The sequence below is a fragment of the Azospirillum sp. B4 genome, assembly GCF_000333275.1.
GTDB lineage: Bacteria > Pseudomonadota > Alphaproteobacteria > Azospirillales > Azospirillaceae > Nitrospirillum.
Genome location: NZ_BACU01000527.1, coordinates 1 through 57,671, shown reverse-complemented (window position 1 = coordinate 57,671; position 57,671 = coordinate 1). Strand labels below are relative to the sequence as shown.

46 protein-coding genes, 1 tRNA gene and 3 pseudogenes are annotated in these 57,671 nt (G+C 64.1%); 19 read left to right on the top strand and 31 right to left on the bottom strand.

The window, feature by feature from the left end:
* Positions 1 to 13: 13 nt before the first annotated feature.
* From I55_RS22985 to I55_RS22930, 12 genes are all read right to left on the bottom strand, one after another.
* Positions 14 to 517, bottom strand: coding sequence for a DUF6644 family protein (locus I55_RS22985; RefSeq protein WP_044562919.1), 504 nt, complete (start codon positions 515 to 517; stop codon positions 14 to 16).
* Between the two features lie 50 nt (positions 518 to 567).
* The gene (locus tag I55_RS22980; RefSeq protein ID WP_044562918.1) at positions 568 to 1,053 is read right to left on the bottom strand and encodes a DUF6644 family protein; all 486 of its coding nucleotides are present in this window, start codon (positions 1,051 to 1,053) and stop codon (positions 568 to 570) included.
* Between the two features lie 252 nt (positions 1,054 to 1,305).
* Positions 1,306 to 2,091: a cyclase family protein gene (locus tag I55_RS22975; RefSeq protein ID WP_083901349.1), complete on the bottom strand. Its 786-nt coding sequence runs from the start codon at positions 2,089 to 2,091 to the stop codon at positions 1,306 to 1,308.
* Complete coding sequence (locus I55_RS22970; protein WP_044562917.1) at positions 2,088 to 3,290, bottom strand: SDR family NAD(P)-dependent oxidoreductase; 1,203 nt, start codon at positions 3,288 to 3,290, stop codon at positions 2,088 to 2,090. Before I55_RS22970 ends, I55_RS22975 begins: the two co-directional genes overlap by 4 nt.
* Positions 3,287 to 4,459, bottom strand: coding sequence for a thiolase family protein (locus tag I55_RS22965; RefSeq protein ID WP_044562916.1), 1,173 nt, complete (start codon positions 4,457 to 4,459; stop codon positions 3,287 to 3,289). Before I55_RS22965 ends, I55_RS22970 begins: the two co-directional genes overlap by 4 nt.
* Positions 4,456 to 6,069, bottom strand: coding sequence for an AMP-binding protein (locus I55_RS22960; RefSeq protein WP_044562915.1), 1,614 nt, complete (start codon positions 6,067 to 6,069; stop codon positions 4,456 to 4,458). Before I55_RS22960 ends, I55_RS22965 begins: the two co-directional genes overlap by 4 nt.
* A 48-nt stretch (positions 6,070 to 6,117) precedes the next feature.
* Entirely contained in the window at positions 6,118 to 7,611 is a 1,494-nt protein-coding gene (locus tag I55_RS22955; RefSeq protein ID WP_199902693.1) for an alpha/beta hydrolase domain-containing protein, read from the bottom strand.
* Positions 7,611 to 9,179, bottom strand: a complete 1,569-nt coding sequence (locus tag I55_RS22950; protein WP_044562914.1) for an indolepyruvate oxidoreductase subunit beta family protein — start codon at positions 9,177 to 9,179, stop codon at positions 7,611 to 7,613. The genes I55_RS22955 and I55_RS22950 overlap by 1 nt, the downstream gene beginning before the upstream one ends.
* Complete coding sequence (locus I55_RS22945) at positions 9,179 to 11,344, bottom strand: indolepyruvate ferredoxin oxidoreductase subunit alpha (protein ID WP_252181277.1); 2,166 nt, start codon at positions 11,342 to 11,344, stop codon at positions 9,179 to 9,181. Before I55_RS22945 ends, I55_RS22950 begins: the two co-directional genes overlap by 1 nt.
* 76 nt (positions 11,345 to 11,420) lie before the next feature.
* Complete coding sequence (locus I55_RS22940) at positions 11,421 to 12,755, bottom strand: DUF4185 domain-containing protein (protein ID WP_252181276.1); 1,335 nt, start codon at positions 12,753 to 12,755, stop codon at positions 11,421 to 11,423.
* A gap of 128 nt (positions 12,756 to 12,883) precedes the next feature.
* Positions 12,884 to 13,645, bottom strand: a complete 762-nt coding sequence (locus I55_RS22935; protein ID WP_252181275.1) for a hypothetical protein — start codon at positions 13,643 to 13,645, stop codon at positions 12,884 to 12,886.
* Between the two features lie 139 nt (positions 13,646 to 13,784).
* Complete coding sequence (locus tag I55_RS22930) at positions 13,785 to 14,171, bottom strand: DUF6152 family protein (RefSeq protein ID WP_044562911.1); 387 nt, start codon at positions 14,169 to 14,171, stop codon at positions 13,785 to 13,787.
* A 433-nt stretch (positions 14,172 to 14,604) separates the two neighbouring features.
* Between I55_RS22930 and I55_RS22925 the strand changes: the two genes are divergently transcribed.
* Both I55_RS22925 and I55_RS22920 read left to right on the top strand, forming a co-directional pair.
* Positions 14,605 to 16,002: a hypothetical protein gene (locus I55_RS22925; RefSeq protein ID WP_148293919.1), complete on the top strand. Its 1,398-nt coding sequence runs from the start codon at positions 14,605 to 14,607 to the stop codon at positions 16,000 to 16,002.
* Positions 16,003 to 16,116: 114 nt separating this feature from the next.
* On the top strand, positions 16,117 to 17,514 hold the full coding sequence (locus I55_RS22920; protein ID WP_044562909.1) for a serine hydrolase: 1,398 nt from the start codon (positions 16,117 to 16,119) through the stop codon (positions 17,512 to 17,514).
* Here I55_RS22920 and I55_RS22915 read toward each other — a convergent pair whose 3' ends face one another.
* Positions 17,515 to 18,144 (bottom strand): flavin reductase family protein, encoded by a 630-nt coding sequence (locus I55_RS22915; protein WP_044562908.1) that lies wholly within the window; start codon positions 18,142 to 18,144, stop codon positions 17,515 to 17,517. It abuts the gene before it with no gap.
* Between the two features lie 129 nt (positions 18,145 to 18,273).
* Here I55_RS22915 and I55_RS22910 point away from each other — a divergent pair, with 129 nt between their 5' ends.
* Genes I55_RS22910 through I55_RS22900 form a run of 3 tightly spaced genes read left to right on the top strand, consistent with a single transcriptional unit; the run spans position 18,274 to position 20,874 of the window.
* The gene (locus I55_RS22910) at positions 18,274 to 19,401 is read left to right on the top strand and encodes a cupin domain-containing protein (RefSeq protein ID WP_044562907.1); all 1,128 of its coding nucleotides are present in this window, start codon (positions 18,274 to 18,276) and stop codon (positions 19,399 to 19,401) included.
* A gap of 20 nt (positions 19,402 to 19,421) precedes the next feature.
* Positions 19,422 to 20,333, top strand: a complete 912-nt coding sequence (locus tag I55_RS22905) for a fumarylacetoacetate hydrolase family protein (protein WP_044562906.1) — start codon at positions 19,422 to 19,424, stop codon at positions 20,331 to 20,333.
* A 52-nt stretch (positions 20,334 to 20,385) separates the two neighbouring features.
* Positions 20,386 to 20,874: a nuclear transport factor 2 family protein gene (locus I55_RS22900; protein ID WP_159107258.1), complete on the top strand. Its 489-nt coding sequence runs from the start codon at positions 20,386 to 20,388 to the stop codon at positions 20,872 to 20,874.
* Between the two features lie 92 nt (positions 20,875 to 20,966).
* Here I55_RS22900 and I55_RS22895 read toward each other — a convergent pair whose 3' ends face one another.
* Positions 20,967 to 23,021: a TonB-dependent receptor gene (locus I55_RS22895; RefSeq protein ID WP_064742528.1), complete on the bottom strand. Its 2,055-nt coding sequence runs from the start codon at positions 23,019 to 23,021 to the stop codon at positions 20,967 to 20,969.
* Between the two features lie 829 nt (positions 23,022 to 23,850).
* On the opposite strand from I55_RS22895, the gene I55_RS22890 reads away from it, so the two are divergent.
* The 3 genes from I55_RS22890 to I55_RS22880 all read left to right on the top strand — a co-directional run bounded on the left by I55_RS22890 (position 23,851) and on the right by I55_RS22880 (position 29,152).
* Positions 23,851 to 26,217 carry a TonB-dependent receptor gene (locus I55_RS22890; protein ID WP_044562905.1) on the top strand — a complete coding sequence of 789 codons (2,367 nt, stop codon included), beginning with the start codon at positions 23,851 to 23,853 and terminating at the stop codon, positions 26,215 to 26,217.
* Between the two features lie 335 nt (positions 26,218 to 26,552).
* Entirely contained in the window at positions 26,553 to 27,695 is a 1,143-nt protein-coding gene (locus I55_RS22885; protein WP_044563004.1) for a DUF4185 domain-containing protein, read from the top strand.
* Positions 27,696 to 27,844: 149 nt separating this feature from the next.
* Positions 27,845 to 29,152 (top strand): hypothetical protein, encoded by a 1,308-nt coding sequence (locus I55_RS22880; RefSeq protein ID WP_044562904.1) that lies wholly within the window; start codon positions 27,845 to 27,847, stop codon positions 29,150 to 29,152.
* Here I55_RS22880 and I55_RS22875 read toward each other — a convergent pair.
* The 3 genes from I55_RS22875 to I55_RS36255 all read right to left on the bottom strand — a co-directional run bounded on the left by I55_RS22875 (position 29,149) and on the right by I55_RS36255 (position 31,768).
* Entirely contained in the window at positions 29,149 to 30,426 is a 1,278-nt protein-coding gene (locus I55_RS22875; protein WP_148293918.1) for a hypothetical protein, read from the bottom strand. The two genes, I55_RS22880 and I55_RS22875, sit on opposite strands and share 4 nt — an antisense overlap.
* Before the next feature lie 109 nt (positions 30,427 to 30,535).
* Positions 30,536 to 31,306 carry a hypothetical protein gene (locus I55_RS36260; RefSeq protein WP_044562902.1) on the bottom strand — a complete coding sequence of 257 codons (771 nt, stop codon included), beginning with the start codon at positions 31,304 to 31,306 and terminating at the stop codon, positions 30,536 to 30,538.
* 54 nt (positions 31,307 to 31,360) lie between these two features.
* On the bottom strand, positions 31,361 to 31,768 hold the full coding sequence (locus I55_RS36255; protein WP_148293917.1) for a DUF6152 family protein: 408 nt from the start codon (positions 31,766 to 31,768) through the stop codon (positions 31,361 to 31,363).
* A gap of 392 nt (positions 31,769 to 32,160) precedes the next feature.
* On the opposite strand from I55_RS36255, the pseudogene I55_RS22865 reads away from it, so the two are divergent.
* Positions 32,161 to 33,417 (top strand): annotated as a pseudogene (locus tag I55_RS22865) (IS256 family transposase).
* A 119-nt stretch (positions 33,418 to 33,536) separates the two neighbouring features.
* Here I55_RS22865 and I55_RS22860 read toward each other — a convergent pair.
* The 3 genes and pseudogenes from I55_RS22860 to I55_RS36250 form a co-directional block, all read right to left on the bottom strand.
* Positions 33,537 to 35,012: a hypothetical protein gene (locus I55_RS22860; protein ID WP_148293916.1), complete on the bottom strand. Its 1,476-nt coding sequence runs from the start codon at positions 35,010 to 35,012 to the stop codon at positions 33,537 to 33,539.
* A 12-nt stretch (positions 35,013 to 35,024) separates the two neighbouring features.
* Positions 35,025 to 35,207 (bottom strand): annotated as a pseudogene (locus I55_RS39575) (DUF6538 domain-containing protein); the annotation flags it as partial.
* 93 nt (positions 35,208 to 35,300) lie between these two features.
* A tRNA-Glu gene (locus I55_RS36250) sits at positions 35,301 to 35,377 on the bottom strand.
* 719 nt (positions 35,378 to 36,096) lie between these two features.
* Here I55_RS36250 and I55_RS22855 point away from each other — a divergent pair.
* The 3 genes and pseudogenes from I55_RS22855 to I55_RS39570 all read left to right on the top strand — a co-directional run bounded on the left by I55_RS22855 (position 36,097) and on the right by I55_RS39570 (position 38,393).
* Positions 36,097 to 37,420 (top strand): annotated as a pseudogene (locus I55_RS22855) (IS1380 family transposase).
* Between the two features lie 341 nt (positions 37,421 to 37,761).
* A complete protein-coding gene (locus I55_RS36245) occupies positions 37,762 to 38,115 on the top strand; it encodes a tannase/feruloyl esterase family alpha/beta hydrolase (protein ID WP_159107257.1) in 354 nt (117 codons plus the stop codon).
* Positions 38,058 to 38,393, top strand: coding sequence for a tannase/feruloyl esterase family alpha/beta hydrolase (locus tag I55_RS39570; protein WP_159107256.1), 336 nt, complete (start codon positions 38,058 to 38,060; stop codon positions 38,391 to 38,393). Before I55_RS36245 ends, I55_RS39570 begins: the two co-directional genes overlap by 58 nt.
* Here I55_RS39570 and catA read toward each other — a convergent pair.
* From catA to I55_RS22800, 10 genes are all read right to left on the bottom strand, one after another.
* Positions 38,382 to 39,299, bottom strand: a complete 918-nt coding sequence (gene catA, locus I55_RS22845) for a catechol 1,2-dioxygenase (RefSeq protein ID WP_044562899.1) — start codon at positions 39,297 to 39,299, stop codon at positions 38,382 to 38,384. The genes I55_RS39570 and catA overlap by 12 nt on opposite strands.
* 67 nt (positions 39,300 to 39,366) lie before the next feature.
* Complete coding sequence (catC, locus tag I55_RS22840) at positions 39,367 to 39,657, bottom strand: muconolactone Delta-isomerase (protein WP_044562898.1); 291 nt, start codon at positions 39,655 to 39,657, stop codon at positions 39,367 to 39,369.
* 4 nt (positions 39,658 to 39,661) lie between these two features.
* On the bottom strand, positions 39,662 to 40,831 hold the full coding sequence (locus I55_RS22835; protein ID WP_044562897.1) for a muconate/chloromuconate family cycloisomerase: 1,170 nt from the start codon (positions 40,829 to 40,831) through the stop codon (positions 39,662 to 39,664).
* Positions 40,828 to 41,328, bottom strand: a complete 501-nt coding sequence (locus tag I55_RS22830) for a flavin reductase (protein WP_044562896.1) — start codon at positions 41,326 to 41,328, stop codon at positions 40,828 to 40,830. The genes I55_RS22835 and I55_RS22830 overlap by 4 nt, the downstream gene beginning before the upstream one ends.
* A gap of 13 nt (positions 41,329 to 41,341) precedes the next feature.
* Positions 41,342 to 42,085 carry an SDR family NAD(P)-dependent oxidoreductase gene (locus tag I55_RS22825; RefSeq protein WP_044562895.1) on the bottom strand — a complete coding sequence of 248 codons (744 nt, stop codon included), beginning with the start codon at positions 42,083 to 42,085 and terminating at the stop codon, positions 41,342 to 41,344.
* A 7-nt stretch (positions 42,086 to 42,092) separates the two neighbouring features.
* Entirely contained in the window at positions 42,093 to 42,596 is a 504-nt protein-coding gene (locus I55_RS22820; RefSeq protein ID WP_044562894.1) for an aromatic-ring-hydroxylating dioxygenase subunit beta, read from the bottom strand.
* Positions 42,593 to 43,876 carry an aromatic ring-hydroxylating dioxygenase subunit alpha gene (locus tag I55_RS22815; RefSeq protein ID WP_044562893.1) on the bottom strand — a complete coding sequence of 428 codons (1,284 nt, stop codon included), beginning with the start codon at positions 43,874 to 43,876 and terminating at the stop codon, positions 42,593 to 42,595. The genes I55_RS22820 and I55_RS22815 overlap by 4 nt, the downstream gene beginning before the upstream one ends.
* 14 nt (positions 43,877 to 43,890) lie before the next feature.
* On the bottom strand, positions 43,891 to 44,409 hold the full coding sequence (locus tag I55_RS22810; RefSeq protein WP_044563002.1) for a nuclear transport factor 2 family protein: 519 nt from the start codon (positions 44,407 to 44,409) through the stop codon (positions 43,891 to 43,893).
* A gap of 5 nt (positions 44,410 to 44,414) precedes the next feature.
* Entirely contained in the window at positions 44,415 to 44,777 is a 363-nt protein-coding gene (locus I55_RS22805; RefSeq protein ID WP_044562892.1) for a hypothetical protein, read from the bottom strand.
* A 22-nt stretch (positions 44,778 to 44,799) separates the two neighbouring features.
* Positions 44,800 to 45,969, bottom strand: a complete 1,170-nt coding sequence (locus tag I55_RS22800) for an acyl-CoA dehydrogenase family protein (RefSeq protein ID WP_085940090.1) — start codon at positions 45,967 to 45,969, stop codon at positions 44,800 to 44,802.
* Positions 45,970 to 46,303: 334 nt separating this feature from the next.
* Between I55_RS22800 and I55_RS22795 the strand changes: the two genes are divergently transcribed.
* The 3 genes from I55_RS22795 (at position 46,304) to I55_RS22785 (ending at position 48,521) form a co-directional block, all read left to right on the top strand.
* On the top strand, positions 46,304 to 46,750 hold the full coding sequence (locus I55_RS22795) for a MarR family winged helix-turn-helix transcriptional regulator (protein ID WP_044562890.1): 447 nt from the start codon (positions 46,304 to 46,306) through the stop codon (positions 46,748 to 46,750).
* Positions 46,751 to 46,982: 232 nt separating this feature from the next.
* Entirely contained in the window at positions 46,983 to 47,300 is a 318-nt protein-coding gene (locus I55_RS22790; RefSeq protein ID WP_044562889.1) for a 2Fe-2S iron-sulfur cluster-binding protein, read from the top strand.
* Between the two features lie 6 nt (positions 47,301 to 47,306).
* Positions 47,307 to 48,521 (top strand): NAD(P)/FAD-dependent oxidoreductase, encoded by a 1,215-nt coding sequence (locus I55_RS22785; RefSeq protein WP_044562888.1) that lies wholly within the window; start codon positions 47,307 to 47,309, stop codon positions 48,519 to 48,521.
* 155 nt (positions 48,522 to 48,676) lie between these two features.
* Here I55_RS22785 and I55_RS22780 read toward each other — a convergent pair whose 3' ends face one another.
* Positions 48,677 to 50,911 carry a TonB-dependent receptor gene (locus I55_RS22780; protein ID WP_199902690.1) on the bottom strand — a complete coding sequence of 745 codons (2,235 nt, stop codon included), beginning with the start codon at positions 50,909 to 50,911 and terminating at the stop codon, positions 48,677 to 48,679.
* Positions 50,912 to 51,291: 380 nt separating this feature from the next.
* Here I55_RS22780 and I55_RS22775 point away from each other — a divergent pair, with 380 nt between their 5' ends.
* The 4 genes from I55_RS22775 (at position 51,292) to I55_RS22760 (ending at position 57,456) form a co-directional block, all read left to right on the top strand.
* Positions 51,292 to 52,206: a sugar phosphate isomerase/epimerase gene (locus I55_RS22775; protein WP_049974407.1), complete on the top strand. Its 915-nt coding sequence runs from the start codon at positions 51,292 to 51,294 to the stop codon at positions 52,204 to 52,206.
* Positions 52,207 to 52,277: 71 nt separating this feature from the next.
* Positions 52,278 to 53,618: an MFS transporter gene (locus tag I55_RS22770; RefSeq protein WP_044562886.1), complete on the top strand. Its 1,341-nt coding sequence runs from the start codon at positions 52,278 to 52,280 to the stop codon at positions 53,616 to 53,618.
* Positions 53,619 to 53,644: 26 nt separating this feature from the next.
* Complete coding sequence (locus I55_RS22765) at positions 53,645 to 56,128, top strand: penicillin acylase family protein (RefSeq protein WP_044562885.1); 2,484 nt, start codon at positions 53,645 to 53,647, stop codon at positions 56,126 to 56,128.
* A gap of 47 nt (positions 56,129 to 56,175) precedes the next feature.
* The gene (locus I55_RS22760; RefSeq protein ID WP_252181274.1) at positions 56,176 to 57,456 is read left to right on the top strand and encodes an amidase; all 1,281 of its coding nucleotides are present in this window, start codon (positions 56,176 to 56,178) and stop codon (positions 57,454 to 57,456) included.
* Positions 57,457 to 57,671 lie beyond the last annotated feature (215 nt).

Below are 57,671 nucleotides of genomic sequence, written 5' to 3'. Positions count from 1 at the left end.
AACGAAGGTGCGGTCAGAACAGGATGTCCAGCGTGAACCCGATCCAACGCCCGATGTAAATCACTGCGACCCATAACAGGAGTGACGTCACACCGGCCACGCGTGCGGCGGTCGGCGGCGGCATCACGGTGTCCCAGGCGGCGATGCGGCGATGGGTGGTCACATGGAAAACCGCCATGTTGATGCCTGCCGCCAGAATCACCAACAGCTTGAGACGGAACTGGGTGTTATTCGCATACGCCGGGGCGTTGGCGGTGAACAGCAGGCATCCTGTCGCCACGGCCAGGATGAAGGCCCCCCAGGTAAAGGGCAGCAGTTCAGCGATAAGCTTGTTGGCGCCACGCCGATGCGACGCGAAGCCGAGCAAGCGCAGATCCACGATCATGATTGTGCCGAAAACCAAGGTGATCGCCACGACATGCAGCGATTCAATGATGGGGAAAATCGCGGGGTTCTGGCGAATCCATAGGGAAAGTCCGGAATTCTGGATACTCTGAAGGACGGTCTGCAAGGACATGATGGGCCCCCTGGCTTACTTCGATTATGGTCGCGCGCGACGGAATGGCATCAGGTGTAGGCGATGAAGCGGCCGCAAAAGATCACGACCGTCCACAACACCAGCGACAGCCAGGCGACCGGCTTGGTCATGGCCGACTTGTCGGAACCATTGCCCGCCGGTGGGGACTGAAGCAGCGGCTTTTGGAAGACCAGCGTCAGCACAAAGGCGATCAGGACCAGCGCCATCTTGGTCCAGAAGACCGCGTTGTTAAGGGTACGGCCCGGTTCGGCCACGATCAGCACAAGGCCCGTCAGCAGCAAAATGCCCAAAGCGGACCACATCCGGGGCAGATACCGGCGGATGATCGCCGGGGATGCTTCATCTGCGGCGAACACCCCCGCCAGCCGCAGATTGGAAACCAGCGCCGAGCCGACCAGAACCGCGATGGAAAGGATATGGACCGCCTGCACCGTAGGAATGATCCAAACGGTCTCGCGGATGGTGGCGGCAACGGGCGTGGTATAAAGCCACTGGCCGAATGTTTGTATGGACATCCCTCAAACTCCCCCTGATGGGTGATGGGCAGCGCGGCGGCCGATGGGCCGGGCCCCGCCCAATGTTTCTCTGTTGACGGCGGTCGTTCGGTGCCCGACGCGTAACGACCATCCCGCCACCAGGAATACCGGCATCGCCCCCCATCCCCGCACGGTGAAACGGTTTGATACGGGAACAACGCGCCGTGAAACGGTGGCGATGTCGGTGCCGTCGCCCAACCATGCGCGAGTGGATGGAGGCCGACCGCAGCCTCAAACGGTCAAGGCGATTACGCGCAGTGGGCTGCCCGAACCACCCTTGATCTTGAGCGGCATCGCCATCACCAGCGCACCGAAGGCGGGCAACTGGTCAAGGTTGGTGAGGCATTGCAGGCCAAAGCGCCCGTTGCCATGCAGGATGGAATGCGCCGGCAGGGGCTCATCGAAATGCGCGGCCTGCCCGGCGTCTGTGCCGACGGTTTCAACACCCAGGCCGACACAGTCGCGGTCGTGCACCAGGAAGCGCATGGCGGTCGCGTCCGGTCCGGGTGAATGGGCGCCATCCTCCCTGAGGTTGAGGTAGGACACGGTGCCTACCCGCTTAGACCAATCACTGCGCAGCAGAATCCAGTGCCGGGGCGGGATCGGGCCATTGCGCGCCTCCCAATCGTCAAGAAAGGCGCGGGTCAGGATGAAATCCTCGTCGGCGGCGGCCTCCCGGCTGATATCAATGACCACGGCGGGATGGATGAAGTCTTCGGGCCGCACCTCGTCCACCGTCCCGTTCGGCACATCGCGGCCCGTGATCCAATGCGCCGGCGCGTCGAAATGCGTGCCGGTGTGCTCATTCATCGAAATATTGTTCCAGTACCAGGCGGGGCCGTTCCCGTCATAACGCGACACCGTTTCCATCCGGAATGGCTCGCACTGGCCGAACTCCGATGGCAGGACGATGACCGGAAAGTCCGGCGAAAGCGTGTTGGTCAGATCGACGGCACGGAGCCGCTGCGACGCGATGCCGGCGACCAGACCGGCAAGTATGGGGTCCATCGCGGTCATAGGTTCCTCTCCCTGATGTAAAGCGCGGGATCAGCCAGCCAGCGGTCCATGGCATCGACGGCGACGTCACCGACGCATGAGACCTCCCGCCCCGTTTCAAGCGCCGTGATGATTTCCCGGGCAAGCCGGGCCGGGGCGACCTTGGGGGGCGGGACGGACTGGTGATCCTCGTCATCGCTGGGTCCGGTGAAGACCGACAGCACCCGAACCCCGGTAGCGCGCATTTCGTGACGGAAGCTCTGCAAGAGCGCATGGCGGGCCGCCTCACCGGCGGCATAGCCGGCGAAGGCGGCATCACCGGCCAGCGCCTGCGCCGAGAGGATATCGACGAAGGCAGCGGACGGCCGCCCCTGCAACAGGGGCGCGCTGGCCTGCACCAGGCGCATCAACCCCAGAACGGCGACGTCCAGCATCCGCCTCTGCTCCACAAGGTTGCCGTCCGCACTGACGCCGCCGCCCCGCACCAGACGTGCGGTGTTGATGACGATGTCCAAGGGACCGGGGATCTTGCTGATGCACTCCGCAACCATGACCGGGTCGGTGAGGTCGAGGGGGATAGGCTGAACCCGCTCCATCCCCAATAGGCTATCCGACAGGTCCGCGATCCGTGCGGGCGGGGCCAGTCCGGCGACGATGTGGCCAGCGCCGGCCGCGTGAAGCGCCTGAACAAGGGCGCGGCCGATCGCCCCGCGGGCGTCGCTGACCAGGATCGTGCAGTCCTTCACCGGAACGACGAATTCGCGCCATTGCCGATCGCTCATGTCAGGTTCCTTTCCGGCGGGCAAGGCGAAGAGCGCCGCGTTACCGCCCCTGTCCAGCATCAGCCGCATTTCCGCCTGGTCGCCCGCCGTCAACCCCGCATGCAGGTGGGCGAGCGCGACGGGGCCGGCATCCAGCGCCACCGTGCCCATGCGCCAGGGCAATTGACCGCGGAAGTAAAGGTCCGTTGAAACGCGGATGGTGGTGACCGACAGGACACGGGCACCGCGCCCATGGTCGGCCCAGCGCAATTCACCCCAGCAACGCGGGCAGACGTCACGAGGCGGATAGGTGACCGCGCCGCAATCCACGCAGCCCTGCAACACGAAGCGCCCCATGGCCGCCCTGGCGGCCATGGCATGCATCGCGCGGCTGCGCGCGCCGGGCTGGACATGCCGTTCCTTGCGCCGGGCAAGCGGGTCACGCTTCTCACGGCTCATCGGCAGGCCTCAATGATGGCGGCGGCGGTACACACGCCGCGGTCGTAGTTCACCAGGCCAAATCCCGATATCGCCGCGATATCGGCATCCGGCACCTGGGCCCCCAACGGCTGTCGCAGCACTTGGCGCAACCCTTCGGTCACGTTCTGAAAACCGCCCGCCGCCCCCGCCTGGCCCAGCGACAACTGGCCCCCGTTGGTGTTCAGCGGCAGGTCACCGTCTATCTCGAAGCGGGTCGCGCGGATGAATTCCGCAGCCCGGCCCTTGGCACAAAAGCCCAGATCCTCAAGCTGCATCGCCACGATCACCGGATAGTCGTCATAGGCCTGAAGCGTATCGACATCGGCCGGGGCAACGCCGGCCATCGCCCAAAGGGACTCCGCGTCCATCGCCCACCCCCCCCGCAGTTGAACGGCATCATCCAGATAGGCGTTGTGCCGCTCGATCGTCGCCAGGACGCGGGCCGCCCCCAGGCCGTACCGCGCGGCGATTTCCGGTGTCGTCACGATGAATGCCTCCGCCCCGGCGCAGGGCATCACGCAGTCGAAGAGATGGACCGGATCGGAAATGGGCCGGGCGCGCAGATAGTCGTCCAGGGTCAGTTCCCCCCGCTGCAGGGCGAGCGGATTGGAACGCGCGTTGCGGCGCTGGGCGACACACAGTTTGCCGAAGTCGTCACGGGTGACACCGTAGGCGCGCATGTAGACGTCGGTGATGAGAGCGAAGGTCGCGTTCGGACCGCCGAAGCCATAGGGATAAACGGCATCCTGGGAAAAGCGGGAGAACGCCGCCAGGGTATGGCGGAAACTATCGAGGTGATTGGTGTCCGCGGCCACGCAGGCGATAATGTCGGCATCGCCGCATTGCACCGCGCGGGCGGCACGGCGAAGCGCCATGATCCCGCTCGCACCGCCGGTCGGAATATGGTCCAGCCAGCGTGGGGAAAGGCCCAGATGTTGGACCAGGCCAACCGCCGTGTCCGGCATCGCCGAAAAGCTGGCGAAGCAGAAGCCGTCGATATCGGCAGGGCCTAGGCCGGTGCTTTCGGCCAAACAGCGCATGGCCCGCCCGGCCCACCAGTGGGCGGTCTGATCGGAATACCGCTGGTAGGGCACCGTCACCGGCGCGCAAAGCACGACACCATCGTAGGGAGTCCGGGCGCGCGTCATGTCTGCCGCCGCTTCAGCGCGCGCGTGTCGATGAACGTACCCTGGCTCATTTTCTCGGCGACCAGCGCCTTGAGCGCCGCCCGCAGGATTTTCTCCGTCGGCGTCCGTGGCAGTTCCGTCACGAAGGCGACCCAGCCCGGCACCTTGTAATAGGCCAATTGCCCCAGGGTCCACCGCACGATTTCCTCCGCCACCTCTTGGCCGGCATTGGCGGCGGGCGTCACGATCAGCGCCGCGACCTCATCGCCGCGCACAGCGTCGGGTGTGGCGGCGACGGCGGCCTGCTTCACCAGCGGATGCTTCATCAGGACGGCCTCGACCTCGACCGCGGCGATGTTTTCGCCAGAGCGGCGGATGACGTTCTTCTTGCGATCCACAAAGTGAAGGTCGCCGTCCTCGTCACGCGCGACGATATCGCCGGTATGGAACCAGCCGCCCTGCCAGGCTTCCCCCGTCGCCCCGGGGTTCTTGAGGTACTCCTTGAAAAAGCCGTAACGGGGATCATCACCGACGCGCCGCACGAGCAACTCGCCGGGCGCGTTGGTAGCGACCTCGCACCCCGCATCATCGACAATGCGGATCTCGACATCCCCGGTCGGCCGGCCGAAGCAGTTGGTGCCGGTCTTGCGCGGCTCACGGCTGGCGCAAATGACACCGCCGCTGCCCGTCTCGGTCATCGCCCAGGCCTCGATCAAGGGAAAGCCGAAGCGTTCCTCAAAGGGGGCGTGAAGCTCGCGGGGCGTGCCGGCCCCAAAGCCGAAGCGCACCGCGTGGTTCCGGTCTTGGCTGCTCGCCGGCGCCGTCATCAGCATGGACGGCATGACCCCAAGGTAGTGCAGGCAGGTGGCACCACTTCGCCGCACGGAATCCCACCAGGTGGTGGGATGGAAGCGGTCCAGGACGGTCAGGCACCCACCAACGGTGACCATGGCCATCACCGATACCGCCATCGCGTTCATATGGAACAGCGGCAGGGGGGTGAGCATGCGCTCCTCCCCAAATCTCAATGAAATCAGTCCCCCGACATCACGATACCAGTCGCCGGAATGGAGGAAATATTCATTGGTCAGCACGCAACCCTTGGGATCCCCCGTGGTGCCGGAGGTGTAAAGCAGGGCCGCCTCCGTGGTCTGGTCCGGTGCCTCCGGATCAGGTGTCGGCCCCGGGATTGGCGGAAGCGGTTCCCCCGGCGGCAACGTGACCATGGCGCTGCCGATGGCCTGGGCCGCCGCGGCGACCTCCGCCCGCCGGTCATCCAGAACAATGGCCACGTCCATTTCCGAGTGGCCGATCAGATATTCGAGTTCACTGCGCCGCAGATCAGGATTGATCGGCACCACCGAGACGCCAAGCCCGTTCGCCGCGAACCAGAACTCGATGAAGTCCGGCCTGTTTCGCAGCAGCAGACCGATCCTGGCGCCCTTACCGAGCCCCGCAGCGCGCAGCGCCTCCTGCCGCGCCAGCACCCGCGCCAGCATGGTGGCATAGGTGATCTCGCCCGCGTCGATGCCGTATATGCCGGCCGTTTCGGGCAGCACGTTCAGGAACGGATTGCCGGAATATTTCACGGCAGCCACCGCGAACCTTGAAAAGACAGTTTCGCTGCTCACAACATCCTCACTCAAACAGGCGCGTCGCCTGATGGTCGATACGTACCGTCAAAAGTCGTCCGGCTTGGCGATCGGCACCAACCGAGCGGCATCCGCAGGCAGCAGATAGCCCTCGCTCACGGACCGTGATTTCGCCGCCTCGAACTTGCGGGCGTACGTGGCGAAATCGCCGTAGAGCGATCTCAACCTGTCCCGCGCGTAGGGCACCTTGGTGTCGTAGACCATGCCGCAACCGGTTTCCTGGTCGGTGAGGTAGGCCGCCGCCGGCACCTCGATCCACGCTGGGCGCACGCCCCCGATCATGTTCCCGGCTTCCGGATCCCGCGCGATGCCGCGACCCTCCCGCTTGAAACGGGGCGCTTTGGGCATCGGCTTGCCATCCCGGACCCAACGGTCCATCGCGTCGAGAAGGGCGGATACGACCATCTGCGCGGGCTCGTCATAAAGATGGCGGCAGCGCGGGTCCGTTTCCTTGCCTACATCCGCCGGCAAATCCTCAACTTCCTCGGTTCCGAGGTCGGCAAGACGCAGGTGGGAAACACCGGCCACCTCGTAATAGCGCAGGCGCGGGCGATCGCTGTCCGCCGGGACGGCGATCTGTTCGATCGCGTCGTGCATGGCCTCTGACTCGCTGTAGACGACCACGAACGGCGCATCGTCCGGCATATGACGGGGCACGCGGATGACGTCACCGCCCACCTCTCCGAAAGACATCTTGCCCGTCATGTAGGCGTCGATAAGGGGCCGTCCGTCCGGCATGCGCCATTGCTGATGGCGCCCTTGATCCAGGTAGTCCATCCAGACCTGCGCCGTCACCGCCCAGCTGTCGACATAGACGCGGCTGACCTCCAGCCCGCGCATCGGCCCATCCGGCAGGTTGGACTTGAGCGCCAAAGCGAGTTGCGCGCCGATGCCTTGGGACTGCGGAACGAAGGGGTCGGCATGGCCGCCCCGTTGGAACCGCACGGGATCGTAATACGTCCCCAGCGGAGCATAGCGCGCGTAGTCGAACCGGCGCATGAAGTCGAGGTTGAGATCCTGCGGTTCCGGATCGGGCCGCCAATCGGGATCGGTCGTGGTCTTGGGATCCTGCGCGGGCTTGTTGATGTTGAGGCTGTATCCCACCCATGCGTAGCCCTGCCGGATCAGATAGTCCTTGGTCAGAATCCAGCCGGCCCCGCGTTCACCGATCCAGGTGAAGGGTTCCATCACCACGGTGCCGTTGAACTTGCGCGGGTCCTTGGGCCTCCGCACCAGAATGCGGGTGATGTAAGGAAGCTGGAAAAGTATCGCCCCCTGCGCCGTGATCGCGGGCGCGACGCCCGACATGTAGTACTCGTCCTCGACATAGCCGCTCCCGCCGAGATCGGCATATTCGGTCCCGGGGTGGGTGGCCCGCAGCGCCGAGGACAGGGGCGGCTGGCCACTCGGCGGCACGGGAAGGATCACCGGCATGGCGGGCACCTCCCCCCATGCGACGCCCACCCAGCCGCCAAACAGGAGGAAGGCCAGGAAGGCCGCCGGAAAGCCCCGGCCGGTCATCAGCAGAAGGAGCGGATCGTGCGGATCAAGCCGTCCAGATCGCCCCCCTCCCCGTCCTTGATCGCTGTTTCGCGCAGGCGCCGGGCCCAGTCCGCCGCATCGTCGCGGTGGGCGAGACGGCGGATTTCCGCGACCACCGTGTCGAATTTCGACAGTCCCCGCGCGTGTGTGTCCGAATAGCCCTTGACCAGGCGGCGGCATTTCAGCACCTCCACGCCCAGGGCGTAGTCTTCGCGGACAAGATCGCCGGCGCAGCCGAGCCAGGCGTCGCGGTGGGCCACCTCCTCGGCATGCCGCAGCGAACGCCGCCGCAGCCAGCGCATCCCGCCCAGCGTATGGAGCACCAGGAACCAGACGGGCGAATAGGTCCGCACCCGGCGTCCCTTGTTCACCCGGCGGTCCAGCCAGGCATAGAGGGCATTCCGCCGCTTCAGCCAGCGCCCGAGCCCCGCTGGCAACAGACCGGCCATCTCCTCCATGCGGGGGTGCATGAATTCGGTGGTGGTCAGCACCTGGTGCGACCCCACCCCGACTTCCCGCACGATGCGGCTGCGCCGGCCGGGGCGGGTCTTGAGGTCGGCGACACGGATGACATCGTCATAGGCCATCGCGTTCGCAACATGCTTGGCCGCCGTCACGGTGAAGTCATGGCCCCGGGAGCCCCCGCCCACCTGCCGGTCGATGTCATACAGGCGGGTGAGAATTTCGAGATACTCGCGCCCGTAACGCTCATCCTGATAATCGACGACCTTGCGCAGGCCCGCCCACGCCATCGCCCAGGCGTCCTGAGGCAGCGACGTCCGCAGCAGATCGAGCAAGCCGGCCACGCGCGGATCGGCGGCAGACGACGGGACGACACCCAGCCCCGGTGCCGACGGAACGGGGACCGGATCAGCGGAGGGAGCCGGCTGTGCCGCCCGCTCAAAGGCCGCGTCGAAGGCCTTCAGGCTGGCGGCCACGCCCTTGCCGTCCTGCTTGATGACGGCATGATAGGCGTCGCGGTCGAAAGGAAGGGCCCTGGATCCGGCCAGCGCGCCGAACATGGCCGAAGAGATGACGCTGCCGTTGCGCGTCGCTAGTTCGTCCATGTTAAAGACGATCTGCTGGCGCGCCGTGACCCCGATGGCGTCAACCACGGCGCCACTGTCGGCGATGCCCTTGCCCGGCGCGCTTTTTTCCGAAATCGCGAAGGAGCGGTGGCTGGAGGCAATCAGGGTGGTCCGCTCGGGGGTGACGATGCCCCTGAGGATCGACCGCCCGGCCTCCATGAATTCCGACGCCAGCACGACGTCGACATCGCCCGGCGTCGGCATCTGCGCCAGAATGGGTGGGCGGCCCCCGGCGGGCGGCATCATTTCAATGTAATAAATGGTGGCGCCCGTGCGCTGCGCCACGCCGGGCACCGAGGTCGACTGCGCCACCCAGCCGGCATTTTCCGCCAACTGGACAATCCAGCCGGACAAGACGCCACCGCCCTGTCCCCCCATGGCGACGATGGCGATGGAAATGGGCCGCTCGGTCATGGCTCCGGCGGTGGCCAGCGGCAATTTGAGGATATTGTCCCCCATCACGCCACCTCGAACGCGATGCGATGGCGGGCACGCCGCTGCTGCAGAAAGCCGATCAAGGCCATCGCAAGGCGGGCTTTAGCCCTGTCCCACCAGGTTGGATTGTGGATCACCTCGGCCCGATAGAAGGAGGGGCAGAGGGCGGCCGCCTCTGAGACCTCGCCACAATTGCCGCAGCCGACACAGGAATTGTCGATCGCGGCCACGGGATCATCCCGCAAGGGGTCGTCAAGGTGTTTGACCGAGAGCGACGGGCAGCCGGACAACCGGATGCAGGCATGGTCGCCGGTGCATATATCCTCATCGACGCCGAAGCGCTCCTTGACCACGCGCTTGCCGGCCTTGATCGACTTCGCCGTGAGGGGCTTCTCCCGCCGCTGCCGGTTGAGCATGCATTCGGAAGAGGCGATGATGATCTTCGGCCCTTCCTCCTTCGTCGTCAGCGCCTCTTTCAGCACCGATCGCATCCTGCCCACATCGTAGGTGCGGTCGATCTCGCGCACCCAGGTGGCGCCCACGCCCCTGACCGCGTTCGATATCGGGTTGTTCGTCTGGCGATTTTTATTCCACGCGCGGGAGGAAAGGATGTCCTGGCCACCGGTCGCCGACGAATAGAAGTTGTCGACAATGACAAAGACGCCGTCGTGCTTGTTGAAAACGGCGTTCCCGATCCCGCTGGTCAGGCCGTTGTGCCAGAAGCCGCCATCGCCCATGACCGCGATCGAACGCTTGCCGCTGCCCTTGCTGAAGGCGGCGGCCGAGGCGGCCCCCAAGCCGAAGCCCATGGTCGTCGTGCCAATATTGAAGGGCGGCAGGATGGAGAACAGGTGGCAACCGATGTCCGCGGACACATGGTGCTCGCCCAGCTCCTGCTGCACCAGCTTCATGGCGGCGAAGATCGGCCGTTCGGGGCAGCCGGTGCACAGACCCGGCGGACGGGGCGGCACGACCGACCTCAACCGTTCGACCCTGGGATCCGCCAACACCGGGGCCGCATCGGGGACCGGTGGGCGATTACCCAGCAGGGCCGGAGAATGATCGTCAAGGAACGCCTGGATGCCCCGCGCCAGCGCCTGTATCGTGTAATCGCCGGCCATCGGCAGGACGTCCTTGCCGCGCACGCGCGTGGAGATGTCGCGGCGGCGCAGCACGGTGTTGAGGGCCTGCTCCAGATATTCCGGCTGCCCTTCCTCCACCATGAGGATGGCGTCCTTGCCCACCGAAAAATCGGCGATCTCGCTGTCGATCACCGGATAGGTGACGTTCATGACATACAGCGGCACCTGGGTATCGCCATAGGCGTCGGACAGGCCGAGATACTGCAAGGCGCGGATCACGTTGTTGTACATGCCGCCCTGCAAGGCGATACCGACCTTGCCCGCGGCCGGGCCGAACAGCTCGTTCAGCCGGTGCGTACGGATGAAATCGACCGCCGCCGGCAGGCGCCGCGCGATTTTTTCCCGCTCATGCTCATACGCCGCCGGGGGCAGCACGATGCGGCTGAGATCCCGCTTCGGCGCGTTCAGCGCGTCATCGATGGTGAAGGGCGGGCGGACATTGTCCTTGCACACGAAACTGCCATGCATGTGGCAGGTGCGGACCCGCACTTCCAGCATGACCGGCGTGTTCGAGGCTTCCGACAATTCGAAGCCGCGGGCGATCAAATTCACGATGCACGCATGGTCCGGTCGGGGGTCCAGCAGCCACATCTGCGACTTCATCGCAAATGCGTGCGTGCGCTCCTGCATGATGGAGGAGCCCTCGCCATAATCCTCGCCAATGATGACCAGGGCGCCGCCGGTGACCCCGCCGGATGCGAGATTGGCCAGCGCGTCGGAGGCCACGTTGGTCCCGACCGTGGACTTCCAGGCCACGGCGCCGCGCAGCGGATACATGACGGAGGCCGAAAGCATGGCCGCCGCCGTGGCCTCGTTCGCGGAACTTTGAAAATTCACGCCCAGTTCGTCGAGGATGTCCTTCGCATCGGCCAGGACATCCATGAGGTGGGAAATGGGGGAACCCTGGTATCCGCCCACATAAGAGACACCGGCCTGCAGCAGACCCTTGGTGATCGCCAGGATCGCCTCGCCCCGGAAAACGTCGCCGTCCCCCAGTCGCAGGTGCTCAACCTCCTTGGCGAAAGAACGCTCAGCCATGTCCGTCATCCATGAATATGCAGCCGCATATGTTTAAGTTTAAAGTATTCCGGTGGCCGTCACCCTACCGGCAGGGCCCTGGCCCTCAGGTGAGGATCAGGTCGACGCGTTGCGCGTTGAAGGAAAAGCCCGGCATGTACCGGTGCAGGAAATTCGCCTCGATCCCGGCCCGCGCCCGGGGGCCATCCGCCTTTTCCAGGGCGGCGGCCAGGCGATCTTCGTCCTTGGCGAACTCCCGGATGCCGTTGAGATCGGCCCAGACCAGCCAGAACGACATGCCGTCGGGCGCGACCCACTTGGGCGCGATCTGCGGACCATAAGCGCGCGCCGCAGCATCGCCGCCGGGCATCCAGGCCGTTTCCTCATAGACCTGCCGCCAGGGGCCCCACGGGGCCGAGGACACCCATAAGCCCAGGTAGCTGGGCTTGCCGAACTCGGTCCCGTCAGGCGCACAGCCAATGCCGGCGCTGGCCATCATGTACAGATCCAGCGCCGCGTTGTAGACGACACTGGGCAGCCAGGATTCCAGGACAAGGTCCCCCGGGAACAGGTTGGTGTGGTTGACCCATCCCTCCGGAAAGACATGCACCGGCACCCGATCCGCAATGTCCTTGACCCAGCGCGCGCCACCACCGGCCAGATGGCCGCCAAAGAACTCATAGGCGCGCCGATCCAGGATGTGCTCCACGCGCACCCGGGCCATGACGAGCTGGTTCATCAGGCCGTCACGGTTTCCATTCGGACTGTAGACATAGACATGGCCATCGCGGTTGGCGCTGTAATCCTGTCCCATCTGCAAGACCGACAGGAGGGAAAAGCAGCCATCCGGCTCACCAAAGAAGACGAACCGGTCACGGTTCTGTTCCCCCCAATCCTCCCACACCACCGGCAGGGAACCATCCTGGTTACGCCAGGTCCGCCCACCATCTTCCGAATGGATGAGCTTCGCCCCGGTCCAATGCCGCGGCCTGTCCTTGGCATCGTCAAGCGTGCTCAAAAACTGGTACAGACGGCCGCGCACCGATAATAGGCCAAAGCCATAGTAGGATGGCGCGCCCTCCGACCGCGCGGCGCGGTCGAGTTCCGGATAGCCCCGCATGTCGCCGAACGACGTGCCTGGGGCGGGCCCCTCCACGGTCCACAGCCGCGTATTATAAAAGGCCGCGGGGGGATCGGCCCAGCCGGTGCCGTCATTGACGGCCACGGCTTGGCGGTCGGCGGCGGTCCAGGTCATATGATAGCCATCACCCAGGCTGTCCGACAGCCGAATCGTGTCGTCGCGCCGGATGGCCGAACCAATGCCATGGGCGCGGCCGGCCGAGGCCCGTTCGCCGGCAAGGGTCGCGGGCGCGTACAGGGTGTGCGCCGCGCCGACCCCGGCCGCCAGGGCCTGCTTAAGAAAATTCCGTCTATGCGACATGCTGTCGTGCTCCCGGGAAAGGCGATTGGCTTGCCTCGGGGAAACGTACGCCTGCCGCGAAGGCGGCGGACGGCGCGGAAATGGCCGAAGGTCGGGCCCCGCCGAACGGCGGGCACGCCCCTGGCCCGTTACTTGATTTCGTTGGTCGATTTCATTTCAACGGTGCCATCCGACTTCACGTTGAACAGCGGATCTTCGCGGTCGCAGTAGTATTCCATGATCTGGTACTTGTCGTTCCGCTTGTAGCCGTAGGTAAAGCGGTAGGGCTCGACCAGCATCTTGGGGTCGTCGATGGTGATCTGATCTTCCATCTTGTCCGGAGCCGTCAGGCGGATACGCTCGGTGATCGCCATATCGCCGCTGTGAGGGATTTCGAAAAAGCGAACATCCTCCTTCACGCCGCGCGTCGTGACGACCAGGGTATCGCCCTCCCAATGGCCGACTGACATTCCATAGTAGGACGGCACCAGCTTGTTGAGGGGCGGCATCGGCCGGTCGAGATAAATCCGCCGCGTCTGGCTGAGGAACTCGGCCAGCACGGTCAGCCGCCCCTTGGTCTGGAGGAATTCCAACGGGAATATGGCCCCCATGATCGTCGGCATGCCTTCGGGCAAACACAGCGTGCTGGGATCGACCAGCGGCGTGCCCGCCTTGAGCTTGGCGTCGCGTTCCGCCCGGAGCTTTTTCCACTGGGTCGCGTACGGCTCCTTCAGGTTCGGTCCGTCGCCGGGCACCGGAAGTTCCTTGAAGGTGTTTTCATCACCAGCGAAGGGGTCGGGATATATTTCCCATACACCAGTCATATAGGGCTCCGCCGCATGGCGCGCGGGCGCCGCAGCGACATGCGCCACCGGCCCGGCGCAGAGCGCCGCCACGGCCACGGCGAGCATCAGGGGCTTCCCAAGCCTCATCACAAACCTCCCAGTCCCTTCAAATCATTATCTATTAGTCGCCGCCCATCAGTCGGCGGCGCAGTACCGGCCAGGAGTTAACCGCCAGGCGGCGTCACTCCCCCACAGCCCCCCGGCATCACCAGCCGCTCAAGGTCCTGCCGTCGGGAACCGTGATGGTCTTCAACATCCCGCCGGGGCGTCCGTCGCGCAGCGGATAGAAGGCGATATTGACGGTATCGCCCGCCTTGATCGTCGTCGGATCCCATCCCGCAGCACTCATCATGTTCACGCTGCTGCACTCCAAGGCGTAATTGGTCTTTCCATTCGCCCCATCAACACTGACAACGACGAACGAATGCGGGTTGGCGAAACGAAATTCGGTAACGGTGGCCTTGGTCAGCTGCTCGATCTTCGTCTGATCGAACATCGCAAAGGAATGGTGAGCCAAGGCCGGCGTGGCGATCACGGCCGCGACGAGGCCAGCGATCCTTGCCGCCGATACCGCTTTCTTGCCCAGTTTCATCAATCAACTCCTGTTCATAAGACCGATTGTCGCGCGTCGCGCGGCCACGCCGCCGCCTTTGTCCGGACGATGCGTGAAGCCACGGCGGGAATCATGAAGCGGATGCCTGAAGCAATCCCTAGCACGCAGCCCCATCCTCCCATTATCCGGCCCATTATCCGGCCGCCGCCGACCTTGCCGCGCCAATGCGGGGACGGTCCGGAAAGTCTTATCACTTGCCCCCCGCTCACGGCGGCGATTACAGTTGTGAAACCGTTACAGGGCGGGAACGCATAGACGTTTCAATAGGGTTTCCAGGGCTGGATCCTGAAAAGGTTATGGCGTGGCGGCGCTTCATGCCTGTTGTGAGCCAGCCACCATCAAGGGTGGCCCAAGCGTTACATGAATTGGCTGGCCCTTAATCAGGCACGCATCGCTGAAGGTTTGACACGGCATGAAGCTCTGGTCGCATCGGCCCCCTTCACCACATCAGCGTAGCGACGAAGGGACGGGCCCCACCGAAAGCCGCACGCCGCCATCCCGGCAAGACCAACTGCGTGACGCGGCGCAGGTGCTGCGTGACGAACTCGGTTCCAAGCGGTCGGATAAGCTTCTCCGTCTGTTCGACTTCCTGTTGGAACGAACCATCGAGATGCGGCCGCCGACCGAATTGGAGATCACCAACGAGATATTCTCCGCCGGTCGCACAGTCGACTCACCCCAGGACGCGACCGTCCGGGTCTACATCCATCGCCTGCGCAAACTGATGGAGGATGTTTATAAGGAGCGGCCTGGCCCCGGCCTGTCGATCCCCCTCGGGGAATACAGCGTCCAACTGACCGGCGTTGCTGAAATGGCTGTCGAGGACAAGGCTCCCGTCCCCCCTTCCCCTGCCGGCAAGGCACCGCCCCTGGCGCGCAAGTGGCTAGCCTTGGGCGCCGCCGGCCTCATGGCGCTTCTCGCCCTTCTTTTCTTTTTTCCGGCGGCGCCGAAGCCGCCGATATGGCCCGCCATCTGGCGCCCCCTCGCCAGCAGTGACCGGCCGATAACGATCGTTATGGGCGACTATTTCCTGTTCGGCCAGACGCCGGATCAGGGGAACGTATCCGCAGCGGCCCCCCGTCTTGTCTGGGACCATTCCATTCCCGCCCGCGAGGATCTGGACATCTACCTGATGCGCCACCCGGCGGAGGGTGAGCGCATCACAGCGTCCAGGGAGCAATATGTCTCGTCCAGCACCATCATGGCGCTGGAGAAAATCCACGCCCTCCTGCGCACCATCACGCGCGGGCAAACGCGGCCCATCAAGCTGATTTCCGCCTCGCAGCTGGTTCCAGACACGTTCAAATCATCCGACGTCATTTATGTCGGCCTGCTGGGTGGTCTGAGCGTCCTGCTGCGCGACCCCCTGTTCCAGGCTTCGGGCTTCAAGCTTGGCGACACGGCCAATGAGTTGACCGACACCGCGACTGGCATGACATACCAGTCCGATGGCGTCGTCCTTACCGAAGAACGCATTCCCCGCATGGACTACGGCTATATGGCCAGCCTGCCCGGTCCCGCTGGAAACACCGTCATGATCATCGCGGGAATCCGCGACCCTGGACTACTGGAAATGGCAGAGTTGGCGGGCGATCCCGCGCGGATCGCCGCGACCGGTTTCAACGGCAACGTATCCTTTCGCGGCTTCGAAATGCTGTACCGGGTTCGCACGATGGCGAGCCTCAATATTGGCGCGACGCTGGTCCTGCATAGGGAACTGCGCTCTCAGGGGATCTGGGACAAGTCCACAGCGGCGGCCGATTCACCGTCGCCTTCGGATACGCCGGTGGCGCCCCTGGCGCCACGCTGAACGGCCAGCCCCCCGGCGGGGCGGAGGTCGTTTTCGCCAAGGGGCCATTTTCGCCAAGGGATTGGCCGCTTCGGCAATTGTTCCCCCAAGCCTCGGCTGCCAGAAGTATTCGCCATGAACAGGATCGACTATCTTCTGGCCGCCGCCATTCTGCTGGGACTGTCGGCGACCGCAGCCGCCGAACCGGTCGATGATTACATCACCGCCGAAATGGCCCGCGATGGCATTCCCGGGCTCGCGGTCGCGGTTGTGCGCGATGGGCGGCTTCTGCGCGCCCAAGGGTACGGCTTCGCCAATCTGGAACATCAGGTGCCGGTCCATCCGGACACACTATTCAAGACCGGGGCGACCGGCATGCAACTGACCGCCGCGGGGGTGATGTTGTTGGTGCAGGATGGCAAAATCCGGCTGGATGAGTCCATCCGGGCATATCTTCCAGAAGTCCCGTCCAGTTGGCGGCCCATCACGATCCGGCACCTGCTCAATCACACGTCGGGCCTGCCGGCGACCCCGAATGGGGATTTCCGCGCCGACTACACCGACGCCCAATTGCTGGGAATCATCACGGGCGAGGCGCTGAATTTTCCCGCCGGCGCGCGCTGGCGCTTCAGTTATTCCGATTACATTGTCCTGGGCTTTCTGGTGAAGCGGGTCAGCGGACAATATTACGCCGATTTCCTGCAGCAGCGGTTATTCACGCCGCTGGGAATGCGCACGGCGCGGGCCATTGATGAGACGGCAGTGATTCCCAACCGGGCGGCTGGTTATGAGATGCGGGACGGCAAGCCACGCAACGCCGAATGGATTTCGCCAACCGCGAACTCGACAGCCGATGGGTCGCTGTATCTGTCCATTCTCGATTATGCGGCCTGGGCCGCCGGCATGGCGGACCATCGGATCCTGACAGATGAGTCCTGGGCCGAGATTGCCAAGCCGGCCCGCCTGAACAATGGATGCGGCTACCCCTATGGATTCGGCTGGTTCCAGCACGCCGCGGCTCAAAGCGGCGTCTGGTGGCACGCCGGCAGTTGGCAGGGCTTCCAGACCTATGCCGTCCGCTATCTGGAAGGGGACCTCGCGGTCACTGTCTTTGCCAACAGCGACAATGCCCACGTCGGAACCATCGCCCGCCACGTCGCGGAAATCGTGGAGCCCAACCTGGCCCGGCCGCCGGCCGCGCCAATAGAGGACAGGGAACCGGCCATGACCGTGCGCGTGAGGCGCCTGCTGGGTGACATGGCGGCAGGCCGCGTCGCGTATGGTGACTTCACGGATTTCGCCCAGTTGGACTTCACGGAATTGATGGCCGACGACACCAAGGTCCTATCCGCGCTGGGCCCACTGCAGGAGCTGGCACCGTTCGACCGCCGGGACATGTGCGGCGACACGCTATATCGGTATCGCGCCCGCTTTGAGCATGGGGTCATCGAGGTCAGCGTCACCGTCGCAGCCAACGGCAAAATCGGCAACCTGGTCATCTCCCCCCTTCCCGCCTGGGATGCGCCCCTGTAATCAGCCCGCCGCCCCCGGCCACTCCGCATAGGATGGCCGTGAAAGCTGGAACAGGTCGGTTGAGCGAGTATACCACCCCGCACCGTGCATCCGCGCGACCAGCGCCATGGCAAGGGTGTCCACATGCAGGCGCCGCGCATCGACCAGGTCGTCGCGGATGTGAAAATGCAATACCTCGCCCAAGACGACCGTCGACTGTCCGGCATCGACGTGGTGGAAAAGCCGGCATTCCATCGAAACCGGAGCAGAGGCGATCCGCGGAGGAGCGACCGTGACCGAGGGGGCGACGGCGACCCCCGCATGCTCCAGCTCATCAAAGTCCGGGGGCGCGTCTATGCAGGTGAAATTCATCGCCGGCGCGTCGGCTTCACTCACCAGGTTCACCACGAAGTCGCCGGTTTCCAGGATATTCCTGGCGCTGTCCTTCAAGGTGCCGTCGGGCCGGCGCATAAGCCCAATAGCCACCAGCGGAGGTTCCGCCCCCATCATGTTGAAGAAGCTGTAGGGCGCGGCGTTCCGCGCGCCCTCCACGGACCGGGTGGTCAGCCAGGCGATGGGCCGGGGGGTGATCACGGCACTCATCAGCTTGTAGCGGTCGGCAGCAGCCAGCTGCCTGAAGTCGAAGTCCATCTGAACGGGCACCCTTCGCGTGTCTATCCATGGGGGCGCCTTGGCGGCGCTGACATGCCAGCCAAGATACTTGCATCCGCCAACCAGGCAAGATATTTTAAGCCTATAATAAATTCCTCGGAGGGCGCGATGCCCCAAATCACCTACGACGCGTATCGGGAGGATGTCGTTGGCCGCGCCAATGTGTCCGATACACCTGAATTAATTGACTATTATCGGCGGCTCAGCACCTTGGGCACGGGTGCGCTGTGGACTGTCGCCAACAAGATCGAGCCATGGCAGCCCAGCTCATCGTCGGTTCCCATGATCTGGCGGTTCCAGGATCTGCGCGGGGATGTGCTAAGGGCGCTTGACCTCGTCACACCGGAGCAGGCCGGGCGCCGCGTGGTTTATCTGGAGAACAAGGGGCGTTCGGATGTCGTCGCCGCCGTGGGGTGGCTTTATTCCGGGCTTCAGGTGATGAAGCCGGGCGAGTGCGCCTCCAGCCACCGCCACAGCGCGTCGGCGCTTCGCTTCATCATGGAGGGCGCCGGCGCCTTCACCAATGTCGATGGTCACAAGATGACCTTGGGCGCCAACGACTTCGTGCTGACCCCCAACGGCACCTGGCACGAACACGGCGTGGCGGAGGATGGCACGATCTGCATTTGGCAGGATGGCCTCGACATTCCCTTGATGAACGCGCTCGACGCCAACTTCTATGAGGTTCATCCGGACCTTCGCCAGGCGATCTCCCACCCCGTCAATGACAGCCTTGCCCTGTGGGCCGGGTCAGGCCTGCGGCCGGCCGGCCAGGCCTGGGCCAAACGCTATTCGCCGCTGCTGAAGTACGAGTGGGCACCGACCTATGAGGCGCTATCGCGTTACGCGGGGGTCTCGGACGGCTCGCCCTTCGACGGCATCATCATGGATTACGTGAACCCGGCCACGGGGGGGCCGGTGATGCCGACCATCGGCGCGACGATGCAGATGTTGCGGCCGGGGGAACGAACCAAGGCCCACCGCCAGACCGGTAGCTTCGTCTATCAGTGCGCCAAAGGCCGGGGCTGGTCGGTGATCAACGGCCAGCGTTTCGATTGGCAGGAGCGGGACATCTTCGTTGTCCCATCCTGGATGTATCACGAACACGCCAATGCCTCCGTCACCGAGGACGCCTGCCTGTTCAGCTTCCACGACCTGCCCGTCATGCACGCGCTCGGCCTCTACCGGGAAGAAGCCCTGGGCGAGAACGGCGGACATCAGCCGGTTCTTTCCTGACCAACCCTGAAGGAATTTCCATGCGTCTCGTCACTTACCGCGTCGATGTGGAGTCGGCCGCGCGTCTCGGCGCCATCGCCGGCGATCTCGTGATCGACCTGGCCCGCTTCGGCGGCGCGAAACACGCGCCTTTCCCCTCCTCGATGCTGGAATTCATCGACCTGGGTCCGCAGGCGGTGGCGATCGCCACCCGGCTGATCGCGGAGTGCGAGGGGGTGTTCCCGCTCGGCACCACCGCGCCGCTGGCGAACGTGACGCTGCTGGCCCCTATACCCCGTCCCCGCAAGAACATCTTCGGCATCGGCCTCAATTACACCCAGCATGTCGCCGAAAGCGCCAAGTCGCTGGACACCTCACCGGATCTGCCGCGCCAGCCCGTGATCTTCTCCAAGCCGCCGACCAGCGTCATCGGGCCAGGCGAACCGATCCTGCATGATGGCACGATCACCCAGCAGCTGGATTGGGAGGTGGAACTGGCGGTCATTGTCGGCACGAAAGCCCGGAGCGTGCCCCGTGCCGACGCGCTGCGCCATGTCTTCGGCTACACCGTCTGCATCGACATGAGCGCCCGCGATTGCCGCCGCGCCGGCCAGTGGATTTATTCCAAGGGACAGGACAGCTATTGCCCCATGGGGCCTGTCGTCGTCACCGCCGACGAAATCCCCGATCCGCAGTCGCTCGACCTGTGGCTGACCGTCAACGGCGTGGAAAAGCAGCGCAGCAATACTGCCTATATGCTGTTCAAGGTTGATGAGTTGATCGCCGACATCAGCCGGGGCATCACGTTGGAACCGGGCGACATCATCGCAACCGGCACGCCCGCCGGTGTTGGCGCCGGCCGTAACCCGCAAGAATGGCTGTGGCCGGGCGACGTGATTGTGGCAACGGTCGATGGCATCGGCACGCTGCGGCATCCGGTGGTCGCGCGCTAGCCACGATGCGCCTCAGGGGACACACCTGCCATTTCACCACCAGGAAGAAGCCATGAGACAGATGCTTCGGCGCGCCGGGCGCGCCCTCACAATCGCAGTCACCGGTATGGTTCTATTGAATCAGCATGCCGTTGCCGCCGAGCGCGACGATGTGATGAAAACCGTCAACCAGTGGGTGGACAGCTTGAACCAGGGCGATGTTGCGACCGCCATCGCCGCCTGTGCCGAGGAAACGTCGATCGTCGACGAATTCGCGCCCTTTCAATGGCACGGCAAGGGCACATGCGCCCAATGGGCAGCCGCATTGGCGGCTTTCAACCAGTCGATCGGCCTGACCGACGGGGTCAACAAGCTGCGCAAGCCGTGGCGGGTGGACATTGAAGCGGACAGGGCTTACGTCGTCGTTCCGGCCGACTTCCACTACAAACTCAACGGAAAGCCGGGCGCGGAAATCGGGGCGATCTTCACCGTGGCCCTGCGCCGAGAGGCCGCCGGCTGGCGGATCAGCGGCTGGGCCTGGTCACGGCCGAAGGGAGCGTGATCCCCAGCCGCGCGGAGCATGCCCGCTTCACCGGATATCCGGGGCGGATCGCCGGTGGCGGTACGCCACCACGCGATCCGCCCCCAAGGCCGTCAGAATTGCCGCGCGATGGTGAACCGGACGGACCGGGGTTCCAGCGGATGGATGTGCATGTCGGAAACGCCCGCCGCCGGGTCGCCTTGCAGGCGGTCGGTATAGTAATAGTCGGCGGCATCGTCCTTGCTATTGAACATGTTGTAGACGCCGATACCCAGGCGCAAGCCGCTGTCCAACTTATAGTCCAGGCTCAGATTCCATTCGCTATACCCGTTGGACTGGATGCTGTTGTCCTCGATCAAGGGATGGGCGCCGAGATAACGGAATTCCAGCCCGCCCGACAGACGCCCTTCCGCCCAGGTGCCGGCGGCCCACGGCCCCGCCCCGCCCCATGATCCCAGGTCCTTCAGGTACAGGGCCAGGGAAGCGATGTATTTGGGGGCGTCAGGGATGAAATCGCCCGCAGGATCGCGGTCGGTATAGCGGGCGTGGCTGAAGGCGACGCTGCCATAGAGTTCCAGCCAGGACCAGGGCGCGTAGGTGGTGTTCAGTTCCAGCCCCCGGCGCCGGCTGGGACGTCCCGCCTTCGTCTGGCCCGCGTCGGCGTCGTATGTCAGTTCCGACACGAAATCCATCTGGAAGGCCGTCAGCGTGGCCGTGAGGTTGGGCAGGAGGGTGCTTCGCAAACCCACTTCCGTCCCATCCACCTTGGGCAGCAGCGGCGCCCTGCCCTGGGTTGCGCCGCGTACATCATTGCTATGGAAGCCGCGGCCCGCGCTGACATAAATCTCCGTGCTGTCCCAGGGGGTGAAAATAACACTGCCCTTGGGCTGGGCCAGACGGGCGGCCACCACGCCGGCGTTGGTGCCATGGTCGGTACCGGTCAGGTAATCCTCGCGCGCGCCGGCAACGGTGCGCAGCCAGGGTGTCCAATGGCTGATCGCCTGAAGGTAGGCGCCGCTGCCGGCCTCCCGGACGTTGTCGTCGCCCAGTGCCTCATAAGGCACGCGCTGGTGGGTGGCCAGCAGATCAACGTTCACGTCGTCGAAACGAACATCCAGGCCGGTCAGCAGTTCATGATCGACACCGAACAAGGACAATGTCTTGGCGTAGCTGACCGCCCCGCCCGCCACCATGCGGTTCTCGTTTTGCTCATGCTGGTCTCCCAGCATCGGATTATCCAGGAAATGGGTGAAGTTGTTCCACAGCGTCAGCTGGTTGTTGACGACATAGGCATTGGCCTTCACGGCGCCGCCGGCCAGCCAGCCCTTGTCCACCGACACGGCGAGGGTGCCGGACAGGCTCATGCGCTGAGCCTTGCCGCCATCTGACGGGTCCAAGGTACCGTAGCGGCCGATCAAGCCGTCATCAATTGCGCGCGCCGGCTGATCGGTCGTGGCGTTCCATAAGGCATGGTAATACATCGCGGTGACGGTGAAGCCATCGTAACGGTCGCCTTGGCCGTAACGCAGCACAGCGTTCCCCTTGCGCAGGTTGTCCGGATGGTCCCAGGGGCCATCGTAATGCACCAGTTCCCCGCCCGCGGTGAGGTGACCAGGCCCTAGATCGGTCGTGCCGGCGGCAAAGGCACGCTGATAGCCCAGCGTGCCGGCCGTCAACGCCATCTGGCTCGCAATCTGGTTGCCGTAGCCCATCTGGACCGATCCAACCGCCGAGAAGTCGCCCTGGGCCGCGAAATAGGGGCCCTTGGTATAACCCAAGCCGTCGGCCAGTTCCGGGATGACGAAGTTCAGGTCGGTATAGCCCTGGCCATGGGCATGGGTGCGCATGTTGACAGGCATGCCGTCGATACTGACGGCCAAGTCGGTGCCGTGGTCCAGATTGAACCCCCGCAGCAGGTATTGGTTGGCCTTGCCCTCACCGCTATGACTGGTCACCACCAGACCGGGCACCGTTTCCAGCATTTGGCCCACGCGATAGGCCGGCAGCAGATCCAACTCATCCTTGACCACCACTCCCTGACTGGAGGTCAGTGCGCTGCCGATCAAATCACGGCGCTCGGCGGTCACGATCACGTCTTCGGCGATATTGTTGTCGGTCTCCGCCAACGCGATGTGGCTGACAGCTGAAATCAGACAACCTGTCAGCATGGTCACCTTGAGGGTGCGTGTTCCTTTCCGACAGCTTCCAGCCTCACACACGCGGCGTCCGTCCTTCTGGACCGCCCTTAAATCCTGCACGGTTCACCTCCCTGTTGTGCTTTCCGCCTATATCCGGCAGGGGAAGGCTCAGCGCGCAAGTTACGTACGGTTACGATGCCAATGAAGCGGTGCGACGACAGGCGCACTCTTCTAGTCACGGTGCCAAGGACCGGTAGCTGATGGAGATGGAGATCCAGTAATTGACTGGTACCGGCCTGTCAATCTACACCAAACATTGACCCGGTACTGGACTTCCCCCTTGGGGTGAACAGTTCCAAGCCGCAGAATTGACCGGTGGCCAGGAAGCCGTTGGTATTCGTGATGACTGGGTGCGGCCAACCACCTGCAGCAGCATGTCCATGCTCACGCATCATCAACCGTAGCGCCAGGGCCGATGCCGGTCGCGCCTTGCCGTCCCAGTCACGCCTTCGGGGTCACGCCTTCGGGGTCACGCCTTCGGGCCCCCTGGTCGCCTTGACATGCTGTCCCTCCAGCCACGACCGGGGAACGTACACACGTACGGGCGCTCTCGGACGACGTTACGGCACACTCCGAAACGTTTCCGGACGGTTTCAAGCGGCCTTGCTGCGTTTATCTCAGGAAGCGTTTACATTAAGCAACAAATATACGTATTCAGCTTCATTGTTGCGATTCAAAAACAGCCGCCAAGGCTGGCCAAATGACGGTGTCGAGGCTTGAACCGCGACAAGCGCTGACTGGGAGCGAAGCGCAAGCTGGCCAACAAGCATATTTTCAAAATCGGGGAGAGCAAACCGTCATGAGGGATTTGAAGAATCGGCTGATCTTGGAATGCGGCGCCGCAATTCCAAATGAACGAAAAACATTCATATCTTTACGCGTACTACTGCTCGCCTGTTCCGTCCTGTCCACTCCAACAAGCGTGGTCTATGCACAGGAGCAAGCCTCGAAGCAGAATGACGGCAGCGATGGACTCAATATTGCCGAGATCGTCGTCTCGGCCAGGCGGAAGGATGAGAAGGCGTTGGATGTTCCAGCCTCCATCACCGCCTATTCGTCCGATTATCTGAAGACGCAGAACATTCAGAATTTTACCGATTATGCGACCCGCATTCCCAACCTGACCTTCCAATATGGTCAAGGAGCGGATCTGTTGTGGAGCGGTAGCCGCCAGACCACCATCCGCGGCGTGGCGGGCAGTGGGACGACATCCTACTATATCAATGACACGCCGGTGCCCTCATCGGTCAGTCCGTTGACACTGGACCTCGATCGCATCGAAGTGCTCAAGGGCCCCCAGGGAACCCTTTTCGGTGCCAGTTCCATGGGTGGCAACGTGCGCTTCATCACCCGCAAGCCCTCATTGACTGAGAATTCGAGCGAGGTGCAAGTGCAGGGCGGCGGTACCGAAGGCGGGGGGCTCGATTATGATGGCAACGTCATCGCAAATGTCGTGCTTGCTCCCGGTCGGCTCGGCCTCGATGTCGCCATTGCCGATACCCGGGATTCCGGATTCATCACGCGCCGGTTTCCCGACGCTTCCGGCAATCTCGTCTCCAGGGATGGACAGGGTCGCAACGACACCTACGCGGCGTCGGTCACGCTACGGGCCAAACTGACGGACGAGGTGGAGGCGACCATCAGCGCCATGGGCCAGTCAAGCGACCTGCACGGCTTTCCGGCCGCCTACGTACCCTATCCCGATTATAAACCCTTATCCTACACGGTGGATCGTGCCCAAGACGTGCAGGAATATTCCCGGGATCGCTGGGGTATTGGGTCGTTCGTCCTGAACTATACCGGAGACGATATCTCCGTGGCTTCTTCCACCAGCTATTTCGCGCGCCGGATCAACGAGCGGGAAGACGACACCGAGGGGAGCAACCTGTACCTTACCCAGGCTACAGGGATCGACTTCGGCAATACACCCATTTACCAGGATACCCACCATACCGAAACGCGGCTCACACACGAAAGTCGCGTTTCCTTCGACGATGGCACGCTATTGCCGCACCTCTCCGGCATTGCCGGGGTATTCTACCAGCATCAGAACCGCCGTGACACCGTGCCGGTCACTCCGATCCCGGCGCTGGCCGACGCGGGCTTCAATCCGTCCTATCTCGCCGCCAATGGCACGTTCATTCACAGCAACGATGCGGCGCTTTTCAGCGAACTATATTATGAGATCATCCCGAAGCTGACCGTCACGGCAGGCCTGCGGCAATATTGGACAAATCAGAAGACCGACGCAAACGAGGACCAGGGATTCGTCTTCCTACCCGCGGGGTCATCCTATGTGCCAGCTATCGGGAACAGCGAGTCGGGGCTCATTCCCAAAGCCGTGGTCTCCTATAAGCTGGACGAGCAGGGCAATATCTATGCCTCTGTGTCCAAGGGCTTCAGGGCCGGGGGCGCGCAGCAATCCCTTCCGGCGGATCTTTGTTCGGCCGACCTCGCGCATTTGGGCCTGAATGGCGATGCGTTGCGGCAGTATCGATCCGACACGCTGTGGAGCTATGAGGCCGGAATTAAGAGCCGCCTGGCAGAGGGCCGGCTCAGTGCGTCCGCGGCGGTCTTTCAAATTGACTGGTCCGACATCCAGCAGTCGGTTTATTTGCCCACCTGCACCCTGTCCGTCACGACGAATGCGGGTAAGGCGCGTATCCGGGGCGGTGAAATGGAGGTTTCCGGCCGTCCCTTCGCCGGGGTGCCTTTCACGATCGAGTTGGGGCTCGGCTATACCGATGGCGTCCTTCTGGATCCCGGCGTGCTGCCGCAACCCGCGAACAGTCCCCTTTCTCAGGTTCCGCAATGGAGTGGGACCATATCTGGATTCTACCAGGTGGACCTCAGTCAAGACTATCAGCTCTTTATTGCTGCCGACTACAGCTATACCGGCTCCGTCGATGTCCCGACCGGGCGCGGAGGCTTTGTGGTGCGCCAGGCGTTCAACATGGTCAACGGCAATATCGGCGTGAGTTTCGGGCAATCCCAGGTCTTATTTTACGTCAAGAATCTGCTGGATGAACGCCTGAACTTTGGTGATCAGCCTGCCGCGGGCTTCGAACGTCAGACGCTTCTTGCTGACGGAACCTATGAACGCTACCCCCGTGGCGTGGTCAGCCGCCCACGCCAATTCGGCGTGCAGTTCCAGCAGAGTTTCTGAGGATGGGGCTTCGCGGCGACTTGAATTCGAAGGTCGCCTGCTTGACCGGCCAGTAGCAGGCCGCCCGTCGAGGTGGTCTGCCCCTGGCCGGAAAAAATTCCAGTTCCTGCAGGGCGACCAACGCCCTGATCATGGAGTGATTTCGCATGCCCCAAAGACGCGATTTCCTGATACGGGCCCTGGCGATGGGCCTGGCCGCCCAGGCGCTGCCCACCGCCAGCACCAGGGCGCTGGCGGCACTCCGCCCTTCAGGGGGCGGCGCTGCTTCCGTCCGGTCCCTATGGCGGCGAGACGAAACGATATTGAGGCTGCCCAGCTTGGGGGACGGCTATAAGATGACTTGGGGCGCGGATGACCGTCAATTGGTTGTCGTCAATGACGGGCCCGGTTGGCTTGATCCCCCCACGAAATTCTTCAAGAGGTCCTTGTGGAGCATTGGCGGCGGCCCGACCGACGCCATCGTCACCCAACGAGATGGTTATCCGCATGTGGATGAAGCCGGCGAACCGGAAGACGCCCCTCATTATCACGGACATGGCCTGCTGGCTGTGGGTGGCCGGATATATCAATTCCTGAGCGCGCTGGACCAAGCGGCCGAGCGGCCCCGCCGCTGGACAGCCGCCAAGCTCATTCAATCCGATGACGGCGGGCGGTCATGGCGCAATCAGGATGGCACCTCTCCAGTCAGATGGGAGGGCTGGAAAGAGCAGTCGCGCGAGCGGCTCGCCTTCTTCAACGAACCGAATGGCTGCTTCTCACTGCTTTCCATTCTCCAGATGGGCCAGGATTACCGCGCGAATCGTGATGGCTATATTTATGTATATGGCCCGAATGGCAATATCGATGGCCTGATGAACGAGCTGATGATGTTCCGGGTGCCCATCGACAGGATACCCAACCGCGACGCCTATGAGTTCTTCGGAGGATGGGCAGGCCATGGCGTGGCACGATGGGTGGCCAACATCGCCGGACGAAAGCCGGTTCATGTATTTCCGCGTGGCTGGGTCAACCGCTCCAACCTTTTCCCCGGCGACATCGTCGTCGAAACATGGTTGCCGAGCGTGGTCTATAATGAACCCCTGGATTTGTACATGATGGTCAGCGCCGGGACGGGCTGCGCCCCTGACGGCACCGAATTCGCCAAGCCCGGCTATTTGGGCTTCTGGGTCTCTGCGACACCTTGGGGGCCCTGGCGTCAGGTACATGAGGAGGCCGCCTGGACGCCCGGTGGCGACCCCGCCGCGCGGGCGTATTCACCCCAGATCGCACCTAAATGGATCGCACCCGATGGCAAGTCCTTCTGGCTTGTCTGGGCCGATCTCAAAGGAATCCGCGAGTTCAGCGGAAATACAGACCGTACCGGCAACGCAGGCCCGGTAACCCCGGAGGAAACGGCCATTGCCGAATCCGACCTGATGCGGAGAGCTATGCCCGGCTACTCCTTCAACGCCCAGCGCGTCGATCTGGATATAGGTTGACACGACGATCCAGGCCGTAACCGGCCGTGCTTGACGATAGGCCCCGGTTTCGCCAGCCTCGTCGCTGCAATGCCGAACTGTTTGAACAAAGGGGGGCACATTGACACTCCGGATGGGGCAGGACGAGATACCTCCTGCTGGTAACCACTATGCGGTCGAACCTCACCTTGCCAACTGATCAGCCCGGCGATGAGAAAGAAGCGCTGATCGCCGCTGAGGCCTCGCAGTTCCGTGCGGTGCTGCTGGGTGAAAACCGCTCGGTGATCCTGACGCAGCTATTCGATTATCTTTTGGAGCGTTCGGCGGATCGCCGGGCTCCCAAGGAAATCGAAATAGCCATGGCCGTATTCGGAAAGAGTGCTGCGTTCGACACCTCGCAGGATTCGATGGTTCGAGGGCATATGTCCCGGCTCCGCCAGCGGCTGGATCATTTCAATACGGGAAAAAGCGGACCTCGCTTGCAGATCCCCAAAGGGGAATATCGCCTGATCTTGGCCCCCGGGCCTGAGGATACGGAGGAGGAAGAAGCCGTACCTCCTCCTGAACCGCCGCCCGCCCGAAGTGCGGCTTGGCGCCGGCTCGCGGTCATGGTCGCCGCGAGCGCGCTCGGATGGGCTGCCCTCTTCCTTTTCGAGCAGCTGAACGGCGGCCCGTCGCCCCTCCGGCAGACGGCTTTTTGGGGGCCGGTCGCGGTGCATAAACGGTTGCCTGTGGTCGCCGTTGGCGACTTCTATGTGGTTGTGGAAAGCGGCCCCGATGGCAAGCCCCGGCGCCTCGTCATGAATCCCCTAATCCAGTCGGGACGGGACCTCGATAATTATCTGACTCTGCACCCCGACGACTTCAGCAAGCTGCACGATCGCGACATTCACCGGGTGCCGGCGCGGGTGGCCACCGGAGCGGCGGCGATCTTGCCGTTGGTATCGGCCATGCGCGCCGACCACGGCATTCCGGACATGACCCCCGTGTCGCAACTGTCCCAGGACGCGATTGACTCGGGGAACGTCATATTTATCGACTATTTTGCGCAGCTGGGGACGCCGCGTTCCCCCATCCTTCAAATGTCCGGTTTCGTCCCCGGCGAAAATTTCGATGAGTTGAGGGATATACCCTCAGGCACGGTATTCACGGCGCGGCCCGCATCCGCGCAGAATTCGGACGTTACGCATCCAGCCGTGCCGGCCTACGGTTATGACTATGGCTATGTCGCCAGCTATCCCGGGCCATCGGGAAACCAGATCCTTGTCATCTCCGGCATCGAGGATGCCGGGCTTTCCCGGATGATCAAGCTTGTGTCTGACAAGCGTGACCTTGACCTCCTGGCCCGTCAGACGCATGGCGCTGCGGCGTTTGAAGCGCTCTATCAGGTCCGCACCGTTGGGGGACTGATATTCGACACCAGCCTTCTGATCGCGCGACCACTAAAAATGGCAGGACCAGGGACCGCCGGTCGTTAAGGCACGGGACCATTATTCACTGATGTTTCCCAAATCCGATCGGAATTGATTGGCCGGGCAATCAAAAGCAAATTTCCATAGCTCTCATTGAACATCGTGCGCACCTGGTACAGGGCCTCAAATGATCTGAGTTTCCCTCCGACCCGCTGGCGAAGCTCTTCCAGCTTGTTCGCGTCGGTGACGATGCCGGCCATCTGCGCAACTCCGGCGTCTCCCGTGCCGGAAACGATCAGGACCTGATTACCCGAAGGTCCAGGAAAGCCCGCTATATAGCCATAGTCGCGCCGAGGAATGATCCCGTCATCCAACAGGTAGGGGCTGTCGGAAAGGAACCGCCGGCCGGACGGCCTATCGACCAACTCGTAGCACGTGGTCGCGCAGTTGAATTGCGAAGCGCGGAAAAGCGGGTTCTTCAGCAATGGGTTAAGAGCGTCGAGCGCGCCGACATAGACGATATTCGACGTTTTCATGATATTGGGATCAAGCGCTGACGATGCCACGGCGGTGAGCCGGTAATCCTTAAGGTAGGACCACAGCCTGCTGATCGGACCCACAATATCCGAGCTCACCGCATAGAGATCCTCGTTTCTGAGGCTGCCCCTTTCGCTTGTCGTCTTGGTGACATATTCATAGAATGCATCGGCAGAGTCGATGGACGGGTCCTGGATGATTTCCTCAACCCCTTTTCCACTCGGCTTGCTGATGAACATGAAATAGTCGCCGATAGCGAAGACGGTGATTTTTTCCCCGAACGACCGCCAGAACGCCGGTTGGTCAACAGGGCCGCCGATGCCGATGGTGCCTCTGAAAAACAACCAGACCAGGGCGACATTCGCTAATAGCAGGATGGAGGCAGCCACTCGAACGGAGTGGCCATGGCGCGGTCGCACGCGTCCGTCTTCGGTTGGCGCTTTTTCATTGTGGTTGGAGGCATCCGGCGATTTGAGGATGAACCCGTACTCACCCTGCGGAATGATGAGGCGCTTCCCGGGCTTGTCCGCATAATAGAGATCAAGTTTTTTGCGGAGGCGATAAATGCCGACGCGTACCTGTGAGCCCTGGACGCCCGAAGCGGCGGGGCCCCCTGGAAACACCTCCACGGCGATCTCCGTCTCCTTGGGCCGCCGCCCCTCGATCGACTGTCGAAGAAGGAAATCGAAAAGACGTAGGAGGGTCTCGGATCGGTTGGAGGCGATGAAGCCCCGCACTTCGCGCGCTTCTTCGGCAAGGGCGCGTGCAGTTGCATCGGGCGCCGAGTTGCTGATGGTCTTCATTTGCCCTCTGGGGCTGGCGCCGGCAGCGTGCCAGCGGTCAATGGCGCGACGCTCCAGCGCAAAGGCAGGAGCGTCGCGAAACTATAAAACGCCCTGAGGTCGTTGCGGTTCATTTCACCCCGAGAGACACGGTCCCGTCCGAGTTGATCACGTCAAGGCGGTGATCGCAAACATATTCGGATATCCGGTATTTATCATTCCGCCTGTATTCATAAGTAAAGCTGTATGGCGTATTGAGATATTCTGGATCCTCGATGGAGATATCCACACGCAGCCTGTTGGGCTTGATCAGTCGGTAATGTTCCGCGATGGTCATAGCGTTGCCATGGGGAATTTCGAAGAACTGGACGTCCTTCCGAATCCCGCGTGTTTCTACAACAAGCGTAGTTCCATGCCAATGCGCAGACGAAAAGCCATAGTATGATGGCGCAAGGTCATCAGGCGCCGGAAACGGCTGATCGAGGTAGACGCGGCGGGTCTGCATGAAAAGCTCCGCCAGAACCGTGATCTGCCCTGGGGTCTGGAGGATCTGGATGGGGTAGATGGCTTGCATGATCGTTGGCATGCCTTCGGGCAGACAACGGGTACTCGCGTCAACAAGTGGTGTGCCGGCATCCAGCGCCGCTTTGCGTTTGGCCTCTTGCGCCCTCCACTGACTGGCATAGGGCTCCTTCAGGTCGGGCCCATTGCCGGGTGGTGGAATGTCGTCGAAGGCGGTGACCCCTTCCGGGAAGGGGCTAGGATAACGTTCCCAGACGCCGGTGATGTTCGGTTGCCCTTTGGTGCGGGCCGTGGCCGAATCCGCCAACGCTGTGTCGGCGATCCACATCAGACAAATAGCCAGCGCAAGAGCTGGTCTCGTTATATTCTTGAAGTCCATTTTAGGACCTCCCCTGCTCTTTTTATTCTGATTCCGGGTTGCGGGCGCTGACCATTACGCTTCCAACTTCTTGCCGTTGGACAGCGTCGCAGCTTTGAGTGCTCCGCCCGGCTTGCCATTGTGTAGCGGGTAAAACACGACGTCGATTTTGTCACCACCCTTTATGGTATTGAATTTCCACCCCATCTCACTCATGTTCGCAATACTTCCACATTCTAACGTATAGGCCGTATCTTCGCTCTTAATTATAATATATACATGTGGATTTCCCCATGTATACTGAACTACCGTCACGTTTTTGAGTTCGGATAGTTTGTTCTGGTCGAACATGGCGAAGGAATGATGCGCTATCGCGGGCTCCGCGATCACAGCGGTGCAGATGCCCAAAGCCAGGGTATACTTCCCTATTCTGTACATTCGAAAAATCTCTCCTCTCTTGCGGCGCAGGACGCAGTGCCTCACGGCACGGCGTCCTAACCGAGGCCTTGCGGCAGCGTCGGCCGAGCCGGCCATCCACCCCGGTACCGTTTTAGAATAGCGGTGACGATGGACTGGAGAATCGAGAAGCGGTCTTGAAACGGTTGTGCGCATGTTGCGTAACATCGCGCACGCCCCATTTTTCCTATACATCCGCCCCGAAAAAGGGGGTCGTCGCGGAACCCCGGGGAATGCGGCTCTGATTTTGAAGAAGAAGTAGGCGGATCGTCTCCCACCGCGTGGTGTAGGAGCGCTTCCGCCGTGTCATGCCTGGAGGCCGGCTATGCCGGCTGGAAGACATGACACGGCGGGCGGTCATCGCGGTTCTTCGGTAAAGTTTGGTCACCACAACAAAACCCCAACCGAGGGTGACCACGATGACCGACCCGATGATGGCGCTGCGCGTGATGCTTGAAAAGGCCGCAGACGCCGATGTCCTACGCGAGATGATCAGCTTTGCCGCCGAGCGGCTGATGGAACTGGAAGTCCAGGAATTGACCGGCGCCGGCCACGGCGAGCGGTCGACCGACCGGCTGGTCCAGCGCAACGGCTACCGTGAACGCGACTGGCATACCCGCGCCGGCACGGTGGAGCTGCGCATCCCCAAGTTGCGCAAGGGCAGCTACTTCCCAGGATTCCTGGAGCCCCGCCGCATGGCGGAGAAGGCGCTGACCGCCGTGATCCAGGAGGCCTATATCCAGGGCGTCTCCACCCGCGCGGTGGACGACCTGGTCCAAGCCATGGGCATGATCGGCATCTTACTGCTCCGCGCTGCCCTTCGGGTCCAAGAGCCAGGTCAGCCGGCTGTGCGAGGAGATCGACGGTCGGGTGAAGACCTTCCTGGAACGGCCGCTGGAAGGCGACTGGCCCTACCTGTGGATCGACGCCACCTACGTGAAGGTCCGTCAGAATGGCCGCATCGTCTCGGTGGCCGTCACCATCGCCGTGGCGGTCAACTCCAACGGCCGCCGAGAGATCCTGGGCATGGACATCGGGGTCTCCGAGGCCGAGACCTTCTGGGTAGAGTTCCTGCGCAAGCTCAAGCGCCGCGGCCTGGGTGGCGTCAAGCTGGTCATCTCCGACGCCCATGAAGGCATCAAGGCCGCCGTCGCCCGCGTGTTCCGTGCCACCTGGCAGCGCTGCCGCGTCCAATATGCTCCGCTTCGCTTCGCTGCACCTTCGGTGTCATGCGCAACGCCCTGGCCCATGCCGGCAAGCAGGGTCGGCGTGTCGTGGCCGCCTTTATCGGCACCGCCTTCGCCCAGGATGACGCCACCGCCGCCCGTGCCCAGTGGCGCCAGGTCGCCGATCAACTCCGTCCCAAGGTCGGCAAGCTAGCCGCCCTGATGGACGAGGCCGAGGACGACGTGCTGGCCTTCATGTCCTTCCCCGCCGCACACAGGGCAAAGCTCCACAGCACTAATCCCATCGAACGCCTCAACGGTGAGATCAAGCGCCGGACCGAGGTCGTCGGCATCTTCCCGAACGAGGACGCCATCACCCGCCTGATCGGCGCCATCCTCATGGAGACCAACGATGAATGGGCGGTCCAGCGTGGCCGCTACATGACCCTGGAAACCATCGCCGCCGTCAGCGATGATCCAACCATCATGCTGCAGACTGCCGCCGCATGACCGTCCGGCCAAACAAGCCGGAGACCAAAATGACCGGGCGCCTCTTACACCACGACCAGGGACACGATCCCTGCCGCCATCGACCTGCCCACGGACTTTCCGTATATTTTTTCTACTGTTCAGTAATCGCTCCTTGGAATGAATAAGTGATCCAAGGGCACCGGGAACTTCACGCGTTCCACAACCAGCTTGGCTTCCGCCGGCGCAAGGTCCCGCCCGTAGCCCGCGCCCACAGACTTGCCCTCGTGGCCGAAGACCTTGTCGGCCAGCTCTTCATGAAGACCTGCAGCGCGCAGCGCCTGGCGGAAACTATGGCGGAGCGAGTAGGTCACCAGCCCCGGCGCCTTCAAACCGATGTTGACCAGATAGCGGTTTGACCATTTGCTCCAATCATCAGAGGCTTCCGGCCCCTGGACCATGCCCCGCCCGCGACGTTGCTGGTCGGCCGCCCATTGCCGCAGTCCCATTCGCCAGAGGTCTGGCAGCACGGGAATGAGCCGCGGCCCGGCGGCGGTCTTTGATGCGTGCCGCAGGTCGAAGCACTCCACGTCCCCCAACTTCACGAATTGGGCGGGTAGTTCGGCAATCTCCTCCGTCCTGGCACCGGTCAACGCGGCGAGGGCGAAGAACCAGAAGGGCTCGTCGCGATAATGGAGGGTGCCGGGTTGAGCCCGCTTGCTGGTGGAAAGGAAGCCGGTGAACAGCGGACTGTCGAAAAGCTTTGTCAGTTCCGTGGCTGAGAAAGCCCGCCGCTTGTCGCGGTCCATACGTTCCTGCCGGTTCTCCGCTCGGGGTTGAACGCCATCCGCGGGGTTCCCTGTCGGCAGATGGCCCGCCGATACGGTCCACGCCAGGTAACCGCGCAGGTGGCCCAGCAGCTTGACGATGCTGTCCCGCGCCATCGTTTCCCGTCCCGCCCGTTTGATGGGCCGGTCGCGCAGGTGATCGCAGAACTGCTTGATGTCAGCCTTGGTGATCTCGCTCAGCAGCTTGTCCGGGAACAATCCTCCAAAGGCACGGAACGCCTGCCCGTAGCTGGCCCGCGTCGCGTCCCCCAAGTCCGGCTTATCCCGATAAAAAGCCTCGAGATAGGCATTCCAGGGGACATTGGCGGCAGCGGAAGCGACGCCCGGCTCGGGCTGAAGCACCGCTTGCTGCGCGGCGGACGTGCTGATGGATATCGCCGCCTTCAGCTCGCGCATCTCGGCCATCCCCACCCGGAACATGGCCATGAATTCAGCGCGCGTAGTGGCCTCCGCGTCAGCAACCGAGGCGGCATGGCTTCGGTCGGTGGCGACGTCCTGCATCTGACTCAGCATGGTGTGCTGCCGCCGTGCGAGTTGGGTAGCCCTCCGAACGGTCTCCAAGCCGCACATGGCATTGGCGAGCCGTTGGGTTTGCGCAGCCTGCTCTTGTGCCTCCACCTCCAGACGGCGGGCCTCCAGGACGGTCCGTTGGCCGGCGAGATCCAAAGCGTCGAGGAATCGGGCTTGGTCCTGCGTCGGCAGGCCCTGAATTTGCTCAGGCGTGACCTGGAAGATCTCTTCGTCGGTCAGTTCGCTGATCGGTTTGCCCAGCACCGTCGCCGCGATCATTCGTCGTGCCTCGCCCCATTGACGATGTACGACCGCCAGAAGCTGGGCCGCCTCCGCCCTGGCCTTCCGGGGGGCCGCCGTCCGCAACGTCCGCGTGATGTGCGTCCGGCCGCTCAAGGCAGCGATATCGGCAGGCGCGCGGACCCGCAAGTAGAGTCTGCGGCGACGTTGGACGATGTATGGGATGAGGGTCACAGCCCGCGCCTCCGCGTGTATCACATACGTGTGTCACACGGCTTTTTGGCGAAAGGCGAAATCTAGAGCCAAATCAAGCCTTTAGGCTAAATTTGGCGTCCCCTACGGGATTCGAACCCGTGTCGCCGCCGTGAAAGGGCGAAATCGGATCTAGGCGCCACACGGAATCTCGGCATATTTCTTGGGCTTTTTGTGCTGTGGGGTGCTGTGAGCCGCTGGATTTTGCGGTGCCGTTTGTCCCGCATCTGTCCCGCACAAAGGACACCGCCGTCACAGCTGACAGCCCGTTTTCCACCGCACGGCACTGTCCCGGATTTGTCCCCAACCCGAATGGCCGACAAATGCCGCGAATCGGATGCTTGTGGTGCTCCGGCGCGCCTATCGGCTTCAAGGACACCTTATCGATGGCCCGATGGCGCCTCGCAACAGTACCTACCACCCAGTGCAACTTCTCGACCCATGGCTTTGCCAGGAACAGATGATGGATTGGCAGGCTAGTTGACCATCCTGTCTGAGCGCGCGAAAGCCGGTCAGCGACTTCAAAGGTGGCCATGCATGCCGCCACTTTGCTCAGGATTGGAATTATTGAGGAGCTTTAAAGTCTGAAAAAGTCTGAATTAATCCGAACTTTTCTGAATTTTTCCGAAAAAGTCCGAACTTTTCCGACAATGTCAGAGAAAATCCGAAAAAGTCCGAAAAATTCAGACTTATACCTGCGGGAAAATAAGGAAACCCGTCCTTCGGCCGACGCCATGAAACGTCAAGAGCTAACCCGGATTATGCATCGGGGCCGTAATTTTGGTTGGCGGGTGTAGCACAAGTCATTGATTGGGTTTAGGATTCAGTCGCCAAACACAAATCCGCCCGAACCAAGGACGCTGCACCCGCCATGCGAGAGAATACGCCGCTGCTGCCCGGCCTGTCACCCGTTTCGGGCAAGTGCGTGGAGGCCTGTTTTGACGGGGGCAGCCTGTCGTCGGATGCCGGAGTGCTGGCGCTGCGGGAGATTGATATCCGGCTGAATATGGCGGCGCGGCTGGCGGCCTGCATCGCCGATACCCGTCAGCCCGAGCCACAGTCTGGCCGACATCATCCGTTTCCGCCTGCTGATGATCGCCTGCGACTATGAGGATGGCATCGACGCCGACAGTCTGCGCGGCGATCCAGCTTTCAAGATGGCGCTCGGCCGCTTGCCCTCGGCGGCGGATCTCTGTTTGCAATCCACCATCTCGCGTCTGGAGAACCGACCGGACGCCCGCGCCCTGCTGCGCATGGGCCGGGCCATGGTCGAGCTTTACTGCACCAGTTTCCGCCAGGTGCCGCAGCGCATCGTGCTGGATATCGACGATACGTTCGACGCCACCCATGGCCACCAGCAGTTGCGGCTGTTCAACGCCCATTACGACGAATATGGCTTCCAGCCCATCATCGTGTTCGATGGCGAGGGCCGGTTCGTCGCAGCCCTGCTGCGTCCCGCCCGCCGCCCCAGCGGTCGGGAGATAGCTTCCCACCTGTGCCGCCTGATCCGGACAATCCGTGCCCACTGGCCCCGGGTGGAGATCCTGGTTCGGGCCGACAGCCACTATGCAGCGCCGGAGGTGTTCAACCTGTGCCGGGCCTCGGGCGTGGATTTCATCCTCGGGCTGGCCACCAACGCCGCCCTGCGTGCCCACGTCATCCCGCTGGAAGCCAGCACCAGGGCACGGGCGACGGGACCGGACAAGGTCCGCCGCTTCAGCGAATTCCATGATGCCGCCCGCAGCTGGTGCCGGGTGGAGCGCATCATCGCCCGCGTCGAGGCGGGGCCCCAGGGCGTGGATACCCGCTTCATTGTCACCAGCCTGACCGGTGGGCGGGGTAAGTGGCTCTATGAACAGGTCTATTGCCGTCGGGGCATGGCCGAGAACCATATCAAAAGCTGGAAAACCCATCTGGCCGCCGACCGCACCAGTTGTACCCGCGCCACCGCCAACCAGATGCGCCTGATGCTGCATGCCAGCACCTATTGGCTGATATGGTGGATGTGATCCCTTATGCTGCGGCGATCCCCCTGGCGAACCGCCCAGTTCGACACGCTGCGCCTGCGTCTGCTGAAAATCGCCGCCCGCGTCGTGGAGATGAAGACCAAGCTGCGCGTCCATCTGCCAACGGCATGCACCGTCCAGCCCGTGCTCGCCATGATTCTGATAAGGACAACACGCCTCGTCACCTGAAACACAGGGCAGCCTGCCCACCCCAAACCCGTCCCGCCAACCCCAAAAACATCACCCGGAAACCCACCAAACGGCGGGACTGGGAGGACTGCGTCCATACAACCCTTCGCAGAACAATCGCTATGCTGTCGTTGCACCATTACCACCGCAGTGCATAGTCCGGGCTAAATCGGCGGTCTGCCCGCGACCGGCGCCGATCTCATCGGAACCATCCGTTTCGACGGAACCAACCTGCTGGCCCTGTCGGAGGCCGGCATACGCCTGTGGGAGGCGCCCATTGCGATAGTGTTCCAGGAACCGATGACCGCCTTCGATCCCCTGATGTCCATCGGGGGCACAGATTGTCGAGGCCATATGGCTGCACCAGCCGCTGGGGCGGCTGGCGGCTTATCGATCTGGCCCAGTTGCTGTGGGAGACCTACCTCATCCCGCTGTTCCAGAACATTGTCTACGATGACCTGTCCTGGCGCTGGCAGGATTTCGACTTCGATCGCGACGTCGCACTGACCGACGGCAAGGTCGGCGGCCTCATCACCTCGGTCACGCCCGACCTATCGGCCTTCAAGACACGGGCCGGCAAGCTGATCATGAGCCAGGGCTGGGCCGATCAGCTGAACGCCCAAACCTATCCCATTCAGTGCTACCATGCCGTGGCGCAAACGTCCGATCCGGCGAAAGCACAGAAACGGCTGTAGGGTTATTTCCGCCTGTTCATGGCGCCGGGCATGGGCCATTCCATTGCCTCGGCGGCCCCGGCCCCAACCGTTTCGATGCCGTCGCGGCGCTGCGCGCCTGGGTCGAGCATGGCAAGGCGCCCGACCGGCTGGTGGCCGCGAAGCCTGCCGACGACCGCCACCCAAAATCCGCCGTCCTGCGGACCCGGCCTCTATGCCCCTACCCCGCCGTCGCCCGGTGGACAGGCAAGGGCTCCAGCGACCAAGCCGCAAACTTCACCTGCGCTTCAGTCAACTAAGGCTCGAGGCCGTGATGAGCGGCCTTCATCACCCTCATTCATCGCGACCGGCAATATAAAATCAAAGGCGATTTCCGCGAAGGGCGCATTGAGGTCAGCGGCGTGAATGAGGCCGATATCTTCGACACGGCTGACCGGCGGAATCAGGTCGTCGCGCGTCGCGTAGGCGAAGTCGTCATGCAGATAGGCGTCACCTTCGATGTTGATCTGCGTCGTCAGGTGGCGATGGCCGGCGGCGGAGACGAAGAAGTGGATGTGCGCCGGCCGGTTGCCGTGACGGCCAATCGCCGACAGCGCCCGCTCGATACCACTTCCCGGCGGCACGGCATAGCCTGACGGCAGGATGGAGCGGAACCAATACCGGCCTTCCGCGTCGGTCTGGATGCGCCGGCGGTAATTGTAGGCGCTCTGGCTGGTGTCGAAGTGGGAGTAGTTGCCCAGCGTGTTGGCATGCCAGACGTCCACGATGGCGTCAGGGATGGGCTGGCCATCGGTCGACAGCACGCGGCCATGCATCACCAGCACCTCCCCAGCATCGCTGCCGTCGTCCAGGCGCGCTCTGCCCCGCTCCAGCGGAGCGCCGGCCACGTAGAGGGGACCTTCGATGGTGCGCGGCGTGCCACCCGCCGTACCGGCCTCCGCGTCGGCCCGGTCCGCCCGGACATCCAGGAAATGCTCGACCCCGAAGCCGGCGGCCCACAGGCCGAACTCCGGCGCCGACTGGCCAACGAAGTTCAGCGCCTGCCAGAACTCGTCATCCGTAACGTCGAAAGCTTCGATCGTGGCGAACAGGTCCCCGACTATGCGACGCACAATCTTCTTCAGGCGAGTGGGCTCTCCGTTCGCGATGCCGGCGACCTGGTCCAGGAAGGCCTGGATTTCCAGCGTTTTATCCAACGCGGTCATGGTTGTTTCCTCTGTCTTGTTGTTTTGGGTTTTGGAAAGGTCTGCGGACGGGACGGCACAAAACCCGTCAGCGGTCATCCTCGTGGATCGAAGATGGATGCCGGCACAGGGCGGTGACCTGGATTTCCATGAAGGGGAACAACGGCAGGGACATCAGGATGTCGTGCAGTTCCGCAGCACTCCCGACATCAAAGATGCTTGTGTTGCGATACTGGCCGACGACGCGCCAGAGGTGGCGCCACACCCCCGTCCTTTGCAGGTCCTGCGCCCGCACCCGTTCCCGGACCTTCAGATCATCCAGGACGGCGGCATCCATGCCGTGCGGGATTTTCACGTCCATTTCCACCTGGAACAGCATGCGTTCAATTCCCCTCGATGGCGGACACCAGGACGCCGGTACGACCGGCACCGTCGCGTCGGAAGTGGGCAAGCTTGTCGTCATCCAGGACAACCCCCAGGCCAGGACCCGTGGGCACCGCCAGGGTGAAGTCACCGTAAGACAGCGGTTCGGCAAGGATCTCTTCGGTCATCAGCAGGGGCCCGAACAGTTCTGTCCCGAAGGCAATGCCAGGAAAGGTCGCGAAGACATGGGCGGAGGCGGCCGTGCCAATGCCGGCCTCCAGCATGGTGCCACCGTAAAGGGCGATGCCGGCGGCATCCGCGATGGCCTGCACCTGCTTGGCGGCGAACAGGCCGCCGGACTGCTCGATCTTCACCGCGAACACGTCGGCCGCCGCCCGGCTGGCGTAGTCGTAAGCATCGCCAGGGCCGCGCAGCGCCTCATCCGCCATGATGGGAATGGCCGACCGGGCGGCCAGGCGGGCCATTCCATCCCGGTTGGCCCGGGGGATGGGTTGCTCGACCAGGTCCGCACCCGCCTCGGCCAGCAGGGCGACGCCCCGGCGGGCGCCCGTTTCGTCCCAGGCCTGGTTCACGTCCACACGGATGCTGGCCCGGTCGCCCAGCGCCCGCTTGATGGCCGCCACGTGGGCAACATCTTCCGCAATGGTCCGTTTGCCGATCTTCAGCTTAAAGGCGTTATGCCGCCGGCAGGACAGCATTTCTTCCGCCTCGGCGATGTCGCGGGCGGTATCGCCGCTGGCCAAGGTCCAGAGCACCGGCAGCCTGTCCCGCACCCGACCGCCCAGCAGTTCACTGACCGGCAGGCCGACACGCCACCCCTGGGCGTCCAGCAGGGCAGTCTCCACCGCACACTTGGCAAAGTGATTGCCCACCACATGGCGGCCGAGAAGGGCCATGGCCTGCGCCGGCCGGCCAGCGTCCTGCCCCAGCAGGAGGGGTGTGAAGTAGGTGTCGATGGCGAGCTTGATGCCCTCAGGGCTTTCGTCGCCATAGCTCAGGCCGCCGATGGTCGTGCCCTCGCCCACCCCGACAACGCCGTCCGAACAATAAATCCGGACGATGGCCAGGGTCTGGCGGTGCATGGTCGCCATGGACAGGACGTGCGGGCGGATGGTCGGCAGGTCGACCAGGATGGTCTCCACCCTTTCAACACGCGGGAACGCGGTCATCGGGCGGCCTCCATCGCCGCCCCCAGGTGGTGGTAGGCGCGATCGAAATAGATCAGGCCCTCGGCCGCATCGGCCAGGACCACGCGCCGGACGGCGCAAAAGAACACACCGTGGGTGCCGATCTCGCTGATGGAACTCACGGTACAGTCCAGGGCCACGGCGGCGTCCGCCAGGACGGGCGCGCCCGTGTCCAGGCGGGTCCACTCGCCCGCCGCGAAGCGGTCCCCCATGGCCGTTCCCCGCGTAGCGAACCGCCCGGACAGGGCCTCATGCCGGCCAGCCAGCACATTGACGCACAGCACGCCGTTGACCTTCAGCATCCCGAACGCGGTGGAGCCGCGATTGACGCAGGCCAGCACCGTGGGCGGCGTGTCGGTGACGCTGCACACCGCTGACGCCGTCAGGCCGTGGCGCCCGGCCGGGCCGTCGGTGGTGATGATGTTGACGGCGGCGCCCAGGCGGGCCATCGCCGCGCGAAACAAGGTCTGGTCAACCATGTCGCACCCTTTCTCAACGCATGTAGAGGCCGCCATTGACGTCCCAGGTGGCGCCGGTGGTGAAGCCGGCCTCGGGTGCCGCCAGACGCACCACCATGTCGGCAACGAAGGCAGGGTCGCCTAGCGTGCCCACCGGGATGGTCTTGACCATCTGTTCCAGCTTGTCGGCCGGGACGGTACGGCGTACGGATGGCAGGTCCAGCGGGCCCGGCGCCACGGCGTTGACGGTGATGCCGTAGGGGGCCAGGTCGCGGGCGAAGACCTTGGTCAGGGTCAGGATCCCGCCCTTGGACGCCGCGTAGTGCGCCCCGGTCGCCGTGCCGCCGTTCTGGCCGGCCAACGAGGCGATGTTGATGATGCGGCCGTAGTTCCGCGCCTTGAAATAGCGGCCCAGGACCTGGCTGCCGATGAAGGTGCCACTCAGGTTGACGGCGACGACGGCGTCGAATTCCTCGGGCGTGATGTCAAGCACCGGCCGGGCAACGGTCATCGCGGCGTTGTTGACCAGCACCCCGATACCGCCCCAGCGATTGACCATGGCGTCCCGCACGCGTTCGAAGTCCGCCTGCAGGCGCACGTCCAGGCCGAAGCCGGCGGCCGTATCGCCGGCGGGCGACAGCTCCGCCGCCAGAGCCTGGGCCGCCGCCTGATCGATGTCGGCAACCGCCACGCGGTAACCTGCGGCATGCAGGCCACGGGCGATGGCCGCCCCCAGCCCGGCGGCGGCGCCAGTCACCAATGCCACATGAGTCACCATGTCCGCCTCACAGCAGATAGCCGATGCCATGCTGCGCATCGTCGGAGTTGATGAGTTGGACAACCTTCTGGTCCAGCTTCAGCCCATCGCCCTGCCGCACCAGGCGATAGGTGACGTCGGCGGCCATGACACGGGTGCGCCCGTATTTGTATTCGGTCAGGTTTTGGGCGGCGCGCACCGTAACCGTATCCGTCCCGCTGTCGGTCACGACGAAGCGGGACACCGTGCGGATCGTGCGCGCGGCCGGCGCGGACGACATGGAAAAGCCGCTGATCAGCCGCTTGACCCGCGCAGCCCGCATGCCGGCGTCGTCATAAACCACGTTCAGCACGGCGGCATAGTCGGCCGCGTCGCGCTCGATGGGGATGACGTAGCGCCCGCCTTCCGTCCACAGCGCCAGCCAGGGGTAATAGTCGTGGCGGTCCAAAAGGTCGGCTTCCCGCCAGATGAATTCCGCCGCGTCCTGCAGGGTGATGCAGGGTGGCGCGGCCAGCGCGATCCCGTCGCTCATACCGCCATCATCCTTTTCCACATTTGATAGGCCGCGCGCATGCCGGCCTCGGCACTAACGTCGGTGACGTGATTGCCCGCCTGGTGTCCCACCAGGGTCTCGGTGCCACGGTTCAGCAGGATCCACAAATCCTTGCCGGCGGCGGAGCCGCGCTGCACCCGTTCCCAGCCCTCGGCGTCGTCGGGCGAGCCGAAGCCCATGGGGCCCTGGAAATGCTCATGCAGGCGCAGGCGCGCACGGTTGCCGGCCTCCGGCCCGCCATCCATGCCGATGGCGATGTGGGTGATCTCCGTCTCATCCACTGCGACCGGGCGCAGCACCCGGAAAAAGGCCATGGAGCAGGCGAGATTGGGGAAGAGGTTCAGGTTGAAGCCGCTGCCGCCCACGGCACGAACGATGCGCCGCACCTCCGCGTCGTCATGGTCCTGGGCCAACTCACTGGCCAGGGCCTGGAAGCGTTCCGGGATGGGGGCGTCCAGATTCTCCTCCAGATCCACCAGGTCGGGGATCATGACCATGACGCTATGACCGTTGCCCAGTTCCTCGACCCAACCGCCCTGCCCCAGCACGTCGAACAGCTCTTCCGTCTCTTCATCCAGCGAGGTCAGGAAAGTCTTGTGCACGATGGGGAAGTGATAGGCGTCGGTGGTGTTCTCCAGCTGGATCTTCCAGTTGCCGGGGAAGCGGAACTGGTGCTGCCCCATGGTCTTCACACCATAGCCGGCCCCCTGTTTCATGAACAGGTCGATCCACTTCTTGGCCGGCCCCAGGAAGTCCACCAGCGGCTCGATGTCGTCGCGGAAGGTGGCGAAGATCAGGCCCTGGTATTCCTCGACCCGCAGGGATTGCAGGCCGTAGTCCTTCCTGTCGAAGTCGGCGGAATAGCCTTCGGACCGGGGCACGGCGCGCAATTTGCCGTCAACGTTGTAGCTCCACCCGTGGTAGGGGCAGACAAAGACGGGGGCCTTGCCCTTCTTGTTCTCGCACACCGTCGCCGCACGGTGGCGGCAGCGGTTCAGCAGGACATGGACCTTGCCCTCCTTGTCCCGGGTCACCAGCACCGGCTGCCGGCCGACATGGGCCGACTTATAGGTGTTTGGCCCCGGCAACTCACTGGCGTGAGCGACCCACACCCAGGTGTTGTTGAAGATGCGGTCCATCTCCGCCTCGAAGATGGCGGCGTCGCGGTACAGCGAGGTGTGGACGCGATCCTCCCGGACCAGATGGTCATAAGAGTCGGCGGATGGAGGAGGAGCGTCGTCACCAGGGCACTGGCTCATCGTGTTCTCCAGAATCAGGAGGGAACGGGAACCGGGGCGGGATCGTCCCAGCGATCCACGGGCCGGCTGAACAGATTCTCGGTTTCAAAGCGGCTGATGCGCCACCGGCCGTCGCTGCGGGCGAAGGTTACGGTCAGGCGGGCGGCGCGCAAATCGGACGGCCCTGCGGCATAGGTCGACGTCTGCAGCATCACCCAGCCGCCCACCGCCGTGTCGCCGTCGACCGCGATGGTCTCCGACGTCAGGAAATGGGCGTTCAGGGTGAAATGCGGCAGGGGTACGCGATAACGGTCCAGCATGGCCAGGATGGTGTCCCGCCCCCGGTGCTGGCCGAAGGTGGCAGCGTAGCGCCCGCCCCGGCCACCCCACACCGCGTCCGGGGCGAACAGGTCGCCCAGCTGGTCCATGGGGGTATCGGCGTCCAGCCGGTCGCACAGCCGCATATAGTCCGCCATGACCGTGCGGATGGCGCTTTCAGCCTCCAGCCGGTCCAGGCGGCGCATGATCTCATCCAGGGTGGCGGCCGTGCCCATGGCGGTCACACCGGGATGACCAGTTCGCGGCCAATGCGGGCCTCGACCCGCATGTACTTCCACAACCTATGCTCACCCACCGCGATGGTGCGGAACAGGTTGCAGGCGGCCACCGCCGTGGCACGGTCGGGCACGTCGGCCAGGATGTAGAAGGTCCAGGGCCAGCCGTTGGGCGAGGTGCCCACCATGGTCTCGTCATCGTCCAGCGTGCCCAGGACCTGGACGCCGGGCAGGTCGCGGATGCCCTTCAGCATCTCACCCGTCGCCTGCCAGACCTTGCCGATCTCCGTCGCCGGCAGATCGAAGAAATTCTGCAGCACGGCGCCGCAGAACAGAACACGCAGCTTCTTCGGGGGTTCAGTCGTCATCGTCAAACCTTGGCGCAGGAGATCAGGGAAAGCCGGGGACGGCGTCGAGGCCCAGCAGGATGCGGCCGGCGCTTTGCCACGTGCCTTCCGACAGGAAGGCATGCTGGACGACCACGGACGCGTCCTGGAGGTAGCGGGCCATCGGGTGGCCGGTGTAGATGCCGGTGGTGCCCGACAGCGTGTAGGCGGTACGGGCCGCATCTGCGCCTGCACGGGCGATATGGCTGGATGCCAGGCGCAGCAGGTTGGCGTCCGCCATGGGCAAGGGGTCACCCGCCCGGATGGTGGCGTAGGCCGCCTCCGTCACCTCGTAAAAGAAGGCGCGGGCGGAGCGGAGCGCCGCCTCGGCCTTGGCCAGCTCGATCTGCACATAGGCGCGATCAGCCAAGGTGGGCGCCCCGGTGATGGAGGCCTGGCCACCAGCCATGGCCGTGATCTCATCCAACGCGGCACGGCCCACGCCCAGGCCGACCACCGCCAGCACCTGGGCCGCCAGGGCCATGGACGGATAGCGATAGAGCGGCTCGTCAATGCTGGGCGCCCCGCCCCGGATGAAGGTCCAGTCCTGTGGCACCACTACCCGATCCACCACCAAATCATGGCTGCCGGTGCCCAGCAGGCCGATCACGTCCCAGTTGCGCTGGATATCGACCTTGGCCGCCGGCATCACCGCCATGCGCGGCAGGCCGCCGTTGGCCTCGGCCGTCTTGATGCCAACGCCGATCAGGTCGGCGCCGGTGGAGCCGCTGCCGAACTTCCAGCGGCCGGACACCTCGTATCCACCATCGGCCGGTCGGGCCGGCTGCGGCGGGAACAGGCCACCGGCGAAAACAACGTCCGGGCCATCGGCATAAATCGCCTTCAGCGTCGCCACCGGCAGGGCCGCGAGATAGAGGGCGGAGACGCCGAAACTGGCGACCCAGCCCGCCGACCCGTCGGCGACGGCGATCCGTTCGATCAGGCGCAGGAAATCCGCCGGCGACCGCTCATCGCCCCCAAAGCGCCTAGCCACCAGCGCCCGATAGATACCCGCCGTCTTCAGTCGGGCGACGATGTCCGGACTCAGCTGTTGCTGACGGGTGAATTCGTCGCGTCGCGCCCGGATTTCAAGCAGCAGGGCGGCCAGGGCGTCCCCTTCGGGGGGACGGGGCCGCGGTGCGCGCGACAGGGCTTCAGCTTGGGTGACCGACATGGAAGGCATCCCGCTAACGATCATTGGCGTTGAATGGGGCGATGGATAAGCCCCAGTGGCCGTCCCCTGTGGACGTGGCCCCGTTGGAGCCTCTTTTTATGTGAAAGTTCACGTAATTCTTCTCGCCTGATTTACGTGAAAAATCAACTAATATTTTAACGGTGGTCGGCGAAAATCGTTTTGGCGGCGGCGGGAAGCGCACCGGCGGCCCGCGCCGCCACCAAATTGGCCCGCACCGTGACCTCGGCCGTTTTCAGGAATCGACAGACGGGTGGGCTGCTGATACCGCTTGAGGACAAGACCGCCGTCGGAACTGCCAAGACACCAGAACAAAATGAAGAACAACACGTTCACGTTCCGCACCTGGCCCTTCTACTGGTTGGCCAGAGCCGCGGGCCGTTATCTGCAGAACATGGAATTCGCGTTGAAGCCCGCCGGGCTGGACATTCCCCAGTGGCGGGTGCTGATGACCCTGCACGAGGAAGGCTGCCAGAGCGTCAGTGAGATCGCGGACCACGCCATCGCCAAGCTGTCGACCATGACCAAGATCGTGCAGCGCATGCAGGCCGATGGCCTGGTGGTATGCCGTCCGCGCGACACCGACGCGCGCGTGACCGAGGTGCTGCTGACCCCCGCCGGGCAGGAGGCGGGCGCCCGCGCCTGGGAAACCGCGTCCAAGGTGTACCAGCGTGCCTTCCACAACATGTCCGACCGCGAAATCGAAACGCTGAACCGCCTGCTGATCAAGGTGGCGGAAAATTTGAGCACGACGGAAGCCTGAGGCCGGCCAAGGGTCGTTGACTCACGCCCATTTACGTGAATAATCACGTAAATGAATGGTGGGCCTGGGACATCTTTGCCCCGCCCCGGCCCATTCCCGTCTGACGCACAGGCAGCGACATACTCCCCAGGCAAGGCCTTAGGGGCGATGCCCGCGCATGTCATCAGCGGACATTCGCGCGCGCCTTACCACGCCCCCTGCCCTCATCATCCTGACCTGGAGCCCCAAGCCCATGCCCAAGCTGGCCATCATCGCGCGATCGGGCGCGGAAACCGTTGTCGACGGCGAAACCGGCCTGTCGGTCATGGAGATCATCCGTGACGCCGGCCTGGACGAGTTGCAGGCGCTGTGCGGCGGTTCCTGCTCCTGCGCCACCTGCCACATCTTCGTCGATCCCGCCCATTTCGGCCGGCTGCCGGCGCCGAGCGCGGATGAGAACGACCTGCTGGACAGTTCCAGCCATCGCGCGGCGACCTCCCGCCTATCCTGCCAGATCGCCTTCACAGCCGACCTGGATGGCCTGCGCGTCACCATCGCGCCGGAGGACTGAGCCACCATGGTCATCGACATCCTGATCGCCGGCGCCGGCCAGGCCGCCGCGCAACTGGCCCTGTCCCTGCGCCAGCGCGGCCATACGGGCACCATCGCCATGATCGGAGAGGAACCGTATCCCCCTTATGAGCGCCCGCCCCTGTCCAAGGACTACCTGTCCGGCCAGCGGGAGACGCACCGCCTGTTCCTGCGCAAGCCCGAGGCCTGGGCCGAGCGGCGGATCGACCTGCACCTGGGCTGCCGGGTTGCGGCGGTGTCACCGGCAGCACGGCGGGTAACCTTGGCGGATGGGCGCCAGCTGGACTATGGCTGGCTGGTGTGGGCCACGGGCGGACGCCCGCGCGCCCTGTCATGCCCCGGCGCGGACTTGGCTGGCGTGCACGCCATCCGGGGCATCGCCGACATCGACCGCCTGAAAGGCGACCTGACGGCCCCCAAACGGATCGTCGTCATCGGCGGCGGCTATATCGGGCTGGAAGCGGCCGCCGTCCTGCGTGGGCTGGGCCATACGGTCACGGTGGTTGAGATGCAGGACCGCCTGCTGGCCCGCGTCACCTCCCCCGTCGTTTCCCAGTACTTCCTGGACCTGCATCGCAGGCACGGCGTCGACGTCCGCCTCAGCACCGGCGTCCGCGCGCTGCGGGGGGCAGGCCGGGTGACCGGAGCGGAACTGAGCGACGGCACGACGGTGCCGGCGGATATCGTCATCGTCGGCATTGGCATCATCCCCAATGTCGAACCGCTGGCGGCAGCGGGATTGTCCTGCCCCAACGGCGTCCAGGTCGATGCCCATTGCCGCACGGACGACCCGCACATCCTGGCGATCGGTGATTGCGCCCTGCATCCCAACCCCTATGCCGGCGGCCTGGTGCGGGTGGAATCCGTCCAGAACGCCGTGGATCAGGCCAAGGTCGCGGCGGAAACCATCCTGGGCACGCCCAAGGCCTATGACGCCATGCCCTGGTTCTGGTCGGACCAGTATGACCTGAAGTTGCAAACGGCCGGCCTGTGTGCCGGCCATGGCCAGGTGGTGGTGCGGGGCGACCCGTCCCGCGCGCCGTTTACCGCGGCATATCTGCGGGGCGGACGGCTGGTCGGCCTGGACTGCGTGGGCACCCTCAAGGACTTCGTCCAGGGCAAGGCGCTGGTCACCCGCCAGGCGGTCGTGGATCCCGCGCGCCTGGCCGATCCCGCCGTGGAACTCAAGACCCTGGCCTGATCCCCGAGAGCCAGGACCGCCGCGGGACACCGTACCCGCGGCGTTTTTTTGTGCCCGCGTTTTGCCAGCCCCGTCATGAAAATTGAGGGTCATGAAAATGGGGGAACGGTCGGCCCGTCCCCCCTTCTTATTATCCAACTGCCGATGTGAAGCCGTTACCAGTAGACGCTCACCTTGGCACCATAGGTGCGTGGCGGCTGGTACTGGTAGCGGTAGGCCAGATAGGTGGTGCTGTTCGGGTTTTGCGCGTTGGACAGGACAAGCGTGTTTTCCAGGTTGCGCACATAGCCTTCCAACGACCAGGAACCCCCCTTGGGCTGGTAGTTCAGGATGACGTCGGACCGGGTGTAGGCCGGCTGCATGTCGGCCCCGAAGTTGTAGAAGGTGAAGTAGGACTTGCTCTCGATATGGGTCTGGGCGCGAGCGGTCAGCGTGCCGTTCCAGATGTCCCAATCATGCTGGTACCCCAGATTGACCGACCAAGTCGGCGCCTGCGGCGGCGTATTGCCCGCCAGCTGCAGGTTGCTGGACCCGTTGGCCACCTTGAAATCGGTATACTCCGCATTGACGTAGGCGACATAGGCGTCGATCCGGTCCGCCGGCGTCAGCAGATAGGAGGTTTCCACTTCCACGCCGTAGTAGCGCGAGGCGCCGGCGTTCAGGATCATGGTCCCGATGGAGCCGCTGGACGTCGTCACGTTCTGCGACACCTGCTGGTTAGCGTAGTCGTACCAGAAGGCCGACAGGTTCACCTGCAGATTATTGTCCAGGAAGCGGTTCTTGGACCCAACCTCATAGGCCTTGATGGTTTCCGGCCCGTAGGTGTTGAGGTCGGTGAAGCCGCCGGCCTTGTAACCTGTGTCGAACTTGAAGTAGAGCATGTTGGCCGGCGCCACCTGCCAGTTCACGCCGGCGTGGTAGGTGGTCCTGACGGACTCCATCTTGGAATTCTGCGGCGTGGTGACGAATTTGGTCGTCCCGTTGGCGAGCCAGGTGCCGATGCTGGTGACGGTGTTGTAGCCGACGCGGCTCTTGTAATCCTCGGAATAGCGGACGCCGCCCTCGACCTTGATGTCGTCGGTCAGCTTGTAGCCTACCTGCCCGAAGCCGGCAGAGGAGTCGGCATAGACATCGGGATAGGTATAGGTCTGCAGGTTGGTGGCATTGGCCTGCAGCGTGTTCCCGCCCTTGTAGTCCTGGAAGATGGTGTTAACGGACTGATCTTCCTGGAAGTAATAGTAGCCAACCTGCCAGGTGAACCGATCGCCGTCAGGCGATGACAGGCGCACCTCATGGTTCTGCGACACCGGCGTCTGGTGCTGGTTGTAGGCGAAGTTCTGGCGATTGGTGCCGTACTGCCCACCCAGGGTGCTCAGCCGTTTGAAGTCAACGTCGCGATAGCCGCCCAGATAGGTCAAGGAACCGAAGCCCAGGTCATAGCTGGTGTTCCAGCGCAGGCTGGCCGTTTCCACGAACATGGACGCGCCGGACGCCACGGGGAAGGTCTCGCCATCGCCGGGGATGGAGGGGCGGCTCAAATTGATGGCGCCGGAAGACAGATAGGTCTGCGGCACTGCCTGCACCACCGGGCCGACGCCCGTGGTCTTGGAATACTCGCCCGTCAGCAATATGGCCCAGCGGTCGGTCGGATCCAGGGCGACACTGACACGGCCCGCCTTGGAATGCTCATCATCGCCATTCTCGGCCGGGGCGTTGTTGCGGTAGCCGTCATGATCTCGGGTCTGGAAGGCGGCGCGCACCTTGACCTTGTCATCAACCGGCAGGTTCAGCATGCCCGTGAAGTTGCGGGTGTCATAGTTGCCCAACTCCATTGAGGCCGACGCCGCCAGCTCGTCCTTGGGCTTGGCGGTGATGATGTTGAGCGCGCCACCCGTGGCGTTGCGGCCCAGCAACGTCCCCTGCGGTCCGCGCAACACCTCCACCCGCTCCAGGTCGAAGATGCTGGCGTTCAGGCCCACGGAACTTTGCAGGGTGAAGCCGTCGATGGTGATGGCCACCGCCGGATCGCCAATCTCATTGGTGTCACGGCTGGAAACACCGCGCACGCCGATGACGACGCTGGCGTTCTGCTGAGCGAAGCTGACACTGGGCGAAATCGACGTCAGGTCCTGCACATTGCCAACGCCCTGCCGCTTCAGCGTTTCACTGTCCAGCACCGACACGGCCATGGGCGTCTTCTGCTGTGTGCTGGTGCGCTTCTCCGCGGTGACGATGATCTCTTCCAGGCCACCCTCTTCCGTCTGGGCGGCCGGCATCCGCGTGCCGCCGCCGGCGGACGCCTCCTGGGCCAATGCCGTCAGCCCGCTGCCCGCATAGGCGCCGACGCCGACAACCACCATGGCCGTGTTTCGCAACAACATCTTTTTCATCTCGTTTCTCCCGTCTATAGCTCCCCGACCACCGGCTCGACTGGCGTGATGGTTCCCAACACCGGCGCCCAGCGGCACCCGCGTTTTTCCTTCCGCCTTGGATGGTCTTGTGACCGCACCGCCTGAAAGCCCGGCGCGGTGTCATCGTCACGAAACGGACAATAGTGGAAAATTCACGCTTTGTAAAACTTGAAAATTACCGTATCTATCTTTTTCATCGGTGAACCAGTGGCAGGGCACACCAGCCCTAGCCAAGCCATGTACCCCACCGGGTAAATGGGGAAGAAACCGGAACTGGGACAGGGGGTGCCGGCGGACGCACGCGCAGCAACCACGCGGAATTTGCCGGCAGCCTTCCTTCGCATGAGAGGATGGTCTCAATGAATCGCAGAGAGTTCCTGCACGGGGCCATAGCGGCCGCCCCGCTGCTGGCCGCACCTTTCGGGACGGGTCGCGCCCTGGCCGCCGGCCGCGACTGGGGCCTGCAGCTGTTCACCGTCATCGCCCCGCTGGAGAAGGACTTCGAAGGGACCTTGGCGGCGGTGGCGCAACTGGGCTACCGCACGGTGGAAACCATAGGCAGCTTCGGCCGCGACCCAGCGCTGGTGCGGCGGCTGTTCGACCGCCACGGCCTGACCTCCCCCTCCCAGCACCTGGCGCCACCGGCGCTCTACGCCTCGTTCTCCGCCTGGACGCGGCGGGAGATCAGCACGGAGCAAAACCGCGACACCTACGCCGCCGCCCTGGGCCTGGACCAGGTGGACACGGTGGTGGCGGACGGTATCCGCACCGCCCATGCGCTGGGCCAGCGCTATGTCGTCTGGCCCATCCTGATGCCACCGCACCTGGCCAGCCGCGAGATGGTGGACGGCTACATCCGCGCCTTCAACCGGGCGGGCGAGATGTGCGCCAAGGCCGGCTTGACCTTCGCCTTCCATAACCACCATCGCGAGTTCGCCCGGCTGGGCGACGCCGTCATCTACGACCTGATCCTGGCTGGCACGGATCCGGCCCTGGTGAAGATGGAAATGGACCTTTACTGGGTGTCCAAGGCCAAGGCCGACCCGCTGGCCTATCTGCAAAATCATCCCGGCCGCTTCAAGCTGGCCCACGTGAAGGATATGGCGGCCGATGGCGATTTCGCGGTCGTCGGCGCCGGTGTGCTGGATCTGCCCGGCCTGATCCGGGCAGCGGACCGCGCGGGGATCGAACATCTGTATGTGGAATACGACCGGTCCGACGATCCCTTGCGCGACGTTCGCGACGCGCGGACCTACCTGGATCGGCTAGGATAGCGTTCAAGAACAACGGGCAACGCCGCCACCAAGGGCTTGAGACCACCGAACGGGGAAAAGGGACAAGCAATATGACGAATGTCGCGGAAAACGCCGGTGTGGCGGCGACGCAAGCACGGCAGTCCACGGCGCCCGGCGCCTGGTACGTCGTCGGCCTGTGCATGGTGGCCTACATCTTATCCTTCGTGGACCGCCAGATCCTGGCCCTGCTGATCGAGCCGATCCGGGCGGATCTCGGCATCAGCGACACACAGTTCGGCCTGTTGCACGGCCTGGCCTTTTCCATCTTCTACGCCACCATGGGCATCCCCATCGCCACCCTGACGGACCGGGTTTCCCGCCCGTGGATCATCGCGGTGGGCGTCTTCTTCTGGAGTGCCGCCACCATGGCCTGCGGCGCGGCGCGTAGCTTCGTCCAGCTGTTCCTGGCCCGCATCTGCGTCGGCGCGGGCGAGGCCGCCCTGTCCCCGGCCACGTATTCCCTGATCGGCGACCTGTTCCCACGGGGCAAACTGGGCCGCGCCATCGCCGTCTATTCCCTGGGTTCCTTCCTGGGCACGGGCCTGGCCTTCCTGGTGGGCGGCGCCCTGATCGCCGCCATGACGGCCGCCGGTGATTGGCAGTTGCTGGGCGTGACCTTCAGGCCGTGGCAGATGACCTTCATCCTAGTGGGCCTGCCGGGCCTGTTGCTGGCCCTGGTCATCCAGGTAACGGTGCGCGAGCCGCGTCTGATGGGTGCCCGCGCGCAGACGGAGCCGGCGCCGTCGTTCACCAGTGTGCTGGCCTTCCTGCGCGACCAGCGCCGCATCTTCCTGCCCCACATGGTGGGCTACACGCTAGCCGCCATGACGCTGTTCACCCTGTTGGGTTGGTCGCCGGCCTACCTCATTCGGGGCTTCGGCCTGAGCCCCCGCGAATGCGGCCTGTGGCTAGGCCCCATCGCTATCCTGGCCGGCGGTGGCGGCGTCCTGGCCAGCGGCTGGCTGATGGACTGGCTGGGCCAACGCGGCCATGCCGACGCCCCCTTCCGCACCGGAATCATCGGCGCGGCGGGTGCCGCCGTTCCGGTGGCCCTGTTGCCGTTGGCCGGCACGCTGACCGTCGCCCTGGTTCTGCTGACCGTTACCTATTTCTTCGCCTCCTTCCCCATGCCGCCGTCCACCGCCGTCATGCAGGTGGTACCGCCACCGCGCATACGGGCCCGGGTCGCGGCCCTGTTCCTTTGCTGCAACTCCCTAGGTGGCTTGGCCCTGGGGTCCGCCCTGGTGGGCCTGTTGAACGACCATGTCTTCGGCAACCCCAAGATGGTCGGCACCTCCTCCGCCATCGTCGCCGGTGGCGCCGCAGTGCTGAGCGCCATCGTCCTGTCCTTTGGACGCGCGCCCTACCGGGCAGCCACCAGCGGCCGGTAAGCGCCCCCCATTCGCCTGGAACAAGCATGACCTTATCCCGCTGCCTGCTGGCCGCCGCCGCCACCGTCGCCATGGCCATCACGTCCGCCTGCGCCGTCCGGACGGCCACGCCCACGCACGACATCACCATCAAGCGTGACACCTACGGCGTCCCGCACATCTACGCCGATACGGTGCGCGGCCTTTACCACGGCTACGGCTACGCCGTGGCGGAGGACCGGCTGTACCAGATGGAAATGGCCCGACGCTCCGGCACCGGCACGGTCGCGGCGGTGCTAGGGCCGGCCTACGTGGCCGTGGACAAGGCCACCCTGTCGGGTGTCGATCCGGCCGCCGTTCGCGCGCAACTGGCCGCCCTACCGCCGGAAGAGCGGGATATTTTCGAGGGCTATGCCGACGGCATCAACGCCCGCATCCGCGATGTGCTGGCGGACAGGACCCATCTGATGCCACGGGAGTTCATCACCCAAGACTTCGAGCCCACGCCCTGGACGGCTCAGGACGTGGCCATGGTGGGCATCGGCCTGATCTTCAACCGCTTCTTCAGCGGCACGGCGGAGGTGGCCAACCTGCGCCTGCTGAACGCCCTGGTGGAGGCCAAAGGGGCCACGGCTGGCCGGCAGATCTATGACCAGCTGCGCTGGGTGGAGGACCCCACTGCCCCCACCATCCTGGACAAGCCACCGACGGCTGCAGGCACATCCGCCAGTGCCGGTACCGCCGACCTGGCCCCCCTCTCGCTGGCCCCCCTCTCGCTGGCGGCCGCCGACGACTATGCCGAGGGCCAGCGCCAGCGCATGGGCCTGGCCGCGGCCCAGGGCATGCCCACCGCCAGCAACGCCTGGGTGCTGGCCCCGTCGAAGACGGCGGGCGGGGAGACGGTGCTGGTCAACGGGCCGCAGCAGGGCTGGTACAACCCGTCCCTGCTGGTGGGGATCGGGCTGCACGGCGCCGGCTACGACGTCGTCGGCCGCACGCCGGTCGGCCTGCCGGCGGTGTTCTTCGGGACGAACGGCCAGATCGCCTGGGGGTCCACCGTCGGCTCGCTGGATACCAACGACATCTATCAGGAAACGCTGAACCCGGCGGATCCGCACCAGTACCTGTTCCGGGGAACCTATCGCCCCATGACCCGGCGGGTGGAGACCATCCACGTCCGGGGCCAACCCGACCAGACGGTCGAGATTTACACCACGGTCCACGGCGTGGTGCGGGAATGGGATCCGGCGCGCAACACCGCCTACAGCGAAAAGCGCGCATGGGAGGGGTATGAGGTCGCCAGCCTGCTGGGCTGGACGGAGGCGGCAAAGGCGCGGGACTGGGATGGGTTCATGGCCCAGGCCGCCCGGGTGGGCGTCTCCATCACCTGGTTCTACGCCGACCGCGCCGGCACCATCGGTGCCGCCGCTTTGGGGCATATGCCCAAGCGCCCTGCCGGGCAGGACATCCAGCTGCCGGCCAAAGGCGACGGCGGCATGGAGTGGGACGGCCTGCTGCCGTTCAACGCCAATCCGAAGCAGCTGAACAGCGCCAAGGGCTATTTCACCAGCTGGAACAACCAGGTGGTGGCCGGCCTGCGCGCGGATGGCGCCAATTATTCCGAGGTCGACCGGGCCAACGAGCTGATCAGTCAATTGGAGGCCAAACCCCGCCTGAGCCTGGATGACATCTGGCAAATCGATGAGCGGGCGTCCTACGCCGACGTCAACGCCCGCTATTTCATCCCCCTTATCATTGCCGCCACCAGGAACCTGCCGACGACCGATCCCGTGCGTCAGGCGGCGGACCTGCTGGCCGGTTGGGACGGCCAAGGCCGCGATCCGGCAGGCACAGGCCTTTACGACAGCCCGGCACTGACCCTGTTCCGCACCTGGCTGCCGGCCCTGTTCCAGCGCGTGTTCCAGGACGACCTGCCGCCGGAGGTCTACAAGGCGCATGCTGGCTTCGGCTATCCCACCCTGGACGCGAAGACGGGGTCACCCGGCAGCGTTGCGCCCGGCCGCGGGGCCAAGCTGTTATGGAACGCCCTGCGGGGTCCCCGGGCCGGCGTGCCGCAGCGCCATGACTTCCTGCACGGCCAAGATCGCGACACCTTGATCCGGGCGGGCCTGCGCGACGCCATCGACCAGCTGACGGCACGCTTCGGTCCGGACCGGTCGCGATGGCTGACCCCGGTTGTGCCCATGCGTTTTTCCGCCATCAACGCCGCAGGCGTGCCCTGGGCCCCGTTGGAGGAACAGCCGCTGGTGGCGCCCTATCGTAACCGGGGGGCCACCACCGCCCGCGTGGTGATGGACGGCGACGGGGTGCGCATGTGCTCCACCGCCGCGCCGGGGCAAAGCGGCTTCATCGCGCCGGACGGCGGCCGCAGCCCCCACTATGCCGACCAGTTGCCGCTGTTCCGCGATTTCAGCTGTAAGCGGGATTGGCTGAGCCCCCAGGAGGTCGACGACCACCTGGAAAGCCGGCGCACACTGCCCTCCATCCCCGCAAACGCAAGCGGCCCGTGACGCGAACCGTCAACGACCCCGCATCCCCACTCTTCGGAAAGGCGTTCATGATGGAAAGACATCCGTTGTCCGACACCGGCCAGGTGGAGGCCACCATCAGCCGCATCACCCGACTGGATCCACAGCTCCAGGCGTTCGTACACGTCGATCCCGACATCATTCGCCGGCAGGCGGCCGCCATCGCCCTGGATGGGGGATTGAAGCCGCTAGCCGGCCTGACCTTCGGCATCAAGGACATTATCGACACGGCCGCGTATCCGACGGAATGCGGCTCGCCCTTCCACGCCGGCCGGCGGCCGTCATCCGATGCGGCCTGTGTGGCGCAGTTGTGTGCGGCCGGCGCCCTCCCGATGGGCAAGACCGTGACGACGGAGTTCGCCTTCTTCAGTCCCGGCCCGACGCGCAACCCCTACGATCCGCGACGCACGCCGGGCGGATCGTCCAGCGGATCGGCCGTGGCCGTCGCGACAGGAATGGTGGATTTCGCGCTGGGGTCGCAAACCGCAGCATCCATCACACGGCCGGCCTCCTACTGCGGCGTCGTGGGCTTCAAGCCCAGCTTCGGCAGCTATTCGCTGGCGGGCGTCAAAGGGCTGGCCCCGGAATTCGACACCCTGGGGGCATTGGCCCGCGACGTGGCCACGATCGCGCGCGTGCATGCCGTACTAGGCGGCCCAACGCCCCAGGAACCCGACCTGCGGCCCCTGGCGCCCCGTGCCATCGGCTATTGCCCCACCCCATGGTGGCCCACGGCCGATCAGGGCATGCGACAGGCCATGGAAGAGACCCGGGAGCGGCTGGGACTAGCCTGCCCCATCGTGACCGTCGACCTCGACGACTTCGCGCACCTGGCGGATCTGCATGCCGCCATCATGGCGTTCGAAACGGCGCAGGCCTTGGCCACGGAATGGCGTGAAGGCCGCGACCAATTGAGTCCGCAAATCCAGGGGTTGATCGCCACGGGCCAGCGCATCCCGTTGGCCGATCACCGGGGCCGTCTGGCACAAGCCGAGGCCGCCCGGGTAAAGGCCACGGCCTTGTTCGATCAGGTCGACCTGCTGATCGCACCCGCCGCCCCGGGCGCCGCCCCCTTGGGACTGACCGCCACCGGCGATCCGCTCTTCAGCCGTATGTGGACACTGCTGCGATTGCCCTCGATCACCCTGCAGATCGGCATGGACGCGGACCGCATGCCCCTGGGTGCCCAGCTGCTGGGGCCGTTCAGGGGGGACGAAGCACTTCTGCGCCGGGCCCTTTGGGTTGAACAGCATCTTCCGGCCCGCACAGCACCGGACCTGACGGGAATGATCGGGTCTGATAAAAGTTGATTATTCACGTAATCAAAATTGACTTTTCAATGACCCATCTTAGCCTGCCAGCTAAGCTGATAAGACAGGGATAGGTTTGATGCCTGGGCTGAAACTCCACCGAACGGTTCGTTCTTCCCGCACACGCTGCCTGCTGGGCTCAGCGGCAGCCTTGGCCGTGATCGCCGGAACCGCGACGGCGGCGGTGCCCCGCGTCCCCGCCACGGTGCGCCGCG

Excerpts from the sequence above, each read along its gene's own strand:
- I55_RS22985 (WP_044562919.1), bottom strand. The coding sequence starts at position 517 with ATGTCCTTGCAGACCGTCCTTCAGAGTATCCAGAATTCCGGACTTTCC.
- I55_RS22980 (WP_044562918.1), bottom strand. The coding sequence starts at position 1,053 with ATGTCCATACAAACATTCGGCCAGTGGCTTTATACCACGCCCGTTGCC.
- I55_RS22975 (WP_083901349.1), bottom strand. The coding sequence starts at position 2,091 with ATGACCGCGATGGACCCCATACTTGCCGGTCTGGTCGCCGGCATCGCG.
- I55_RS22970 (WP_044562917.1), bottom strand. The coding sequence starts at position 3,290 with ATGAGCCGTGAGAAGCGTGACCCGCTTGCCCGGCGCAAGGAACGGCAT.
- I55_RS22965 (WP_044562916.1), bottom strand. The coding sequence starts at position 4,459 with ATGACGCGCGCCCGGACTCCCTACGATGGTGTCGTGCTTTGCGCGCCG.
- I55_RS22955 (WP_199902693.1), bottom strand. The coding sequence starts at position 7,611 with ATGACCGGCCGGGGCTTTCCGGCGGCCTTCCTGGCCTTCCTCCTGTTT.
- I55_RS22950 (WP_044562914.1), bottom strand. The coding sequence starts at position 9,179 with ATGGGGGACAATATCCTCAAATTGCCGCTGGCCACCGCCGGAGCCATG.
- I55_RS22945 (WP_252181277.1), bottom strand. The coding sequence starts at position 11,344 with ATGACGGACATGGCTGAGCGTTCTTTCGCCAAGGAGGTTGAGCACCTG.
- I55_RS22940 (WP_252181276.1), bottom strand. The coding sequence starts at position 12,755 with ATGTCGCATAGACGGAATTTTCTTAAGCAGGCCCTGGCGGCCGGGGTC.
- I55_RS22935 (WP_252181275.1), bottom strand. The coding sequence starts at position 13,645 with ATGCTCGCCGTGGCCGTGGCGGCGCTCTGCGCCGGGCCGGTGGCGCAT.
- I55_RS22930 (WP_044562911.1), bottom strand. The coding sequence starts at position 14,171 with ATGAAACTGGGCAAGAAAGCGGTATCGGCGGCAAGGATCGCTGGCCTC.
- I55_RS22925 (WP_148293919.1), top strand. The coding sequence starts at position 14,605 with ATGAAGCTCTGGTCGCATCGGCCCCCTTCACCACATCAGCGTAGCGAC.
- I55_RS22920 (WP_044562909.1), top strand. The coding sequence starts at position 16,117 with ATGAACAGGATCGACTATCTTCTGGCCGCCGCCATTCTGCTGGGACTG.
- I55_RS22915 (WP_044562908.1), bottom strand. The coding sequence starts at position 18,144 with ATGGACTTCGACTTCAGGCAGCTGGCTGCTGCCGACCGCTACAAGCTG.
- I55_RS22910 (WP_044562907.1), top strand. The coding sequence starts at position 18,274 with ATGCCCCAAATCACCTACGACGCGTATCGGGAGGATGTCGTTGGCCGC.
- I55_RS22905 (WP_044562906.1), top strand. The coding sequence starts at position 19,422 with ATGCGTCTCGTCACTTACCGCGTCGATGTGGAGTCGGCCGCGCGTCTC.
- I55_RS22900 (WP_159107258.1), top strand. The coding sequence starts at position 20,386 with ATGAGACAGATGCTTCGGCGCGCCGGGCGCGCCCTCACAATCGCAGTC.
- I55_RS22895 (WP_064742528.1), bottom strand. The coding sequence starts at position 23,021 with ATGCTGACAGGTTGTCTGATTTCAGCTGTCAGCCACATCGCGTTGGCG.
- I55_RS22890 (WP_044562905.1), top strand. The coding sequence starts at position 23,851 with ATGAGGGATTTGAAGAATCGGCTGATCTTGGAATGCGGCGCCGCAATT.
- I55_RS22885 (WP_044563004.1), top strand. The coding sequence starts at position 26,553 with ATGACTTGGGGCGCGGATGACCGTCAATTGGTTGTCGTCAATGACGGG.
- I55_RS22880 (WP_044562904.1), top strand. The coding sequence starts at position 27,845 with ATGCGGTCGAACCTCACCTTGCCAACTGATCAGCCCGGCGATGAGAAA.
- I55_RS22875 (WP_148293918.1), bottom strand. The coding sequence starts at position 30,426 with ATGAAGACCATCAGCAACTCGGCGCCCGATGCAACTGCACGCGCCCTT.
- I55_RS36260 (WP_044562902.1), bottom strand. The coding sequence starts at position 31,306 with ATGGACTTCAAGAATATAACGAGACCAGCTCTTGCGCTGGCTATTTGT.
- I55_RS22860 (WP_148293916.1), bottom strand. The coding sequence starts at position 35,012 with ATGATCGCGGCGACGGTGCTGGGCAAACCGATCAGCGAACTGACCGAC.
- catA (WP_044562899.1), bottom strand. The coding sequence starts at position 39,299 with ATGACCGCGTTGGATAAAACGCTGGAAATCCAGGCCTTCCTGGACCAG.
- catC (WP_044562898.1), bottom strand. The coding sequence starts at position 39,657 with ATGCTGTTCCAGGTGGAAATGGACGTGAAAATCCCGCACGGCATGGAT.
- I55_RS22835 (WP_044562897.1), bottom strand. The coding sequence starts at position 40,831 with ATGACCGCGTTCCCGCGTGTTGAAAGGGTGGAGACCATCCTGGTCGAC.
- I55_RS22830 (WP_044562896.1), bottom strand. The coding sequence starts at position 41,328 with ATGGTTGACCAGACCTTGTTTCGCGCGGCGATGGCCCGCCTGGGCGCC.
- I55_RS22825 (WP_044562895.1), bottom strand. The coding sequence starts at position 42,085 with ATGGTGACTCATGTGGCATTGGTGACTGGCGCCGCCGCCGGGCTGGGG.
- I55_RS22820 (WP_044562894.1), bottom strand. The coding sequence starts at position 42,596 with ATGAGCGACGGGATCGCGCTGGCCGCGCCACCCTGCATCACCCTGCAG.
- I55_RS22815 (WP_044562893.1), bottom strand. The coding sequence starts at position 43,876 with ATGAGCCAGTGCCCTGGTGACGACGCTCCTCCTCCATCCGCCGACTCT.
- I55_RS22810 (WP_044563002.1), bottom strand. The coding sequence starts at position 44,409 with ATGGGCACGGCCGCCACCCTGGATGAGATCATGCGCCGCCTGGACCGG.
- I55_RS22805 (WP_044562892.1), bottom strand. The coding sequence starts at position 44,777 with ATGACGACTGAACCCCCGAAGAAGCTGCGTGTTCTGTTCTGCGGCGCC.
- I55_RS22800 (WP_085940090.1), bottom strand. The coding sequence starts at position 45,969 with ATGTCGGTCACCCAAGCTGAAGCCCTGTCGCGCGCACCGCGGCCCCGT.
- I55_RS22795 (WP_044562890.1), top strand. The coding sequence starts at position 46,304 with ATGAAGAACAACACGTTCACGTTCCGCACCTGGCCCTTCTACTGGTTG.
- I55_RS22790 (WP_044562889.1), top strand. The coding sequence starts at position 46,983 with ATGCCCAAGCTGGCCATCATCGCGCGATCGGGCGCGGAAACCGTTGTC.
- I55_RS22785 (WP_044562888.1), top strand. The coding sequence starts at position 47,307 with ATGGTCATCGACATCCTGATCGCCGGCGCCGGCCAGGCCGCCGCGCAA.
- I55_RS22780 (WP_199902690.1), bottom strand. The coding sequence starts at position 50,911 with ATGAAAAAGATGTTGTTGCGAAACACGGCCATGGTGGTTGTCGGCGTC.
- I55_RS22775 (WP_049974407.1), top strand. The coding sequence starts at position 51,292 with ATGAATCGCAGAGAGTTCCTGCACGGGGCCATAGCGGCCGCCCCGCTG.
- I55_RS22770 (WP_044562886.1), top strand. The coding sequence starts at position 52,278 with ATGACGAATGTCGCGGAAAACGCCGGTGTGGCGGCGACGCAAGCACGG.
- I55_RS22765 (WP_044562885.1), top strand. The coding sequence starts at position 53,645 with ATGACCTTATCCCGCTGCCTGCTGGCCGCCGCCGCCACCGTCGCCATG.
- I55_RS22760 (WP_252181274.1), top strand. The coding sequence starts at position 56,176 with ATGATGGAAAGACATCCGTTGTCCGACACCGGCCAGGTGGAGGCCACC.